Source organism: Streptococcus sp. 517s (assembly GCF_054445985.1).
The window spans coordinates 957,004-1,014,674 of the sequence record NZ_CM136847.1; the positions used below are offsets into that span (position 1 = coordinate 957,004).

58 protein-coding genes, 1 tRNA gene, 3 pseudogenes and 1 riboswitch (2 of these 63 only partly in view) are annotated in these 57,671 nt (G+C 39.7%); of the genes and pseudogenes, 11 read left to right on the forward strand and 51 right to left on the reverse strand.

From position 1 onward, the window contains the following. Positions 1-193, forward strand: the final stretch of a protein-coding gene (locus ACVX3R_RS04855; RefSeq protein ID WP_458795651.1) for an ABC transporter permease. The gene continues 560 nt to the left of window position 1, outside the view; only the last 193 of its 753 coding nucleotides appear in the window; its start codon lies beyond the left edge, outside the window; it ends in the stop codon at positions 191-193. 38 nt (positions 194-231) lie between these two features. Here ACVX3R_RS04855 and ACVX3R_RS04860 read toward each other — a convergent pair whose 3' ends face one another. The 17 genes and pseudogenes from ACVX3R_RS04860 to ACVX3R_RS04940 all read right to left on the reverse strand — a co-directional run bounded on the left by ACVX3R_RS04860 (position 232) and on the right by ACVX3R_RS04940 (position 15,393). Then, the gene (locus tag ACVX3R_RS04860; RefSeq protein ID WP_458795652.1) at positions 232-1,110 is read right to left on the reverse strand and encodes a sensor histidine kinase; all 879 of its coding nucleotides are present in this window, start codon (positions 1,108-1,110) and stop codon (positions 232-234) included. Beyond that, complete coding sequence (locus tag ACVX3R_RS04865; RefSeq protein WP_458795653.1) at positions 1,110-1,808, reverse strand: response regulator transcription factor; 699 nt, start codon at positions 1,806-1,808, stop codon at positions 1,110-1,112. Before ACVX3R_RS04865 ends, ACVX3R_RS04860 begins: the two co-directional genes overlap by 1 nt. A gap of 104 nt (positions 1,809-1,912) precedes the next feature. After that, a complete protein-coding gene (locus tag ACVX3R_RS04870) occupies positions 1,913-2,650 on the reverse strand; it encodes a TraX family protein (RefSeq protein WP_458795654.1) in 738 nt (245 codons plus the stop codon). A 128-nt stretch (positions 2,651-2,778) separates the two neighbouring features. Next, positions 2,779-3,669, reverse strand: a complete 891-nt coding sequence (gene aguB / locus ACVX3R_RS04875) for an N-carbamoylputrescine amidase (RefSeq protein ID WP_458795655.1) — start codon at positions 3,667-3,669, stop codon at positions 2,779-2,781. 9 nt (positions 3,670-3,678) lie between these two features. Next, positions 3,679-4,764, reverse strand: coding sequence for an agmatine deiminase (aguA, locus tag ACVX3R_RS04880; RefSeq protein ID WP_458795656.1), 1,086 nt, complete (start codon positions 4,762-4,764; stop codon positions 3,679-3,681). After that, positions 4,761-5,888 (reverse strand): carboxynorspermidine decarboxylase, encoded by a 1,128-nt coding sequence (gene nspC / locus ACVX3R_RS04885; protein WP_458795657.1) that lies wholly within the window; start codon positions 5,886-5,888, stop codon positions 4,761-4,763. Before nspC ends, aguA begins: the two co-directional genes overlap by 4 nt. Then, the gene (locus tag ACVX3R_RS04890) at positions 5,888-7,147 is read right to left on the reverse strand and encodes a saccharopine dehydrogenase family protein (protein ID WP_458795658.1); all 1,260 of its coding nucleotides are present in this window, start codon (positions 7,145-7,147) and stop codon (positions 5,888-5,890) included. The genes nspC and ACVX3R_RS04890 overlap by 1 nt, the downstream gene beginning before the upstream one ends. Then, positions 7,144-8,004, reverse strand: coding sequence for a polyamine aminopropyltransferase (gene speE, locus ACVX3R_RS04895; RefSeq protein ID WP_000366713.1), 861 nt, complete (start codon positions 8,002-8,004; stop codon positions 7,144-7,146). Before speE ends, ACVX3R_RS04890 begins: the two co-directional genes overlap by 4 nt. After that, positions 8,005-9,465, reverse strand: a complete 1,461-nt coding sequence (locus ACVX3R_RS04900; protein ID WP_458795659.1) for an aminotransferase class I/II-fold pyridoxal phosphate-dependent enzyme — start codon at positions 9,463-9,465, stop codon at positions 8,005-8,007. Positions 9,466-10,056: 591 nt separating this feature from the next. Then, a complete protein-coding gene (locus ACVX3R_RS04905) occupies positions 10,057-11,073 on the reverse strand; it encodes a hypothetical protein (protein WP_458795660.1) in 1,017 nt (338 codons plus the stop codon). Beyond that, on the reverse strand, positions 11,066-11,533 hold the full coding sequence (locus ACVX3R_RS04910; protein ID WP_458795661.1) for a hypothetical protein: 468 nt from the start codon (positions 11,531-11,533) through the stop codon (positions 11,066-11,068). Before ACVX3R_RS04910 ends, ACVX3R_RS04905 begins: the two co-directional genes overlap by 8 nt. Before the next feature lie 43 nt (positions 11,534-11,576). Next, positions 11,577-12,371: a DUF4261 domain-containing protein gene (locus tag ACVX3R_RS04915; RefSeq protein ID WP_458794428.1), complete on the reverse strand. Its 795-nt coding sequence runs from the start codon at positions 12,369-12,371 to the stop codon at positions 11,577-11,579. A 48-nt stretch (positions 12,372-12,419) separates the two neighbouring features. After that, a complete protein-coding gene (locus ACVX3R_RS04920) occupies positions 12,420-12,917 on the reverse strand; it encodes a hypothetical protein (RefSeq protein ID WP_458794429.1) in 498 nt (165 codons plus the stop codon). Positions 12,918-12,927: 10 nt separating this feature from the next. Beyond that, entirely contained in the window at positions 12,928-13,482 is a 555-nt protein-coding gene (locus ACVX3R_RS04925; RefSeq protein ID WP_458794430.1) for a hypothetical protein, read from the reverse strand. After that, on the reverse strand, positions 13,469-13,981 hold the full coding sequence (locus ACVX3R_RS04930; RefSeq protein WP_270747954.1) for a hypothetical protein: 513 nt from the start codon (positions 13,979-13,981) through the stop codon (positions 13,469-13,471). The genes ACVX3R_RS04925 and ACVX3R_RS04930 overlap by 14 nt, the downstream gene beginning before the upstream one ends. 18 nt (positions 13,982-13,999) lie before the next feature. Further along, positions 14,000-14,855 (reverse strand): annotated as a pseudogene (locus tag ACVX3R_RS04935) (CbrC family protein). A 31-nt stretch (positions 14,856-14,886) separates the two neighbouring features. Next, entirely contained in the window at positions 14,887-15,393 is a 507-nt protein-coding gene (locus tag ACVX3R_RS04940) for a YfbM family protein (RefSeq protein ID WP_458794431.1), read from the reverse strand. A gap of 119 nt (positions 15,394-15,512) precedes the next feature. Here ACVX3R_RS04940 and ACVX3R_RS04945 point away from each other — a divergent pair, with 119 nt between their 5' ends. Continuing rightward, the gene (locus tag ACVX3R_RS04945; protein ID WP_458794432.1) at positions 15,513-16,532 is read left to right on the forward strand and encodes a hypothetical protein; all 1,020 of its coding nucleotides are present in this window, start codon (positions 15,513-15,515) and stop codon (positions 16,530-16,532) included. Between the two features lie 52 nt (positions 16,533-16,584). Here the strand turns inward: ACVX3R_RS04945 and ACVX3R_RS04950 are convergent, their stop codons facing one another. The 21 genes and pseudogenes from ACVX3R_RS04950 to ACVX3R_RS05050 all read right to left on the reverse strand — a co-directional run bounded on the left by ACVX3R_RS04950 (position 16,585) and on the right by ACVX3R_RS05050 (position 32,675). Continuing rightward, complete coding sequence (locus ACVX3R_RS04950; protein WP_000422663.1) at positions 16,585-16,896, reverse strand: hypothetical protein; 312 nt, start codon at positions 16,894-16,896, stop codon at positions 16,585-16,587. 112 nt (positions 16,897-17,008) lie between these two features. Next, a complete protein-coding gene (locus ACVX3R_RS04955) occupies positions 17,009-17,890 on the reverse strand; it encodes a diacylglycerol/lipid kinase family protein (RefSeq protein ID WP_167265605.1) in 882 nt (293 codons plus the stop codon). A gap of 45 nt (positions 17,891-17,935) precedes the next feature. Further along, positions 17,936-18,322: a hypothetical protein gene (locus ACVX3R_RS04960; protein WP_000814114.1), complete on the reverse strand. Its 387-nt coding sequence runs from the start codon at positions 18,320-18,322 to the stop codon at positions 17,936-17,938. Positions 18,323-18,584: 262 nt separating this feature from the next. Further along, a complete protein-coding gene (locus ACVX3R_RS04965) occupies positions 18,585-18,827 on the reverse strand; it encodes a hypothetical protein (protein WP_000781504.1) in 243 nt (80 codons plus the stop codon). A gap of 105 nt (positions 18,828-18,932) precedes the next feature. Continuing rightward, positions 18,933-19,499, reverse strand: a pseudogene (locus tag ACVX3R_RS04970) (hypothetical protein). Positions 19,500-19,545: 46 nt separating this feature from the next. Then, positions 19,546-20,400: an ADP-ribosylglycohydrolase family protein gene (locus ACVX3R_RS04975; RefSeq protein ID WP_458794433.1), complete on the reverse strand. Its 855-nt coding sequence runs from the start codon at positions 20,398-20,400 to the stop codon at positions 19,546-19,548. Between the two features lie 40 nt (positions 20,401-20,440). After that, on the reverse strand, positions 20,441-21,058 hold the full coding sequence (locus ACVX3R_RS04980) for an SAP domain-containing protein (RefSeq protein WP_458794434.1): 618 nt from the start codon (positions 21,056-21,058) through the stop codon (positions 20,441-20,443). Between the two features lie 104 nt (positions 21,059-21,162). Then, positions 21,163-21,291, reverse strand: a complete 129-nt coding sequence (locus ACVX3R_RS04985) for a hypothetical protein (RefSeq protein ID WP_000900001.1) — start codon at positions 21,289-21,291, stop codon at positions 21,163-21,165. 11 nt (positions 21,292-21,302) lie between these two features. Continuing rightward, positions 21,303-22,109, reverse strand: a complete 807-nt coding sequence (locus tag ACVX3R_RS04990; RefSeq protein ID WP_000668470.1) for an alpha/beta hydrolase — start codon at positions 22,107-22,109, stop codon at positions 21,303-21,305. A gap of 154 nt (positions 22,110-22,263) precedes the next feature. Continuing rightward, entirely contained in the window at positions 22,264-23,007 is a 744-nt protein-coding gene (locus ACVX3R_RS04995; protein ID WP_458794435.1) for a lysostaphin resistance A-like protein, read from the reverse strand. 259 nt (positions 23,008-23,266) lie between these two features. Continuing rightward, on the reverse strand, positions 23,267-24,637 hold the full coding sequence (rlmD, locus tag ACVX3R_RS05000) for a 23S rRNA (uracil(1939)-C(5))-methyltransferase RlmD (RefSeq protein ID WP_458794436.1): 1,371 nt from the start codon (positions 24,635-24,637) through the stop codon (positions 23,267-23,269). 74 nt (positions 24,638-24,711) lie between these two features. Continuing rightward, on the reverse strand, positions 24,712-25,686 hold the full coding sequence (locus ACVX3R_RS05005) for a DUF1002 domain-containing protein (protein ID WP_458794437.1): 975 nt from the start codon (positions 25,684-25,686) through the stop codon (positions 24,712-24,714). 74 nt (positions 25,687-25,760) lie between these two features. Next, complete coding sequence (locus ACVX3R_RS05010; protein WP_458794438.1) at positions 25,761-26,375, reverse strand: lysozyme family protein; 615 nt, start codon at positions 26,373-26,375, stop codon at positions 25,761-25,763. Further along, on the reverse strand, positions 26,375-27,349 hold the full coding sequence (locus ACVX3R_RS05015; RefSeq protein ID WP_458794439.1) for a nucleoid-associated protein: 975 nt from the start codon (positions 27,347-27,349) through the stop codon (positions 26,375-26,377). The genes ACVX3R_RS05010 and ACVX3R_RS05015 overlap by 1 nt, the downstream gene beginning before the upstream one ends. 7 nt (positions 27,350-27,356) lie before the next feature. After that, complete coding sequence (gene glyA, locus ACVX3R_RS05020; protein ID WP_458794440.1) at positions 27,357-28,613, reverse strand: serine hydroxymethyltransferase; 1,257 nt, start codon at positions 28,611-28,613, stop codon at positions 27,357-27,359. 49 nt (positions 28,614-28,662) lie between these two features. Further along, positions 28,663-29,094: a GNAT family N-acetyltransferase gene (locus ACVX3R_RS05025; protein WP_458794441.1), complete on the reverse strand. Its 432-nt coding sequence runs from the start codon at positions 29,092-29,094 to the stop codon at positions 28,663-28,665. Between the two features lies 1 nt (position 29,095). Further along, positions 29,096-29,698, reverse strand: coding sequence for an L-threonylcarbamoyladenylate synthase (locus ACVX3R_RS05030; RefSeq protein ID WP_458794442.1), 603 nt, complete (start codon positions 29,696-29,698; stop codon positions 29,096-29,098). Beyond that, positions 29,682-30,518 (reverse strand): peptide chain release factor N(5)-glutamine methyltransferase, encoded by an 837-nt coding sequence (gene prmC, locus ACVX3R_RS05035; RefSeq protein WP_458794443.1) that lies wholly within the window; start codon positions 30,516-30,518, stop codon positions 29,682-29,684. The genes ACVX3R_RS05030 and prmC overlap by 17 nt, the downstream gene beginning before the upstream one ends. Beyond that, positions 30,518-31,597, reverse strand: a complete 1,080-nt coding sequence (prfA, locus tag ACVX3R_RS05040) for a peptide chain release factor 1 (protein ID WP_001028815.1) — start codon at positions 31,595-31,597, stop codon at positions 30,518-30,520. The genes prmC and prfA overlap by 1 nt, the downstream gene beginning before the upstream one ends. 9 nt (positions 31,598-31,606) lie before the next feature. Next, positions 31,607-32,086: a GNAT family N-acetyltransferase gene (locus tag ACVX3R_RS05045; RefSeq protein ID WP_247951978.1), complete on the reverse strand. Its 480-nt coding sequence runs from the start codon at positions 32,084-32,086 to the stop codon at positions 31,607-31,609. Then, positions 32,076-32,675, reverse strand: a complete 600-nt coding sequence (locus tag ACVX3R_RS05050; RefSeq protein ID WP_458794444.1) for a thymidine kinase — start codon at positions 32,673-32,675, stop codon at positions 32,076-32,078. The genes ACVX3R_RS05045 and ACVX3R_RS05050 overlap by 11 nt, the downstream gene beginning before the upstream one ends. A 122-nt stretch (positions 32,676-32,797) precedes the next feature. On the opposite strand from ACVX3R_RS05050, the gene ACVX3R_RS05055 reads away from it, so the two are divergent. Further along, positions 32,798-32,980, forward strand: coding sequence for a 4-oxalocrotonate tautomerase (locus tag ACVX3R_RS05055; RefSeq protein WP_001117401.1), 183 nt, complete (start codon positions 32,798-32,800; stop codon positions 32,978-32,980). Positions 32,981-33,117: 137 nt separating this feature from the next. After that, entirely contained in the window at positions 33,118-34,491 is a 1,374-nt protein-coding gene (gene mnmE / locus ACVX3R_RS05060; RefSeq protein ID WP_458794445.1) for a tRNA uridine-5-carboxymethylaminomethyl(34) synthesis GTPase MnmE, read from the forward strand. Between the two features lie 46 nt (positions 34,492-34,537). On the opposite strand, the gene dapA is transcribed toward mnmE, so the two are convergent. From dapA to ACVX3R_RS05080, 4 genes are all read right to left on the reverse strand, one after another. After that, entirely contained in the window at positions 34,538-35,473 is a 936-nt protein-coding gene (gene dapA, locus ACVX3R_RS05065; RefSeq protein ID WP_458794446.1) for a 4-hydroxy-tetrahydrodipicolinate synthase, read from the reverse strand. 56 nt (positions 35,474-35,529) lie between these two features. Continuing rightward, positions 35,530-36,606: an aspartate-semialdehyde dehydrogenase gene (locus ACVX3R_RS05070; protein ID WP_458794447.1), complete on the reverse strand. Its 1,077-nt coding sequence runs from the start codon at positions 36,604-36,606 to the stop codon at positions 35,530-35,532. Between the two features lie 390 nt (positions 36,607-36,996). After that, a tRNA-Thr gene (locus ACVX3R_RS05075) sits at positions 36,997-37,069 on the reverse strand. A gap of 105 nt (positions 37,070-37,174) precedes the next feature. Then, positions 37,175-37,684: a QueT transporter family protein gene (locus ACVX3R_RS05080; RefSeq protein ID WP_458794448.1), complete on the reverse strand. Its 510-nt coding sequence runs from the start codon at positions 37,682-37,684 to the stop codon at positions 37,175-37,177. After that, positions 37,682-37,778: riboswitch (PreQ1 riboswitch) on the reverse strand. (Overlaps the previous gene by 3 nt.) Positions 37,779-37,806: 28 nt before the next feature. Between ACVX3R_RS05080 and ACVX3R_RS05085 the strand changes: the two genes are divergently transcribed. Continuing rightward, positions 37,807-38,238: a GtrA family protein gene (locus tag ACVX3R_RS05085; protein ID WP_458794449.1), complete on the forward strand. Its 432-nt coding sequence runs from the start codon at positions 37,807-37,809 to the stop codon at positions 38,236-38,238. A gap of 84 nt (positions 38,239-38,322) precedes the next feature. After that, on the forward strand, positions 38,323-38,703 hold the full coding sequence (gene mscL / locus ACVX3R_RS05090) for a large conductance mechanosensitive channel protein MscL (RefSeq protein ID WP_000910209.1): 381 nt from the start codon (positions 38,323-38,325) through the stop codon (positions 38,701-38,703). Between the two features lie 41 nt (positions 38,704-38,744). On the opposite strand, the gene hemH is transcribed toward mscL, so the two are convergent. Continuing rightward, a complete protein-coding gene (gene hemH, locus ACVX3R_RS05095) occupies positions 38,745-39,839 on the reverse strand; it encodes a ferrochelatase (RefSeq protein ID WP_458794450.1) in 1,095 nt (364 codons plus the stop codon). Positions 39,840-39,991: 152 nt separating this feature from the next. Between hemH and pepT the strand changes: the two genes are divergently transcribed. Then, complete coding sequence (gene pepT / locus ACVX3R_RS05100) at positions 39,992-41,215, forward strand: peptidase T (protein ID WP_458794451.1); 1,224 nt, start codon at positions 39,992-39,994, stop codon at positions 41,213-41,215. Between the two features lie 213 nt (positions 41,216-41,428). Here pepT and ACVX3R_RS05105 read toward each other — a convergent pair whose 3' ends face one another. From ACVX3R_RS05105 to ACVX3R_RS05125, 5 genes are all read right to left on the reverse strand, one after another. Beyond that, positions 41,429-43,936: a pneumococcal-type histidine triad protein gene (locus ACVX3R_RS05105; RefSeq protein ID WP_458794452.1), complete on the reverse strand. Its 2,508-nt coding sequence runs from the start codon at positions 43,934-43,936 to the stop codon at positions 41,429-41,431. Positions 43,937-43,943: 7 nt separating this feature from the next. Continuing rightward, a complete protein-coding gene (locus ACVX3R_RS05110; protein WP_458794453.1) occupies positions 43,944-44,861 on the reverse strand; it encodes a metal ABC transporter substrate-binding protein in 918 nt (305 codons plus the stop codon). A 188-nt stretch (positions 44,862-45,049) separates the two neighbouring features. Then, entirely contained in the window at positions 45,050-47,593 is a 2,544-nt protein-coding gene (locus ACVX3R_RS05115; RefSeq protein WP_458794454.1) for a pneumococcal-type histidine triad protein, read from the reverse strand. Between the two features lie 257 nt (positions 47,594-47,850). Beyond that, a complete protein-coding gene (gene ptsP / locus ACVX3R_RS05120; protein WP_458795678.1) occupies positions 47,851-49,584 on the reverse strand; it encodes a phosphoenolpyruvate--protein phosphotransferase in 1,734 nt (577 codons plus the stop codon). 4 nt (positions 49,585-49,588) lie between these two features. Beyond that, the gene (locus ACVX3R_RS05125) at positions 49,589-49,852 is read right to left on the reverse strand and encodes a phosphocarrier protein HPr (protein ID WP_000146947.1); all 264 of its coding nucleotides are present in this window, start codon (positions 49,850-49,852) and stop codon (positions 49,589-49,591) included. A gap of 362 nt (positions 49,853-50,214) precedes the next feature. On the opposite strand from ACVX3R_RS05125, the gene nrdH reads away from it, so the two are divergent. From nrdH to ACVX3R_RS05145, 4 genes are all read left to right on the forward strand, one after another. Next, positions 50,215-50,433, forward strand: coding sequence for a glutaredoxin-like protein NrdH (nrdH, locus tag ACVX3R_RS05130; protein WP_000259238.1), 219 nt, complete (start codon positions 50,215-50,217; stop codon positions 50,431-50,433). Positions 50,434-50,513: 80 nt separating this feature from the next. Continuing rightward, positions 50,514-52,673 (forward strand): class 1b ribonucleoside-diphosphate reductase subunit alpha, encoded by a 2,160-nt coding sequence (gene nrdE / locus ACVX3R_RS05135; RefSeq protein WP_458794455.1) that lies wholly within the window; start codon positions 50,514-50,516, stop codon positions 52,671-52,673. 194 nt (positions 52,674-52,867) lie between these two features. Next, a complete protein-coding gene (gene nrdF, locus ACVX3R_RS05140; RefSeq protein ID WP_000451378.1) occupies positions 52,868-53,830 on the forward strand; it encodes a class 1b ribonucleoside-diphosphate reductase subunit beta in 963 nt (320 codons plus the stop codon). Positions 53,831-53,969: 139 nt separating this feature from the next. Beyond that, complete coding sequence (locus ACVX3R_RS05145) at positions 53,970-54,737, forward strand: DeoR/GlpR family DNA-binding transcription regulator (protein WP_070697106.1); 768 nt, start codon at positions 53,970-53,972, stop codon at positions 54,735-54,737. A gap of 65 nt (positions 54,738-54,802) precedes the next feature. On the opposite strand, the gene ACVX3R_RS05150 is transcribed toward ACVX3R_RS05145, so the two are convergent. From ACVX3R_RS05150 to ACVX3R_RS05160, 3 genes and pseudogenes are all read right to left on the reverse strand, one after another. Continuing rightward, entirely contained in the window at positions 54,803-56,833 is a 2,031-nt protein-coding gene (locus ACVX3R_RS05150) for a glycoside hydrolase family 53 protein (protein WP_458794456.1), read from the reverse strand. A gap of 15 nt (positions 56,834-56,848) precedes the next feature. Beyond that, entirely contained in the window at positions 56,849-57,421 is a 573-nt protein-coding gene (locus ACVX3R_RS05155) for a lactose/cellobiose PTS transporter subunit IIB (RefSeq protein WP_419153045.1), read from the reverse strand. A gap of 105 nt (positions 57,422-57,526) precedes the next feature. Further along, a pseudogene (locus ACVX3R_RS05160) lies at positions 57,527-57,671 on the reverse strand (PTS transporter subunit EIIC) (its annotated part continues 836 nt past the right edge of the window); the annotation flags it as partial.

A 57,671-nucleotide genomic window follows, 5' to 3' on the forward strand; every position in this document is an offset into this window, starting at 1 on the left:
TACCTCTATCATCTTTTCTATGCCAATGCTTATCTTTCCAAATATCGCAATTTTACGATATCTGAGCTTAAATTTTGCCTATGCCATGACTGCTGATAGTCAGTCTGTACTCTATACCATCACGGTTTGCATCGCCGTCATACTTTTCTTCTCTCTTAGCGGCCTTACCGTTTTCAAGAAGAAAAGCTTATAAAAAGGACCTCCTCTAGGATATAGAGGAGATTTCTTCTATTAAAAATAAATAAAGATTGAAAACCATTCTCCATCAGCAACTAGCTTCATATCCGCTCCAAGAAGATGAACTAATTCCTCGGTAATATAGAGACCTAAACCAGAGGATTCTTCGGTATCCGACATATTTTCAGAGTAAAAACGATTGCTGAGATTGTCTATATTCTTGATAGATTTTTTGACTAGATTATCAATTTCCAAAACAAGCCTATTTTCTTCCTTTTTCAAAGAAAGTCGAGCTTTCTCCTTTCCGTGCTTGAGAACATTTCCAAGGAGGTTTTGTATAATTCGATCAAGCAAGTCCTCATCAGTCGTCGTTTTCAATCCTGGTTCAACGTTAAAATCAAGAACAATATGTGATGACTGAAAAACGTCGTAATAGGCGAAAGTCTTTTTCGTTATAAAAGTTGATAAATCAAGTTCTTCCAGTTTCGGTTTGACTGCTCCTTCCATCAAGTGACGGTATTCGAGGAGTGCCTCCAAACGTTTGGAAACCAAATCCTGATGATGGGCTATTTTGCTTAAAGTTTCCTGACTATTATCGGGATGTTTTATTAGTTGCTGAGTATAGCCTGAAGCGATTGTCAAAGGTGTCCGAATATCATGAGCGATGTTACTGATTGCCATATCTAGGGTGCGTTTTTCACGCTTCATGATTAGCTGGTTTTGCTCCACTTCCTGAAATAGATTCTCAATTTGGTTATGTAGGCGCAAAATGGTCTTTGAAAAGAAATTTACACCGATCCTCTTCATACTACCAGAGCGAATCTTTTCTTCAATTTGTCTGTTTAAATCTCTAATTGCTATATGATAGCGAATCAAAGAAATCGCCAAAATGATGTTAATGAGGAGCAATATTGATATCAAAATGTAAATCATTACTTGTCTCCTTTTAATCGAACACCAACTCCCCAAATGGTTTCGATGTACTCATGATTTGGATCCAGTTGATGCAGTTTTTTACGGAGATTGCTTAGATGGGTGTTGAGCGTATTATCTCCAGGTAGGTAACTTTCTTCCCAAATCAATTCATAGAGTTCTTCCTTGGTGAAGATCTTTTTAGGATGCTGGAACAACATTTGGAGAATCTGACACTCTTTCTTTGCAAGACGAATGGTTTCAGTTGCGCTACTTATTTCAAAACTATCCGCATCAAACCGGACATTTTTAAAGTTTTGTACGAGGTTATCAATTTCTCTTCGATCTTCTGACTGATGTTCACCACTTTGGCGTAATTGCACGGTGACTCTGGCAAAGACTTCATCCAAATCAAAAGGTTTTACTACATAATCATTGGCACCATCTAAGAGATATTGGCTGATGAGCTTTTTATCACCTAAAGCAGTAAGCATGATGACCGGAGTCTGACTAGTTTGTCGAATAGCTTGCAAGACTTGGTCGCCATTTTTCCCAGGGAGCATGATATCTAGCAAGACGAGATCAATGCCACCTTTGTCAAATTGCATTATACCTTCTGTCCCAGAAAATGCTTGAATCACCTCGTGTTCCTCTGCAAGAAGGGTTCTTAAGATTTCCTGGATGTCATTATTATCTTCAATTACAAGTATGCTCGCCATAAACCTCGTCCTTTCTAAAACTATTATAACATGTTTTGTTAGGAATTCCAGATACAGAAAAGCTCCTCTCGCATTTTAAGCAAGAAGGAGCTAATAAATTGAATCTATTTAACCCAATAAGCAATCAGGGTAATAATCCATAAATGAGCTGGGTAGAAAATATAAAAGAAATATTTGCTCCAGCTGGTTTCTTTTCCTCGCTGTCCATTATACAAGGCCATAAAAGGAAAGACAGTGATAAAGAGCCAGTCAGAATTGTAAAGCAGCATTTCCAAGGTTTGGTACCAAGTGTCATAGGTATGTATAGAAGTCACTAATAGGAAGGCCCACAGAAAGGCGTAGAGGAGATTTCGCAATCCCTTGCGATTTCGACAAGAGTAACTAATCAAGAGAAATGGTAGCATAGTGATACCACCTTCAGCAAAAAGGCTACCAAATATCAGAATACCAGCAACCCCAATCCGACGCCACAACTTCTCTTTTTGATCCAGCTCTTTTCGAGGAAAACCAATCCAAAGCATGGTGACACCGATGGCCAAAGTCAAGAAAATATTATTAGTAACCATTACACCCTTAGAGGCAAACAGAGTATTGAGAAGGCTATTTCCAGCAAACATGATAAGCGCCCAACTCCAGAGGCGGATGAGGTAGTTTTTCAAATTTCGAGTATGGATGAATCCTTCCATAGCCATATACGCAAACCAAACTCCCACAAAACGGGTCAAGGCGTGAAAGATACCTTCCCACAGAGGAGAAACGATCCCTGTAATATGCGGGATATGGTCTAGAACCATTACTGCCGCCATCAGATACTTCAACTGCGTCGCATTCCATTTTTTCATAATAAACCTCTTTCTTTTTGAGCTACATAGAGTATAGCATACATTTCCACGTATAATCGTACACCCATCTTACATTTAAAAAGCCTATCTTACATTTTTGTAAGGCAGGCGTGAATATCAAAAATTTATTATGAAATTGACCTTCTAGTCGGTAATCCGTTGTACATTTCTGGTCTTCTATCACGAAACAGTCCCCAGTTGAGGCGTTCACTTGCTCCCTTATCAAGGTCATAAGTTGCTAACAGAACAGCCTCACCTTGCCTTTCAGCTTTCTCTAAAATAGCGCCTGTTTCATCCGTCATAAAGGAGGAACCATAGAAGTCAAGACTAGAACTCTGTCCGCCATTCTCCTCACTAGGAGTGACTTCTTCCAAGCCATAGCGATTGGCTGCAATAACTGGGACAATATTTGCTGCTGCGTGTCCTTGCATGGTACGTTGCCAGTGACCACAACTATCCGTATCTAAGATAGGCTCTGAACCGATAGCGGTTGGGTAAAAGAGCAATTCTGCCCCATTCAACGCAAGACAGCGCGCTGTTTCAGGGAACCATTGATCCCAACAGATACCGATCCCAATTTTAGCATAGCGAGTATCCCAGACCTTGAAACCAGTGTTACCAGGCGTAAAATAAAACTTTTCTTGATAATAATGGTCATCTGGTATGTGGGTCTTCCGATAGACGCCCAGCACTTCTCCATCAGCATCAATGACGGCGATTGAGTTATACAAGACATTTCCATCTTTTTCGTAGAAACTAATGGGTAGAACAACCTGTAGTTCCTTAGCAATCACTTTAAAATGCTGAATGGCTGTATTTTCTGTCACCGACTGGGCATACTGATAATAGTCATACTGGCGTTCCTGACAGAAATAGGGACGTTCAAATAATTCCGGCAAGAGAATGATTTGCGCGCCTTGGTCTGCGGCTTGGCGAGCTAAACGTTCCGCTGTTTGGATATTTGTTGCTACATCCTTGGCACATTGCATCTGGATCGCTGCAACTCTAACATTTCTCATCTTTTTCTCCTATTCTGGGATTTGTTGGGTGATGCAGTGGATATTGCCACCACCTAAGAGAATATCTCTGGCTGGTATTCCTACCACTTCACGGTCTGGGAAACACTTACTGAGGATATCCAAGGCCACTTGGTCGTTTACATCCTGAAATTGTGGCACTAAGACAGACTTGTTGGCGATATAGAAATTGACATAGGAAGCTGCAAGACGTTCACCTGCATAGCGCTCTTCTTCACCTTCTTCATAGATGTAGCCTGGCAAATCCTCTTCGGTTACAACTTGATGAAGCACTGGGATTGGAAGTTTATGAATAGTGAAGGAACGCCCTTTTGCATCCGTTTCCTTCTCTAAAAGAGCTAAATCAGCTGCTGACATGGCATGCTGAGGATCGTTTTGATCATCTGTCCAAGCCAAGACAAGCTCTGCAGGACCGACAAAAGCTGCAACATTGTCAACGTGTTCATTGGTTTCGTCCTGATAAATACCATAAGGAAGCCAAATAACTTTTTCAGCGCCAAGATAGTTCAATAATCTTCTCTCGATTTCCTCTTTACTGAGATGAGGATTGCGTCCAGGACTTAGAAGACAACTTTCAGTCACAAGAATGGTTCCTTGACCATCGCTATGGATCGCGCCTCCTTCCAGTACAAAAGGTTTGGCATCATAGACAGGCATTTCCAAGACCTCAGCAAACCGACTGGCTACTTGGTCATCATCTTCATAGTCTTGGTAGAGACCATCAACAGCACCACCCCAAGCATTGAAAGACCAATCGACTGCCAACTTTTCTCTTTTTTCATTGAGTAGAATAGTCGGACCCGTATCACGCGCCCAGGCATCGTTGGTGGGAATGTCTAAATAAACGACCTTGTCTCCAAGATAGGATTTGGCTTCAGATAGATAGTCCTGCTCCACCAAAAGGTAAACCCTTTCCTCTTCTGATATGGTCTCAATGATCTGAGTAGATGCTGCTTTAGCAGCTTTTCCTTGAAAAGGCCATGATCCTGGTCGAGTCGGCCATATCATGAGGGTACCATGATGGGGTTCGTACTCTGCTGGCATACGGTAGCCTAATTTCTTTGGACTGTCCATCATGATAACCTCCCTTTAAAGTCTTGGTAGCTGAAGGCTTTGACTAAGCTGCAGTCACCCTGCTCGTTCATGATATAGAGACTTGGGAGGCCAATACCGTTAAAAGTATTATTTTTGACAAATGAGTAGATTGCCATGTCTTCAAAGTAAAGTCTATCTCCAATTTCAACTGGATTTTCAAAACTATAGTCGCCAATCACATCACCCGTCAGACAAGTATTGGAAGAAAGTCTATAGGTATGGGATTTTTCCTGCGCCTTAAAGCCATTTCTCAAAGGTGGACGATAGGGCATCTCAAGTACATCTGGCATATGGCAGGTCGCGGACGCATCTAAAACCAAGGTCTCCATACTGTTTTCTACAATATCCAATACTTCCGTTGCTAGATAACCAGCATTGAGCGCAATAGCTTCACCCGGCTCGATATAGACTTCAAGATTGTAAGTATATCGGATACGCTTGATTTCAGAAATCAGCAAATCTACATCATAGTCTTCTCTTGTGATGTGGTGTCCTCCACCCATATTGAGCCATTTGACCTCATGTAAATAAGGTCCAAACTGTTTTTCTACAGCTTTCAAAGTTGTCTCTAAATCATCCGCCCCTTGCTCACAAAGGGTATGAAAATGAAGGCCATCCACCAAGTCCAGCAAATCACTCGGTATCTTGTCTAGAGTAACTCCAAAACGGGATCCAGGAGCACAAGGGTCGTAAAGCGCGTGATCTCCTTGAGTTGAACACTGAGGGTTGAGGCGCAAACCGACACTGACACCAGCTTCTCGGCAACGAGGGCCGTGTTTACGCAACTGTCTCTCTGAATTAAAGACGATATGGTCTGTTATCTCAAGCAATTTCTCCAAGTCTGCATCTTTAAAAGCAGGTGCAAAAACATGAACTTCCCCAGGGAACTCTTCTCTAGCTAACTTAGCTTCATAGAGACCACTAGCCGTCGTACCAGACAGATACTGGCTAATCAAGGGATAGGTTTTATAGAGGGAATAAGCTTTCTGAGCAAGTAAAACCTTGCAACCGGCTTCTTCCTGAACTTGCTGTAAAATAAGGCAGTTGGCTTCTAATTTGGCTAAGTCAATGACATAGGCTGGTGTTGGTACTTGTTCTAGCTTCATTAGTCCACCATTTGAGGATTTTCAACCACAACCCAAGGTAATCCATACTCATTCAAAGCTTCCATGAATGGATCTGAATCCAATTCTTCAAGGTTATAGACTCCAGGTTGTTTCCAAGTTCCGTTCATAACCAATTTTGTCCCAATCATGGCTGGAACTCCTGTTGTGTAAGAAATAGCTTGTGAACCAACTTCGGCGTAACATTCCTGATGGTCGCAAACATTGTAGATATAGATAGTCTTTTCAACGCCGTCTTTGATACCTGTAAAGATACAGCCGATATTGGTTTTTCCAACTGTACGTGGGCCAAGGCTGGCAGGATCTGGAAGCAAAGCTTTTAAGAATTGAATTGGTACGATGTCTTGTCCGTTAAAGTTAATTGCATCCGTGCGAAGGAGCCCGACGTTTTCCAAGCATTTCATGTGCGTTAGATAGGATTGGCCGAAAGTCATAAAGAAACGAATCCGTTTGACTCCAGGAATGTTTTTGGCCAATGATTCAATTTCTTCATGGTGAAGGAGATACATGTCTTTTTGACCAACTTGAGGGAAATCATACTCACGCTTGATTGACATGGCTTCGACTTCGACCCATTTTCCATCTTCCCAGTAAGAACCTGGCGCAGAAACCTCGCGGAGGTTGATTTCTGGGTTGAAGTTAGTCGCAAACGGATAACCGTGGTCACCACCATTACAGTCTAAAATGTCGATATAGTGGATTTCATCAAAATAGTGTTTCAAAGCATAAGCTGAAAAGACACTGGTCACGCCTGGGTCAAAACCAGAACCAAGAAGAGCAGTTAAGCCTGCTTCTTTAAATTTCTCCTGATAAGCCCATTGCCATGAGTAGTCAAAGTAGGCTGTAAATCCAAGTTCCTTGCAACGTTTTTCATAAATGGCACGCCATTCTGGATCTTCTGTGTCCTCAGCCTCATAGTTGGCAGTGTCGATATAGTGGACACCTGTCGCCAAACAAGCATCCATAATGGTCAAATCTTGATAAGGAAGTGCTACGTTCAAAACAGCTTCTGGTTTGTAGCTTTCAATCAAGGCAATCACGTCTTCTACCTTATCAGCATCAAGAGTAGCTGTCTCAATTTTAGTACTTGTTTTGCCTTCTAATTTAGCCTTCAAGTCATCACATTTTGACTCAGTACGGCTAGCAATCATAATTTCTGTAAAGGTTTCACTATCTTGGCAAATCTTTGAAATAGCAACTTGGGCAACGCCCCCACATCCAATAACTAATAAACGACTCATTTTTTTCCTTCCTCTTCTTCTAAAATGTCCTCAACATACTTGGGCAACATAAATGCCCCCACATGTAAGTTTGCAGTGTAGTATTCTGTGAAAAGCTGGCGTTTTTTCCAGCCTTCCTTGTCAAAATCTTTGACAGGGTGGTATTTTTTCGATGCAAATCCAAACAACCAATAACCAGCAGGACTGGTTGGGATATGGGCCTGATAAACCCGGCTGATTGGAAAGGCTTGATTGACCTTGCGGTGCATGCTTCGGCAAGCTGACTCATCCTCGTCAAAGAAGGGACTCCCATGCTGATAGATCATGATGCCGTCTTCTTTGAGAGCTCTGTAACTGTTTCCGTAAAATTCCTTGGTAAAGAGCCCTTCCGTATGTCCAAATGGATCTGTCGCATCGTTGATGATAATATCGTAGTCATCTTCACAGTTTCGCAAAAAGCGAAGACCATTTTGGTAGTAAATGGTAACACGAGGGTCATCTAGCCCCGCAGCAAAGTCTGGGAAATACTCACGACAGACCTCAACCAGCATCTCATCTGGTTCCACAATATCGATTTGCTCCAGTTCAGGATAGAGCGTCAATACTTGGGCAACACCGCCGTCGCCACCCCCAATAACCAATACTTTCTTTGGATTAGGATGCACAGCCATGGGAACATGGACCGTCATTTCATTGTAGACAAAGTCATCCGCATCTGAAAACAAGACATGGCCATTTAAGATTAATATTTTTCCAAAAGCTGGCGTGTCTAAGACTTCTATATCCTGCCATTCACTTTTACCGGCGTAGAGTTGCTTGGCGGTTCTCAGGGACAATTTCACATCTGGAGTATGAACTTCAGAAAACCATAAATCCATCTAGTTCTCCTTTCTCTCAATAACATTAATGTGATTGACCTCTGGATCTTCCGTTCCTTGGAGGGAGCAACCACGTTCCTTGGCAAACAGGATATAATCCACAATTTCTCGTGTAATCCGTTCACCAGGAGCCAAAATTGGAATCCCTGGAGGATAACACATGACAAATTCCCCACAGACTTGTCCAACAGAATCATCCAAAGTTAAACTTCTTCTCTCTGAATAAAAGGCATCCTGAGGAGATAGCACTAACTCTGGTTGGATATATTCTCCAGCTATCAAGTCTTTTCCATCTCTCGAGTAGAGTCTCTTGATATCCGCCAGAGCACCGACTAAGCGCTCGATGTCTTGGATGCGGTCACCGATTGAAATATAAGCCAAGATATTCCCAATATCCCCAAACTCGATCTGAATGTCGTATTCATCTCGCAAGAGGTCATAAACCTCTATCCCTGTTAGCCCAATTCCCTGAGTATAAACTGACAGCTTGGTCACGTCAAAATCACAGACCGATGCACCATCTATCAACTCTTTTGAGTAGGCATAGTAGCCACCGATAGCATTGATTTCACGACGAGCGTACTCGGATAGTTCAATGACTTTCTCAAAAGACTCTTTGCCACGAAGGGCCAAGTTTCGTCGAGAAATATCCAAACTAGCCATAAGTAGGTAAGATGCAGATGTAGACTGGGTCAGGTTGATGATCTGACGAACGTACTCAGGATTCATCTGGTCACCGATTAGCAGGATGGAGCTCTGGGTCAAACTCCCACCAGACTTATGCATAGAGACCGCCGCCATATCAGCGCCAGCATCCATAGCAGACAGTGGCAATTTATCTGTAAAATGCAAATGCGCTCCATGGGCTTCATCCACTAAAACCAGCATGCCAGCTTCATGAGCCATTTCCGTTAAACCTTTTAGGTCTGAACAAATCCCATAGTAAGTAGGATTATTAATCAAAATCGCCTTAGCATCTGGATGTTCCTTAACAGCCTGGGCAACTCGGTCATTTTCAAGACCTAAAGCGATGCCGATTTTAGGATCCACACTCATCTCGATATAGATGGGAATGGCTCCACATAGAACCAACGCATTGATAGCAGATTTGTGGACATTTCGTGGCAGAATAATCTTATCTCCTGCCTTGCAGGTGGAAAGAATCATAGTTTGAACTGATGAGGTTGTACCGCCAATCATGAGAAAGGCATGGGCTGCTCCAAAAGCATCCGCAGCTAGCTCCTCTGCATCCCGAATAATCGAAATAGGATGGCCGAGATTATCCAAGGGTTTCATCGAATTGACGTCGATGCCAACACATTTTTCTCCTAATAGTTCAACAAGTTCCGGATTTCCTCGTCCACGCTTGTGACCTGGCACATCAAAGGGAACAATCCTTTTCTTGCGTAGCTTGACCAAGGCCTCATAAATTGGGGCTTGGTTTTGATCTAACTTCTTCAAGACATACTCCTTTACCATATTTTTAGCACCTCAAGAAGATAAAGGCGACTAAAGGTTGACTTATGAAAAAAGAGCAGGTTTTCACCTGCTCTGCAATCTTCTGACGTGTGTATTTTGGTTTCTGTTGAGTATGTCTGTTCCTGATGTTTCCTAACTCTCTAGTAGCAAATATTACGTACTTTATTGATCGTTTCACAAGATGACGTGTGCTTTCACCACACTAAAATTTATGAATTAGGACAAGCGTCCTAACATCAACTTATAAAAGTAGGCTTTTAACCCTATCAATAATGTGGCTTTTCAACCACGCTTCGGCATTCAACCCTGCCTGTCCGTAGGCATTTTTTACTCGGGTTTATATTTGCTAGAAAACATCATCTCATTTTCTAAGCCTTATAACTATACCATGTTTATAAGAGCTTGTAAAGGATTTTGTGAAACTTTTTTAAACAATTTCTTTTTTTGTTCGTGAAATATTACTCAACAATAAAAAGAAACCGTTTAAAATTGAAATCAAAAAACAAAAACAGGAACTAAATTGATTAGTTCCTTTGTTGAATCATAAGTATAGTCAGTTATTCAAAATCTTATCTACTTATCTCGTGCTACTTGAACAGCTAGTTCAAAATCAGTCATCATATAATTTTCATCTAGGCGGATGAGACCATAGTACTCATTCCAAAATAGCGAATCACTGTTGCTGGACCACTTTAATCCATACCATAGTTGAGTGACATCACTTGTATTTGATGGTGGAATTGACCATAGATGCTTCTTGAAAGTTTCTTGAACAAGAGAAACTTTCAGTCGTGTAGTCAAGTCAAGTTCATTTAATTTGAAAGTAATAGAATGTTTTTTCGCTGCCTCAATACTGTCCTTGTTAAATCGAACCTGAATAACCTTAGAATCTTCTATAGCCACATCATAGTCCTCAGCACCGTAAAAGGAAATACTGCCCAGTACTATGCCATCTTTTGCTAGGAGGTAGGGAGCATAAGGAACAGCATTGCTATCAAGCCTGAAGCCTTTTTCGATGGTAACTGTTTTATCTCCAGGATACTTTTGGAAACTGCCATCTGTCAGGAGCTCTTCGTAGTCGCTAGCACCATCGCTCTGTCTTACATAGATGTCAAAACCAGCATCCATCAGCTCACTGGCTTTAGTTTCTGCTAAAATGATTTTACTTTCATTAATTTGCAAAATTGGTGCTTGAGGTGGCAAACCAATCGTGAGATTAAACATGACTCCTACCAGAAAGACCATAAAGGTTATAAGGAGAGCAAGTAAAGACTTTCCAGTCCTTTTTCTTGCATTGAAAAGAGCCATTATAGCTGGGAGGAGGATCATTTTGGCTAAAATAGAATTCCCAACACCACCTCTATTTAAGGTCTGAAAAGCAAAGACTCCTGCAATAGCAATCAGGGACAGGTAGACCAAAATCTCACCTAGACCCAGCTTTTCAGTTCGAGTTTGTTGGTTTACAGGCGTTTCGTACAATGACTGCCCATTCTCTTTCCTCTTTTTTAGAAAGAGATAAAAGCCCAGACCAAGTAGCAGATTAAAGATTGCAAAAACTATTAAAGTACCTATTATCGCCGTTCTAGCCATGGCTCTCTACTCCTTTATGTTCTCTCACAAATCTTATCTTTCTCTTTAGTACCCAATTCCCAATCAATAAAACCAGCAAGAAGAAGGGGCCGCCTTCTATCAGCACAATCGGTAAAGCCAGTAGAGCAATCATCAAAAAACTAGCTTTCTTTTGACGCCAACTACCGCCCCATTCTCCGTTTATTAGTACCCCCAAATAGTCGATGTAGTCAGTAAACCAAGCCAATAAGGGATTTTGAAAATCATTGAGCCTTAGGTAAATGAACATAGCAGAATATAGCAAAACATAAAGAATTCCAAAGACTAGAATAATCTTTTGACTAGTTCGAGTAGCCTCTAGAACGATTTTTTCTCTGTTTTCTGGTTTTATTTCCTTGAGACTTGGGTTCTTACAAGAGAGTTTTTCAAATCTATAGACCAGAAATCGGTAGAGATAATACTTGTTTATATCACGCTTCATAAAACCCCCAATCTAGGAAGGACACTCAATTATAAATCATGGTTTAAACATCTAATTTCAAGGAATTTCCTTCCAAATAGACGGCTTTTGACTCAGTGATTTTGATTTTTTGGTCCTCTGAAAAGCCAATGGTTTCACCGTCCTTTAAGGTGACATCACTGCCTAAAACATACTGAAGAATAGACAAGAGAAAATAATATAGGTCATCGCTATTTATAGGAGACTCGATAATTTCAATCTCAGTTTTTCCAAACTCTTTCAAACCATAAGTGTAAATACTAGTTTTATCTCCCTGGTTGATAATTCCCATATAAATCCAGAGTTGAAGGGGAAGCATTTCTTCTTTCAAAAGGTCAGCCAGGTCTAGATAAAGATCTTTGGGCAAGAGCAAGGTGGTAGAACCCTGATAAATACCAATAGCTGATTGACTAGTTTTTAGGATAGAGGCATTGACTTTAGTTAATAGGGAATAAGTTTCTACTGGCGAAAGATTGTCAGACAAAATAGAAACAATGGCGTGTTGTGTGTGCTCCTGTGTATCCTTCTCAACATCCTGCCAGAGGTAAGAATAGGCATACAATTCTTCAAATTCTTGACTTGGGATAGGCAAATCCATTAAAGCCAGCGCAACGAGAGCACCATCAATCACAAAGGTTGCACTAGAATCATCACCAGAAACTTCAGAAATTTCAAGTCCCCAGTGAGATTTCAATTCCTGAACAATCTGGTCTAAAGAATAAGCCTGCTTGCCTTTGAAGAGGGGCATGGACAAGGTAAGGGTCTTTTTCTTCTCTGACTTTTCTTTCTTACTAGAAAATAGATTTTTCAAAAATTTCATAGGACTTCTCCTTTTTTTCATATCAGTTGGGAAGCAAAGCTATCTTGCTCAAAGTGAGTCGAGATACCAAGTTTCCTCATCTTCAAAACCGTAAAATTTCTCATCAAGTAGCCAATTTCCATCCACCAATCTAAGTACAAACTGATGCTTCATTTCTAAAGCTTCTTGATAATGGGTAATGACTCTTGCTTCTTCAGCTTTTGTCATGATAAAAGCTACAGAAAAATCATTCGTTTGAACATAGTTATACTCACTTGGGGATCCATATGAATTTCGAACTCCTCCTTCCAAGCATTTTTGAGTCACTCGTCCAGTTAGAAGTTGCATTTGCTTCTGAAAATAATCATCCATAAGTTCATCCCACTTGGGATGAAGTTGATTTGATGGGATGCCGAGGCCTTCTTTTTCCTTATCCAGTGCTCTGTTACGCTCAAAAATTTCCTCTTCTAACAAGGTTAAACTTTTGAGTAAATCAAGCAATGGTGTGATAATTATTTCTGCCAGAGTTTGATATTTTTCAGGGGTATTTTTATAGTTCACTCTCATAATAAACCTCTTAATCATCTTGGATTAATTGCTTTAATTCTAGGTCTGAAAGAAAGCCTTCCATGTAGAGTTTTCTAAGTAAATCTTTATCTACGGTAATTTCATAATAGTCAGTCACAAACTCATGAAATCTCTCAAAGCTATCAAAAAGGTAAGAAAGCAACCATTCTCCACCATCCTGATCTTGGTAAGTCTGTTGATGCGCGTGACCGTCATACCAGATAAAGAAGGTTGTTTCATCTTTTTGATCTTCAGAATAAAGTGAGAGATACTTTTCATCCAGACCTTTATAAAAACCATCAATGACGTCTTGATCCCACTCGTCAGCAGCAAACTGGCTTAAACCACTTTCATGATCAAAACCTTTTATGAGGATCATTTTATCAGTCAAAACCACATCTAGAGAATCACCAGAGCCATTGTCAATAAGGTAGCGGAATCCATAGTCTTCTTCAGTCTTAATCACGAGTCTGAGCCAATCCTCACTCGGATCTGTCAGATATTCGTCAATGACTAGCAAGGCATCTAAGCGCGTCTTTATCTTGTCCCAATCAATCTTTCTCATCTCTAAAAACCTCCATCTTATTCTTCGATTTATCAAGATCACAAGCTCTGTAACGAGCTGTTAGATAGCCTGAAAAGCTAATCTGAGGGATATTCCACTCATTAGGCAAATAAATCGAACAATCTACCTGATCACCTAGAGGGGAACTTGCTGAGAAAACATATCTTCCCAAATCCTCATTATTAAGATTTCTTTCAACTTGACTCAATCTGCTAGTATTGAACCAGTCTTTAAACAGTAGCCAGATTTGCTCGGCATCTTCGTTTAATAGGGGGACTTTCAAATTGTAGCTGATTCCGACTCTACATCTTTTTTTGAATCCTGACTCATCAGCCTTACAAACTTTTATCGATCCCTTATCATACTGCCAGTTATCACTATCTAATAGGGGAAATTGAACAGATAGATTGTCTTTAAATCCCTGCATAGTATCAAATAAATCTTTGGAGGCAGCTTCGAATAATTCTAGTTCTTCCATAGTCTTCTCTTTAATTTTCATAGCTAATCACATTTCGATTTAATCTGCATCAACCCAGATCTGGTATTTTTGACAATGTAGACATCTAAACAAATAACCACAGATAGGCCCGTCTTTGACCAAGTAGTCTTCTACCTCTTGATATTCTTCACGCGCTTCATAGTCTGCCAAGACTTGCTCAGCGATTCCCATATCCTTCAATTCTCGAGTTCCAACTGTACCCAAGTAAGCACAATAATCTTGGCAACAAGAAAGCCAATATTCTCCCTGCCAACTAGAGTAGCCTGGGGTCTGACAAAAAAGCAGCTGATTCTTTTCTGGATCCAATTCTTCCTGCCACTCGGCATCTTGGATAAATTCCGCATCGAATTTCTTTCCTGCTAGCCCATTTGCAATGCACATTGGGCAAAGGTATTCTATATCCTCGATACAATAAGGGATCAAGTCATAATAAATATTGCTTTCTTTCCCACAAGATGGACAAAGCTTGGCTTCTCCTTCAACAAATGAACCTGTAGCTAAGGGATCTGGATGATAGAGAAAATGAGGTAAGTCTTTTAACAAGTCCTGTCTTTGCTTCTTCTCTTCTTTTCTTAGAGGACGAGGAAGGGCAAAACGATCGCCATGACTCTGACTCATTTCTTGTAAACGGCTCAGTTTCTTTAATTGTTTTCGGTCTGGTTTATCTAAGATTTCGGTAAATAAGCTAGCTATAGGCACTAGTGTAGAGATCCAATTGTTCATAGAGGTCAACTAAGACTTTCTTAGCTTCTAAATCATCAGACTTAGCTAATTCATCAGCTAAATCATAGAGTTCCGCAAGACTGGAAGAATTTCCATCTTGTTCTAGGTATTGCTTTTTTAAAGTAATATACTTTTCTAGAAATGGATTCATGGGACTACCTTTCTAATGGAATATAAAAACCTTAACAAATAGTCACTAAGACATTCCCCTTATGGTTTAAGATTTCCTTGTAAAAGTCTTTCATTTTGACAAAGCAGGTTAAAATATCATCCTTGATTTCTTCCTCTTCCTCAAGATAATCCCAAATATCAGGATACAAATCAGCTTTCTTGCATGCTTCCATACTAAAGTTAGCCATAGCTCTGTCCATGTCAAAACTTTCTAAAGCTTCTACGATCTCAGCTATCTTGTTTTTTTCAGTATAGGCCATATATTCAGATACATCCTCTAGAGGAGTCACTCCTAAAACCGCTTCTCTCAAGGGATTGTCATCCAAAAATTCTGAACTACTAAATCCTGTCAAGACAAAGATCAAGGCATCCCACATTTTGTCAATATCTAGTAAGATATCATGACTATCAGCGGAATCCTCTGCAAAATCTAACAAGTCATCTTCTTGATTGGAAAGAGCTTTTATTTGTTCTAATTCATTGTCTGGTAAATATTGATAATTGGCAATCATTCCCATGATTTTACTCCTTTGAATCAGTTAGTATTATACGGATCTTTCTAGCTCTATTTCCCTAGAAAATGCTATAATGGAGCTAAGAAATTGTTTTATTGAATGTTAAATAGGGGGAAATAGTAATGTTCACTAGTATTGTTTTGGGTTTTTATGCTCTTTTCTTTCTATCCTTGTCCTTTACTATCTATCTCTATATCAGACTTGTAGTTGCGGTCAGACAAGGGAAAGATGTCCCAAAATGGATCTATAAACTCGGCCATGCCATTCAAGGTAGAATTCACGTTGACTATGAAGAAATCACAGATGCTAATGCCCTTAAAGAGATTCATTGGTTCTTGCTGATCTATTTAATCGTAAATCTACTGGTATTGGCTGGCTTCTACTATCATGGCAATAGCTTTCCGCAAGCAATTTATGAATGTTTGAAAAAACAATTTTTTATCGTACTTGTTAGTATGGTTTTAAAAAGTATTGGTAAATTTATTGTACTAGCTATAAGAAAAAACTTTCATAACAGTCATGCTTATGCATCAACCAACGCTTTTGTCGGGACAGCCTTTTTAACGAGTTATGTTTTTATGTTTTGCATGATGATGAGTGGTCTTCCAGCTCAACCTGTTCCAGTAACCATTCAAGATACCACTGTCATTATCGGGGAGACCAAGGCTTCCGAGCTTTTAGACCAAGGCTTTACCTTTGGAGATAAAGGCGCAGAGAGTTTCATCACCAATCCAAAAAACGACCATTTCTACTACGGCCAGCTTCTCGAAATCAAGCGTGAAGATCAGTCCTATGGTTTTATGATCCTTACTCCTACTGGCAAAGATACTGATCAACTCAAAAACTGTGTCATTACCTACTATAGAACGCCTAAGGATGCCCATCAATTGCAGGGGATTTCTATCAATCATGTCAGTTTAGCAAATCTCAAGCTCCAAGATTTTCAAACAAGAAAATTAATCGATATCTTTGAAGTCAATCCTGCTGATTACAATGTCGCTGAGACTGACTCAAACTACATCCTAACCATTCAAACGGCAGATTACGACCTCTGGAAAAGATACAGGATTGAAGCCAAGTTCAATTCAGATGGTTCCATAGATAGTTATGGTGTTAGAGCTCAACACAGTATGTGGGAATAAGATAGTATCATTTCAATACGAGCAAGTATAAGATTAAGTAAATGATTAAAAACTACTTAATCTTATGCTTGTTCATTTTTTCTTGGAAAATATCTGTAAGAATTTGTCGCAATTCTTGAGCTTCCTTTTCTGGAAGTTGACCTTCTTGTTTAGCAACAGCGTACAATTCCGGATATTCAAGAGAAATTCTCTTGACTGTACGTGTAATAGCATGTTTTCTAACAAAAAACGGAATCCGTTTAATCATATCTTGAGGAAGTAAGGCGATAATCTTATCGGCAGTTTCCTTATCGTTAAGCTTAGAGAAAGTTAGTCCCTCTTTAATCATTTCTTGTTCTTTTTCGGTAAAATCTTGTAATTCCATATATCTACTCCTTATCTTCAACAACTTGTTTTTGTATGAGAGCTATTCTAACTATTCATGAAAATGGTTTATCTAGATACTCCCGTGTATGTTTCCCTCTGTTAAAAAATTCTTATTCTTTCGGTTGAGAATATACTTCGATATGCTGACCTAGTACCTTGATTTCTACAGGTAGATTATCGGATTTGTCACCATCAACATCCGTTTCCAATTCACTATCTGAAGAGATTTTTATATGTCGAGCTTTCAGATACTCGATATTGTCATTTACGACAACATCCCCTTTTAATAAATCAGGGATAACTGACAATTTAGTAAGAATTGACGCATCTTTTAGAATCAAAATATTAGCATAACCATCCTTGTCTTCATCAAAGATTTTTTTGTCAGCGAAATAATTTGTGAGGAGAACTAAAACATGACTGGCTGGGCCAATGTAATTACCATTATCAGTCTCAACTTTAATGTTAAATGCTTGATCTGTAACCACAGACTTCATGGTATTAATCGCATAGGCGAGCATACCAAACTTTGTTTTATCTTCTATCCCAACGTTGTGGATAGCTTCTGGCAAAGAGCCAATACTAAAGATATAACCAAAATAATTTCCATTTGATTTTCCAATATCAATCTTGTTGGTAGAACTGAAATCAAGCTCGTCAATAGCACTATCAATATCCTGAGAGATTTCTAATAGTTTCGTAATGAGATTTCCAGTTCCCCCTGGGATAATCGCCAGTTTAGGAATATAGTCTTTCTCAGCAATACCAGAGATTACTTCATTGACAGTCCCATCTCCACCAAAAACAAGAACTGCATCATACTGCTCTCGAGCAGCTTCTTCTGCAAAGTTTGTTGCATCTTGCGCTTTTTCCGTAATTTTAATCTCTACATCATCAAAGTAGTCTCTAGCTTTATTCTCCAGCTTCACCTTATAATCCAGAGCTTTTTCACCTCCAGAGGTAGGGTTGATGATCACCATAATTTTATTCATTTATTGTTCTCCTGTCATTAGATTTTCTTACTTTAACTAACCATCTCAAGTTTGGTCCATATAAATTTTGACCGCTTGGTATTCCTGCTCTTTAGCATAGGCAAACACCTCTGAATCTCTAATGTAATCAAAGATATTTTCCTCTAAATCTTCATCCCAGATCGATTCATGAAATATTTCATTCTCTTGACATGCTTCATAGAAAATATCGAGGTGAACCTGATAAAACTCTTCATCTTCATTTGAAGCTTGTCTTACTAAGGATAGTTGAAACATTGGCTTATCAGATATAGCTGTAAATGTCCCTGTTTCAAATAAAATCATCTCATCCTCAATAGGCTGACGACACAAGTCTTCAAAGATTGCTACTATTTCCTCTAAGGGCATCTTATCGGTGATTCTTTCTCTTAAAAATTCAAGTGATTGCTTCATATTTTTTCTCTTTCTAGATGTTTTCGTTCTTAGAATAATCCTATTAAAAAATTGAATCCCTACACCTTTTATTATACTACATAAACAGAAAAAAAGACCTAACCAGCGGGCCCTTACCTTTGTCTCAGTCTAGATCTTTTTGATAATCGGAAAAACCTCTGTAAGGACGTCTATCCCAAAATTAATTCCCTGTACTTGGTAGTGATAGATTGGGGCTAAGCAAAATTTAAAACTCACAGATACAACTTTCTTCTCGCATTCTTTAGAAATTTTCACGATTAACTTCTTCAAAATAGTCATCCAGATGATGGTAGATTTGCATATCTTCTTCTGAACCATCTTTCAAAACTGCAAATACCTTCACTTTATCATCATTGACAAATACGAAATTATGTTCACCAAAATAAGCCTGATAACCCTTGTCAACTAAGGTCCAAAGTTCATCTTTTGTTAAACCAAAAATATCTTTTTTTACCAGATAGGTTTTCCCGATTTCCATTTTCATGATAGATATTTCTCCTTAAGAAGCTAGATAGTGCTAGATGTTTCTCTTTACTGCTCAATCCGTCTACTAAAGCAGTGGCATACACTCACAAAGAACTTTGGTTGACTATTGAATATCTTCCATCGCTTCTTTCACATATCCTTCGACATCTTCAATCTCTACAAACAACGGGTCTAAGTGACATAGGAAGTGCTAATCTTCGGTGTCGCGTTTTCTGTAGATAATCGCTTCACCGTCTTCACTTCCGAAAAAGCTTCTGTCGACTTCGTACCCTTTGCTTTCTAAGAAAGCTTTTGCCTTGCGGAAGTTTGCTTCTCTGGCTTCGACATAAGCTTTCACTTCATCGTTGTTAACGACATACGCGTCTACTTTTGTAGCTCCTTCGATCACTTTATCGTTTTTAAAGGATAGATTCGAAACCTCTTTCCAAATAATGTCCACATTTTCCTCAGAATTAAACGAAAACCTAGATAAAGGGACAATATTTCCGTTAAAGACAATCTCCATATAATCCGATAGATTTTTTGAATTAAAATATTCCACTTCAAAACCATCTTCGTTTTCTAATGTATACCCAGGGATTTGAGTTACAAATTCCCGTCCTTCTTCTAAAGTCTCAAATAAGACTAAATCCTTTGAATAATTGTTTTGGTACAATTCCAATATAACCATCGATAACCCTCCGTCATTCAGTATCGGTCCGCATAACGCCTATCTATTATTTTATTACAACCGTTTCTTCCCATCGTCTAAGCAACTCTTTCAAAGGTTCAGCGAGATAGCTATAGGCCTTGTCCTTGATCCACTCAGGAATTCCATAAGCTGCTTCTGCTATACTACCTGTAATTGCAGCGAGAGTATCACTATCCCCACCAAGGGAAATCGCATTTCGAATCGCATCTTCAAAATCTGTACTTTCAAGAAATGCAATGATGGCCTGAGGTACTGTATCCTGACAGGTTTCATTGAAACGATACGTAGGACGGATGTCATCTAGAGATTGAGAAAGGTTATACCCATACTCTTTCTCGATGTATTCCTTTATTCGTCTTTTACACTCTGTAGGATTGCCGTTGATTGGTTGCTCATAATCCCCACAATAACCTCCAAAGTAATAACGACACAGAAAGATCGCATCAGTTGTCGCCATGGCTCCCTTGATACCTTCAGGATGATTATGGGTGACTTCTGCAGAAAGTCGTGCAAGCTCTCTAGTTGATGGCGTCATACCAGTTCTCGCACAAAAACCGCAGTCCATGACCCAAGCACATGGAGAAACACGCATAGCAGATCCATTTCCAAAGCTATTATAAGGCTCACGATTGTCACTATTGATCCAACTACTAAACCGAGCACCGTAGCCCGCATCGGGATACAACTTGCCGTATTTCTTCATAGCATCAATAAAGTCATCCTGGTGACCACCATTCATAATAGCCTCAGCAACAGCGCAGGTCATGACAGTATCATCTGTGAAAAAACAATCCTCACGAAATAAAGGAAAATCCTTCGTTTTGATATTGTTCCATTTGTAAACAGATCCTACAATGTCTCCGATAATTGCTCCAAGCATAAGATTCCTCCTTGTAAACTATTGGTTTAGACTGATTTTTCTACTTCCTATACTCGTTTATTCTATCAGCATATTCAGTCAAAAGATTTTTTGAATAAATTTTTTCATTACTTGAATTTCTAACTTCTTTCCAAAGGATGGAAGCTACTTTTAGTTTATTCGAGTAATTGTGACTATTTTCGTCTGCACAGAAATCCTTTAGAAATTGGTTCCATTGACAAACCGAATGATCATACTTGGCATAATCTGAATTTCCATGATAAACTTTTAGCATATCCTGTATTGTGAAACTCAAATCATTGTCGCTTTTTACTTTTCTCCAAGCAGTCGCCATATCGGCAGTAAATTTAAAGGGCGAAACCTCTGTTAAAGTTGAGAAATATTCTCTAAAGTCTGCATTAAAGGAGAATTCACATTCAAGTAAGGGCGTATCTAAGGTAAGGACTTCTACTCGTTTCTTTTTCCTTTTTACTGTTGATTTTTTAATCAATTTCCCCTTAAAGTACTGCTCAATATTATGATTGAGTTCCTGTTTTGTACATCTATATTCAAGCCCTAATGACTTGCATATCTGTGAAAGTTCATCACGATACCAATAGTATTTATTAAACTCATCAAACGATGTGATTGCATCAAACTTAGGTCTGCTCTCTATCAATATTTTACCTCCTTAAAAACAGTTTAGGTTTTCATCTCAAAATAATGGAGTTTTAGTTTCTTTATTTTGAGGATTAGCTACGTTTCTCTAACAAGCTCATACACTCAGTGGTTCGGACTTACCGTATCATCCGTGAAAAAACAATCCTCACGAAATAAAGGAAAATCCTTCGTTTTGATATTGTTCCATTCGTAAACTGAACCTACAATATCTCCAATAATTGCTCCTAGCATCCGTTTCCTCCTTATGGCATATCAGATTCGTTACACATTTCTAATGAATCACTCTTTAAAAATGGCACTACCAAATCAATCCACTCTTGAGGCAGGTAAGCTGATAAATAGCCGTGGTTATAGCCCTTTGCTTCATACAAAATTGTATTTGAATGTAGCTGATGAAATAATTTCGCTGATGCTTTCACCCAGTTCAATTCTTTTTCACCATAAATATAAAGAACCTGCGACTTACTAGCAGAAATCGTATCCTTTAGCTTGTAATGCCCCATATAGGTTTTGTAAATGGTCACCAATGTTTTGACAGGCGTCCTTGGCAAATCCTCCAAATAATAAGCTTTTATTTCCTCTGGATAAGCCAGTTTAGGATAGAGTTTGTTCATCATGCTTAACTGAAGTTTGCAAGAGAATTTATTGAACATCAACTTACCAAATAGAGACACTAGAAAGATGCTGATTTTAGCTAACCTTGGTTGAGGAATACAGAGGCTTCCGTCTATGATGGCCTTCTCAGCAATTTCACTGTCTAAAGACAAAAGCTCCATGGCAATTTGACCACCAAGTGAAACACCACCGATTGCAAACAATTTCCCACCACAGTTTGCTTTGATATAGTCTAGAATCTCCAAAGCAGAATCTTCAGTAGAAACATAATCAAGTTGATATTCCTCGCCGTGGCCATTCAAAGTTGGTAGAATAATACGGTATTCTTTTGACAAGATTCGTGCTTGACGAAGATAATTCCACCAAGAACTGCCACCACCATGCATCAGTAAAATAGGAGGCAAATTCTTATCACCAAATTCATGGAATTTCATGTTTAAACTCCTTACTGTAGGACTTTCACTAGATAAATACTTGTTAAATCAGTTTGAACAAGCAGTGATGCCTCATCAAATAGAAAAGTCTCTAACATTGATTATCTAGAATGACCATACGTTACTTTCAATAATGGATATCCTGATCTAAATTTTAAAATGTTGTTTCATTACTAATTCTATTACTAGCCAATATAGTATAAATCAAATAACCAATAAAAATGATAATAAAAATAAGATTAATTTTTAACACAAAATAGAGATTTAACAAATTTGCGAACGCATGAAATAATATACAGTATCCCACAGATTTCGTTTGACGGTAAAGAAGCCCTAAAACAAAACTTAAAAATAATGTATATATAAAAAATAAAATAAAAGGAAATCCTTGATGACTTTCTCCAACTATAAACCATAAAGGCAGATGCCATATTCCCCAAATTGATCCTACAATCAAATTAGATTGCCAATAAGTATATTTTTTATCAAGTAATGGTTGTAATATTCCTCTCCATCCTAATTCTTCATGTCCACCACCAAAAAAAATTAATTGAATAAAGAATAGTGGCATTAGATAAATTGATACTTCATTCAATTCTAAAGAAGATACAGAAAATAGTATCAAAATTGCTAACATATGATAAATGAAATAAATACTACTATTTTCTATCTTATTAAGTAAAAAATGTTTAAATTTTATATTATTACTTTTTAAATAAAAGCCACTTGCAATAGCTGGACCAAGTGCACCAACTATATGTAATATTCTTCCTATAAATGTCTCTAATCCCAAAATATAAGATTGTGTAAATATGGCAAGAAGCCCCCAAGATATATAAGTAATTCCAAATGTAAAACAAAGATAATTTTTTAAATTCCTTTTATCAATTTCTGTCATTTTTTTCTTCCTAATCTTGATTATTTTATGAATAATATTTTTACTGCTTCTTAGTTGCTGTCGATTATAACTACCTATATTTTATCACAAAAATACAAAAAAAGCCTTACAATCAAGGCTTTTCATAATTCCTTTCGTTACAAGGTTTGCAAACTTTTACCAGCAAAGCTACACACTCAACGGTTCGGACTTACCGTATCATCGCGTCGGTGCCCCTCCTCATTCTACGAGTCCTATCGCATGGACGGAACATCTCCTTCTAGTTCGCTGATGTTTCAGCTCGTACAAGCAGTGACACCGCCTCAACATGATGCGTTTGTGGAAACAAATCCACCGGTTGTACTTTCTTCAATTCGTATCCCAACTCTTGGTAGAGTTTGATATCACGCGCCATAGTTGCGACATTACATGAAATATAAGCAATGCGGTCTGCTCCTGTTTGAGCGCTTGCCTTGATAAAGCTCTCGGTCAAGCCCTTGCGTGGAGGATCAACCAAGATAACGGTTGGTTGGATACCTTTCTTGAGCCAGTTCTTCATGGCATTTTCAGCAGTGTCACAGACATAGTGGGCATTGTTGATATTGTTTAATGCAGCATTCTTCTTGCTATTCTCCACTGCTTCTGCAATCACTTCAACACCGTAGACTTCCTTGACATGCTTGGCAACGGATAATCCAATCGTTCCAATACCAGAATAAGCGTCGATCACCACATCATCTTCTCTTAACTCCGCAAAGTCAATAGCTGTTTGATAAAGTTTCTCTGCCATTTCTGTATTGACCTGGTAAAAGGCTGGGCCAGCGATTTGGAAGTCATTTCCCAACATCTGGTCCGTAATATAGTCTTGACCATAAAGAGTCTTCCACTCCTTACCAAAAATCGCATTGGTATTCTGGTCGTTGATATTTTGCATGACAGACACAATCTCTGGGAACTGGTTGATGACTTGTTCAATCAATTGGTCGACACGAAAAACTTTCGGACGAGTTGTCACTAAAATGAGCATGATTTGTCCTGAATAGTGCCCACGACGAATCACAAGATTCCGAATCAAGCCAGACTGTTCCTTTTCGTCATAAGGTTTTAAATCAAAACGACGAAGCAAATCGCGTAGAACTACTACGACTTGGTCAATAACAGGATCCTGGATAAAGAAATCTTCAAGAGGCATAAGGTCATGCGAATTTTTACGGAAAAAGCCAGTTTCCAAGACACCATTCACTCGACAAACGGGCACCTGTGCCTTATTTCGATACTTGATTGGATGGTCCATGCCGAGCGTTTCAGCGACCTCTACATCTGTAATACTAGCAATCTTGTAGAGACTGTCTTTGACTTGCTTGGTTTTAAACTTGAGCTGCTCTGGATAAGCAAGATGCCCCAAATCAGCTATACCTGAACGTAGATAAGCTAGGTCAAGGTCTTGGTTACGATACGGAGAATGTGTAAGGTATTCTTCAACTTTCCCATAGCCAATCTTTTTATTGACCTTAAGGACTCGCATGAGGATTTTCTCAGTTGGTAGAGCATTTTCTACAAAGAAAACCAAACCATCCACCTTAGCAACACCAGCACCTTCATGGGTCAAATCAACAACTTCAACTTCTACAATATCATTTTTCTTTAGCATATTTTTCACTTTCTATCAGCCGACAAAAAAAGACGGCAACATTTCTGTTCCCATCTATTATATCATGAAATGACCTAAGCACCAAAACTCTTGAAGAAGTTGACAATGGCTTGCCAAAGAGAACTCAAGAAATTACCACCGTCTTCTAGCGCTTTATTGGCATCAAAGTTGAGGTTGATATTTTTGAAGCTATCTCCAGCTTGGGAGACAATGCTTTGCTTAAGGTCATTTAGGGTTTTAGTGAAATCAGCATTATTCAAGATGTCACTCTTTGAGAGGTTGAGTGCAAAATTGATGATGATATTGACCTGGTTTCCTGTTATAACCTGATCGAGTTTGTAGTTTTTTAGTGTGTCTTCTACAATTTTGCGGACATCCTCTTCTGTCAAATTACCTTTGGCTTCTTTTGCTTTTGCGATTCCTGTCTTGATATCTGCCAAAGCGACATTGAGTTTATTAGCATCGTAGCCTGATTTGTCCTTGTTTTCAGCATTAATATCGGATAAGGTTTTTAGCTCCTCTTGGGCCAAGTCTTTATTGGCTTGCGGTACTTTGGCACCATTGGCCTCTAACGAGTAGTAAATCCCTGCTAGGGCGCTCTCACCTGTAACTGGAATGGGTGCTGCAACTGTGATTTTTGCATGCTCCACTCCCAGCGTCACTGCTGCGTTACGGTACATATCCTGCGTCACCTTGGTGATGTTTTCAGGCGTTTCAATTTTGACCTCTAGAGGCGACTTATCACCTAGCTTTTGAATCTTGGCTGATGAATAGAGCTGTAGACTAGCATCATTAGCCACATTCATAATTTTCGAATAGATATCAGGTGTCATAGTTTTGATATCTTTGGTGTCTTTTGATGCATCATAGCCAAGTTTGCTAAGAGTTTGATTTTTCTGGTCTTCAGATAGAGAAGAACCTAGAACATATTCAGGTTGTACATAGGTTTCATCGATTACTTTTTGAACATCGGTTGCTGCGTGGACGCTCGTCATAGCTGTTGCGGCCCACAATACTGCAGCACTTATTAGAAAGAATTTCTTTCTCATGGGATATTCCCTCCTTTACCTTTCTAGGTTAATAAAACAATCTTAAAGAAAACTTATAGCAAAAAACACCTAGTCTAGCCAGATGTTGAAAAGAAAGTGAAACATTTGATGATGTAAAGATTTAGTTGTACCTGTCTAGAATAGTAATAGTTTCCACCATTTACATAGAGTTCAGCTCCGTGAAAGATAGAAATAGGGTGAATATAACTATAGGTCTTTCCAGTGGTATTGCCAAGGATTGGGGCAACAGTATCACGGGAATAACGCTTGGCCAGTGCTAGCGTATTTTTCTTGCCATTCTGAGCGATAAAGTCGATATAGGCAGGTCCAAAATTATAGGCTTGAACAGCGGTCCAGACATCTACCCCCTTGCTCTGAGCCAGATAGAGGTTATCTGTTAGAGTTTGAATACCTTGACGAATACTAGAGGCATTATCATTGATAGTGTTGGTTGAACCACTTGCAGACTCACTAGACTGCATGACATCCCCTTCTTTTCCCTTCGTTTCGGTATAAATCATAGCGAGCACTAGCTCTTCATTTGCTGGAGTATCTTTTTCACTCAAGATTTCTCGAACCATGGGTTGATAAGTCATGACTTGTTTGACGTCTTGGTGAACTCGGTAAACTTTATAACCAGCAAAAAGGAAGACTGCTAGCACTAGCATTCTTCGTATAAATTTAAACATTATTTACTTTGAATATCCTCGATATTTTTGATTAAGATAGAATAGGTTCCATTGTCATTTTGAATAAACTCAACAGACTCCGCATCTTGATAGACGTTATTGGGAACGATGAGTTCAATTCCATTTGACAAGGAGAGTTTTTGGTTTTCAAATTTCTTGAGTTGGCGACTGGCATCAATTTCATCGAACTGGACTGGTTCTGGTACAGCTTCTTTGACTTGGTCGATAAAGCTCAAACGAGCCGTCAGATTGTTATCAAAAAGGTCGTTAGCTAATTTCTCGGGTGACAGTTCATTGCTTTCTTCAAGATTGTTGAAAATCGCTGATTTGACCTTGGATTGAAATTGGAAGTCATCTGTGTTAAAAGATTCAGCAATTCTCTGGGCCGTTTTTTCCAGCTTCTTGATAGATTTCTTTGGTGAAATCTTAGGGGCAACGTTTAAGAGATTATCTGAAAAATAGTTCAGGAAAGTCCCATTGTACTTGATACGTTTTTCGATGAGGTGGTACTTGCGACTCTGTAGATTAACCACCAAGGCCTCGTCAGCCCCCGTTCCAAATCCCGGCAAGTTATTCTGAGTTAGCTTGATTGGATTGTCAACTTCTCCTCCGAGGTGAGTCAAGGTCTCACGCAGGGCAATTCGCAAGAAAGCAAAATGTTCAACGCCTTCTTTAGAAAACTGAACAAAAACCAAGTCATTGGTCTTGAGATTTTCAGAAATGCTAAACTCCTCTTTCCAGAGATTAGCCAGTGTTACTGATATCTCCAACAAATCGTCTGTGATGTGATTGAAGAAGGGATTTTCTTCTTCGAAAATCCCAGTCTTGGCTTCATCTGAATACACGCGTTCGATTTTTTTACGTAGGTATTCTTCGATTTTTGGAGTGATATTGAGAAACTTATCCGCTAGGAACAGCTCGGTATCATCCGGACTGAATTGATGGATAATGGCTTTCTTAATATAAATGTCCATAAAAGTATTAGTCCTCGTATAGTGGGAAGGCATCTGTCAACTCTTTGACTTCACTTCTCACTTCTTCTAAGACAGCTTCATTTTCTGCATTTTTAAAGGTTTTAATGATGAGTTCAGCTACTTTACGGCTTTCTTCTTCACCAAATCCACGTGCAGTGATGGCTGCAGATCCGATACGAATCCCACTTGTCTTGAATGGTGACAAGGTTTCGTATGGAATCGAGTTTTTATTTAGGGTAATATTAACTTCATCCAGCAAGTTTTGAGCAACTTTTCCGTTTTCTACAACCTTAGTCACATCCACTAGGAAGAGGTGATTTTCAGTACCACCAGAAATGATACGGAAATCAGGGTCTTGCAAGAAGACTTCAACCATAGCCTTGCTGTTTTTGATGACATTAGCAGCATATTCCTTGAAGGCTGGATCCAAAACTTCTTTGAAGGAAACCGCCTTAGCAGCGATAACATGCTCCAAAGGACCACCTTGAATACCAGGGAAAATAGCTGAGTTGATTTTCTTAGCTAGATCCTCATCATTTGTCAAGATCAAGCCACCACGCGGTCCACGAAGGGTTTTGTGGGTCGTTGTTGTAGTGATATGAGCGTATGGTACTGGGCTTGGGTGAAGTCCAGCTGCAACCAAACCAGCGATATGGGCCATATCGACCATAAGCTTAGCCCCAACAGCATCTGCGATTTCACGGAATTTTGAGAAGTCGATAATTTGAGAATAGGCTGAAGCACCTGCTACAATTAATTTTGGTTTTACTTCTTGGGCTTGTTTCAAGATAGCATCAAAGTCCAAAAGTTCCGTTTCAGGATCCACACTATAAGAAACAAAGTTGTAGGTTTGACCAGAGAAGCTAACTGGAGCTCCGTGGGTCAAGTGTCCACCTGCTGCCAAATCCATCCCCATAACGGTATCACCTGGTTCAATCAAGGCCATGTAAGCCGCACAGTTGGCTTGGCTTCCTGAGTGAGGTTGGACATTAGCAAATTTAGCACCGAAAATTTCTTTTGCACGTTCAATAGCTAAAGTTTCTACCACGTCTACTACATCAGTTCCACCATAATAACGGCGTCCTGGGTAACCCTCGGCATATTTGTTTGTCAAGATAGACCCTTGAGCTGCCATAACAGCCTTGGAAACCACGTTTTCCGAAGCAATCAACTCGATGTTATTTTGTTGGCGTTCTTCTTCTTTGGCAATAGCATTCCAGAGATCAGCATCGTATGCTTTAAAATCGTCTTTGTCAAAAATCATAGGTCTTCTCCTTTATAGTATGACTGGTCCTTTAGTTTAAGAAAATATACTAAAAGATGCGAATAAACCGTTTCTGCACTTTATCACAAGTATAACCAACTTTTTCATAAAATGCATGAGCTCCCAGACGATGATCAGCAGAGTTTAAGCGGATAAACCCATAACCCCGTCTTTTTGCTTCTTGATCCAACCCTTGCAGTAAGCTTTTACCGATACCTCGCCCTTGTGCTTGAGGTGAAACCGCTAGACCTAAAATATTAAATCCTGCTTTGGAATAGAGGGATTCATAAACTTCAGCATGGACATATCCAAGTAGGACATGGCTGACCTCATCCTCATAGCCAAGTAGGAAATGATGAGAATCCTGAGATAATTTAGCTAGTTGACTAGCTGTGTCCTCTGAACTAAAAGAATAACCCAAAGCCTCTTGGTTAATCTCACATATAGCATTCACATCTGTTTCTTGCAAATCTCTTAGCATCTCATTCCTCCTTAAAAGAAATCTCTGGCAACCGAGCAAGAATATCTTCTCGCTTAATCGCCCCTTGGCGTAAGATTTTCACCTTATCTCCAGACAAATCCAAAATAGTCGAATCCTGTCCAGTTAGAAATGCGTCGTCCTCCAGACCCAAAACCTCTTGGTCAAAATCCTCTAGAATTTGAGCAAAGGTCACTCCACTTGCCTGACCTGAAATATTGGCAGACGGCCCAATCAAAGGACCTGTCTCTCGAATCAAATCCAGTGTAATGGGGTGACTCGGCATCCGAAATCCCACCGTTGAAAGACCAGAATTGACCCAAAAGGGAACTCTGTCATTAGCTTCGAGGATAATGGTCAAGGGACCCGGTAAAAAGGTCTCTACAAGTTTTTGTAGATAAGCTGGTTGATTCTTTGAAAAGTACAAGATGTCCTCTAGAGAGGCGACATTAATATTGAGCGCCTTTTCTCTAGGACGACGTTTGAGTTGGTAAACATGGTCGACCGCTTTTTCATCTAGGGCCTTAGCAAAGAGACCGTAAACTGTCTCTGTAGGCAGAACAACAGCTCCGCCCTTTTCCAACTCTTGTCTAATCCTGTCCATCATCAACTACAACCATCCTATCTTGACCAAATTGGTCCTTGAGTGTTCGTACTCGTTTTTCAGGAAGATGTTTCCTAAAAAGCGCAGGAACACTTTGACCTTGCTTGTATCCAATTTCAAGGTAAATCTTACCACCATCTGTGAGATAGTCTTTTGCATCTTCCGCAATTCTGCGGTAAATAGCTAGGCCATCCTCATCTGCAAAGAGAGCTATATAAGGTTCTGAATGCAAAACATTCAAACCGACCTCTGACTCATCTTCACGAGAGATATAGGGTGGATTGGATACAATTATATCATATTTTCCAGAAATTTCTGCAAAACAATCAGATTTTTTAAAAAATATATTAAGATTTTGATTTTTAGCATTCTCTGATGCAAGCTCTAAGGCATCTTGGGAAATATCTGCTGCTGTCACTGACCAATCTGGTCTGTTTTTAGCTAATCCAAGAGCTATGGCGCCACTTCCAGTCCCGATATCTAGAATCTTAAGACTTTCCTCAGCATTTTCTGCCAAGATGAGCTCCACCAACTCCTCTGTTTCTGGACGAGGAATCAAAACCCGCTCATCCACTTTTAACTGCATCCCAAAGAAATCTGCGTGACCAATGATATACTGAGCTGGTTTATGGGACGCTAACTTCTGGAAAATTTCTTCTACAAATTGTTTTTCGGCCTCTGTTACCTCTTGCTGAAGGGTAAAAACAAAGTCCGTAAAAGAGAGATTTTTCAGGCTACGATAGACAAAAGAGAGGCTTTCTGCTTCCTCTCCTTGTCTTATCAACTCTTCTTCAAAATCTGAAAATAATTGAGCTAATTTCATTATTTGTTTAATTCTTCTAATTTTTGTGTTTGGTCATAAAGAACCAAGGCATCCACAACTTCATCCAATTTACCAGACAAAATGGTATCTAGTTTTTGGAGGGTCAAACCAATACGGTGGTCTGTAACACGGTTTTGTGGAAAGTTATAAGTACGAATCCGTTCTGAACGGTCACCAGTACCGATAGTAGACTTACGTTCAGCGTCTTGTTCATCTTGAGCAATCTGAGCAAAATGGTCAGCAACACGGGCACGGATGATCTTCATGGCTTTCTCACGGTTCTTCTGTTGAGTACGTTCTTCCTGCATCTCAACCTTGATATTGGTTGGCAAGTGAACGATACGAACGGCAGTTGCAACCTTATTGACGTTCTGTCCACCAGCACCTGATGCGTGGTAGATATCAACACGAAGGTCTTTTGGATCAATATCGTATTCTACTTCTTCCACTTCAGGCATGACAAGGACTGTCGCTGTCGAAGTATGTACACGGCCTTGGCTTTCTGTCACAGGGACACGTTGCACACGGTGGGCACCAGACTCATACTTGAGTTTAGAGTATACAGATTGACCAGAAACCATAGCAACCACTTCTTTGAATCCACCCACACCATTCATAGAAGCTTCCATGACTTCAAAGCGCCAGCCTTGGGCTTCCGCATACTTTTGGTACATGGTTAGCAAATCCCCAGCGAAGAGCGCTGCTTCGTCTCCACCAGCAGCTCCACGGATTTCAAGGATGATGTTCTTATCATCGTTTGGATCCTTTGGAAGGAGCAAGATTTTGAGTTTTTCTTCGTATTCTTCTTTTTCAGCCTTGGCATCTTTGAGTTCTTGCTTGGCCATTTCCTCCAAGTCCGCATCTCCACCTGATTCCTTAATCATCTCTTCGGCATCGACGATGTTTTGAAGGACTTGTTTGTACTCACGGTAGGCTGTTACCGTATCACGAGTTGAAGCCTCTTCTTTTGAAAGCTCCATGAAACGCTTGGTGTCCGAAACGACATCAGGGTCACTGAGCAATTCTCCTAATTCTTCATAACGGTCTTCTACAGCTTGTAGTTGATCATAGATGTTCATTTTTTCTCCTTATTTCTCAATTGTTAGATCATAGATTGCTACTACTTCGTTCTCGGATATTTCCCCAGTTTCTTTAAATCCATAACTGAGGTAACAAGATCTTGCATGTTCATTTTCTGATTCATAAGACAACCAAAGTTTATTGCCTAAACCTGCTGGCGCTGTCCGAACATAGTCTAGCACTTTATCCATAATTGGTTTAAAATATCTTTGATTTTGAAAATTCTTATCAATCATAAAACGAAATAGTAAATAATTTCCACTACTAATTCCGATCTTTTTATCATAAGCTATCATCACAAAACCTATAATTGCATCATTATCATAAACTGCCAATGGAGCTACAAAATCTCCATTTTTAGTGTAGACATATGCTTCAGCTAAACTAATTGCGTTGGTTGCAATGAATTGTTTTTGATATTCCTTGACATCCAAATTCAAAACATCAAAATAATTTCCCATTGTAACATCTCTTAGTTCAATTGTCATAGTTGTGCTCCTTGTTAGATGCTATCATTGGCGCAAAATAATGTTTACGGCAAACTGAGATATAGGTTTCATTGCCACCAATCTGAATCTGCTCGCCATCATAGACTGGCACACCATCGTGCGTACGCAACACCATAGTCGCCTTTTTCTTACAATACTGACAGATCGTCTTGATTTCTTCAATCTTGTCTGCTAAGAGCAATAGATATTTGGAACCTTCGAATAATTCATTGCGAAAGTCATTTTTCAAACCAAAAGCCATGACGGGTATGTCTAACTCGTCCACAACGCGAGCTAGGTCGTAAACATGGTGACGTTTGAGAAACTGAGCCTCATCAACCAACACACAGTAAGGTGTTCCTGATAAATCACGGATAAATCCAAAGATATCCGTCGTTTCCTCAATCGCAATGGCTGGGCGCCTCATGCCAATCCGACTAGATACATAGCCAACACCGTCGCGCGTATCCAGAGCAGAGGTCATAATCACAACTCCCTTTCCTTGCTCCTCGTAGTTATAGGCCACCTTGAGAATCTCAATCGTCTTACCAGAGTTCATAGTCCCATAACGATAATACAACTGTGCCATGCTTCTATTTCACGTCCATTTCTAAATTTTTGCTACATTCTAGTATATCATAATTTTCTGAAGCTTTAAACGGCAAAATATGGTAAAATAGAAGAAATCAAAAACTAGTGGAGGAAGCTATTATGCCATTTGTACGCATCGATTTATTTGAAGGACGCACGCTCGAGCAAAAGAAAGCTCTGGCTAAGGAAGTAACGGAAGCTGTTGTCCGTAACACTGGAGCCCCTCAATCAGCTGTTCATGTCATCATCAACGACATGCCAGAAGGGACTTACTTTCCTCAAGGGGAAATGCGCACCAAATAAACTAGCTTAAGCAGAATTGCTTAGGCTTTTTCAATCTCTAAGTAGCATCCATTGAAGAAATAGTCTAATTTTGTTACAATTTGAAAAGAGACTTGGAGAAATTTCCAAGAAAAGAGCCATTAATTAAAGGAAATATTATGATTACACGTGAATTTGATACCATCGCTGCTATCTCTACTCCACTAGGCGAAGGGGCTATTGGTATTGTCCGCCTGAGCGGAACAGACAGTTTTGCCATTGCGCAAAAGATTTTTAAAGGCAAAGACTTAAGTAAGGTCGCTAGCCATACTCTCAACTACGGACACATCGTTGACCCTCAAACTGGTAGGGTCATGGACGAGGTTATGGTTGGGGCTATGAAGTCTCCAAAGACCTTTACTCGTGAGGATATTATCGAGATTAACACCCACGGTGGGATTGCGGTGACCAATGAAATTCTCCAACTAGCTATCCGTGAAGGAGCCCGGTTGGCAGAACCCGGTGAATTTACCAAGCGCGCCTTTCTAAACGGTCGTGTGGACTTGACTCAGGCTGAAGCGGTGATGGACATCATCCGTGCCAAGACAGACAAGGCTATGAATATTGCAGTTAAGCAATTGGACGGCTCCCTTTCTGACCTCATTAATAATACCCGCCAAGAAATCCTCAATACACTTGCCCAAGTAGAGGTCAATATCGACTATCCTGAGTATGACGATGTTGAGGAAGCTACCACTGCAGTCGTCCGTGAGAAAACTATGGAGTTTGAGCAATTGCTAACCAATCTCCTTAGGACAGCACGTCGCGGTAAAATCCTCCGTGAGGGAATTTCAACTGCCATCATCGGTCGTCCCAACGTTGGGAAATCTAGCCTGCTCAACAACCTCTTGCGTGAGGACAAGGCTATCGTAACTGACATCGCTGGTACCACCCGTGATGTCATCGAAGAATACGTCAACATCAACGGCGTTCCTCTAAAATTGATTGATACAGCTGGTATTCGGGAAACAGATGATATCGTTGAACAAATCGGTGTCGAACGTTCGAGAAAAGCCCTCAAGGAAGCTGACTTGGTACTACTAGTGCTAAATGCTAGTGAACCACTAACCAATCAAGACCGCCAACTCCTTGAAATCAGTCAGGATACCAACCGTATTATTCTACTCAATAAAACTGATCTTCCTGAAGCGATTGAAACTTCGGAACTACCTGAAGATGTCATTCGTATTTCCGTTCTTAAAAACCAAAATATCGATAAGATCGAAGAACGTATTAACGACCTCTTCTTTGAAAATGCTGGTTTGGTTGAGCAAGATGCCACTTACTTGTCAAATGCCCGTCATATTTCCTTGATTGAAAAGGCTGTTGAAAGCCTACAAGCTGTTAACGACGGTCTGGAACTGGGGATGCCAGTTGATTTGTTGCAAGTTGACTTGACTCGAACTTGGGAAATCCTCGGAGAAATCACTGGAGATGCTGCTCCAGATGAACTCATCACCCAACTCTTTAGCCAATTCTGTTTAGGAAAATAAGAAAAATCCATGATCGTTCACTCGGTCATGGATTTTATTGTCTTTATTAGTAATCTGGTCTTAAGACTCCTGTTACAGTTGCCTTAGTTGCTTCGTAGTCCCCATCTACGACAACCTTGATAATGCGTTTGGCATCTTCTTCTGGTGCTGGAACTAGAGGTAGACGAGTTGGACCCGCTTCAAATCCCATATAGTTCAGAACTGCCTTAACTGGTGCAGGGCTTGGATAAGAGAAGAGCGCATTGACCTTAGGAATGAATTTACGCTGAATAGCTGCAGCCTTCTTCATATCGCTTTCTGCAATGGCAGTAAACATCTCGTGCATCTCATCCCCATTTGTATGAGAGGCAACAGAAATAACCCCATCCGCACCAAGGTTCATGGCATGGAAAGCATCTCCATCTTCACCAGTATAGACCAAGAACTCTTCTGGCTTGTGTTCAATCAAGTAAGCCATATTAGCCAAGCTAGTACATTCCTTAACACCGATGATATTTGGATGGTCAGCCAAGCGAAGCATAGTTTCTGGAGTCAATTCGACAACCACACGGCCTGGAATGTTATAGATAATAATTGGTAGGTCAGAAGCATCTGCAATAGCCTTAAAGTGCTGATACATTCCTTCTTGTGAAGGTTTGTTGTAGTACGGTACGATCGCAAGTCCAGCTGCGAAACCACCAAATTCCGCGACTTCTTTGACAAATTCAATCGAGTCACGTGTATCATTGGTACCTACACCCGCAATCAAAGGAACACGTCCATTGACAATCTTTTGTACAGCCGCAAAGAGTTCCAACTCCTCATCGTGGGTTAAAGTTGGACTCTCAGCAGTCGTCCCAGCAAGGAGAATGCCGTCTGTGTGATGGGCCAACAAATGCTCAATCAAGGCTGGAATGGCATTAAAATTGATGGAACCATCATCATGGAAAGGGGTAATAAAGGCCGTGATAATTTTACACTCTTTTAAATCTTGATAAGACATGAGAAACACCTCTCTATTTCAAAGAAGGAGTTCATCTGAACTCCTAAACGATATGACTATTTTAATTCAAATTTCAATTCAGCTGTTGGACGAACCAATCCACGTTCGTGAAGCGTTTCTGCAATCTGAACTGAGTTCCAAGCAGCACCTTTGAGAAGGTTATCTGAAACAACCCACATGTGGATTCCTTTTTCAGTATCCAAGTCTTTACGGATACGACCAACAAAAGTATCACGCGAACCCACTGCATTGACAGCTTGAGGATAGATTTGGTGCGCTACGTCATCCTCAAGAACAGCACCTGGAAAGGCTGCGATGGCTGCTTTGACTTCTTCGATTGGTGCCACTTCTTTTGTTTCGATATAAACAGATTCAGAGTGAGCTGACAAGACTGGAATACGTACACAGGTTGCAGATACTGCAATGCTATCGTCTTCCATGATTTTCTTCGTTTCCTTGGTCATCTTCATCTCTTCGTATGTGTAGTCGTTGTCAGTGAAGACATCGATTTGTGGAAGAGCGTTAAAGGCGATAGGATAGTGTTTCTTGTCACCACCTGAAGGCAAGATTTCCGCATGCAAATCACGTGGATTCACACCGTCATTCAAGACTTCACGAAGTTCACGTTTTGTTTCAAGAATCGCTCCCATACCAGCACCTGAAACTGCTTGGTAAGTTGAAACGATGATACGGTCCAAGCCCCATTTTTGACGAACAGGCTCAAGAGCCACCATCATTTGGATCGTTGAACAGTTAGGGCAGGCAATAATCCCATTATGAGCATCAAGTGCATGAGCGTTTACTTCTGGCACAACCAAGGGTACATCTGGGTTTTGACGGAAATAAGATGTGTTATCTACTACTACCGCTCCAGCTTGAACTGCGTATGGTGCATACTTAGCTGATGTCGAACCACCTGCTGAGAAGAGTGCAATATCAACACCCTCAAAAGCTGTCTCAGTCGTTTCTTCAATCGTAATATCTTGGTCTTTAAACTTCAAAGTCTTGCCTGCTGAACGTGCAGAAGCAAGGTAACGAATTTTATCGATTGGAAGTGTTGATTCTTCCAACATTTTTATCATCTGAGCTCCGACAGCACCTGTCGCGCCGACTACAGCAACTGTATATCCCATAAATAACCTCTTTCGGAATTTTCTAAAAATTTCTATAATAGATGTATTATACTACTTTTTCAAGAAATTGAAAAGCATTTTTAGACTATATTTTCTGAAAATTAAAAATCCCTAGTCATTGACCAGGGACTAAGAGGCATCTTCATGTGATGAGCAGGTTCACACAACTCATCAAGGTCCGCTCCTGCGTTATGACCTCCTTATGCTCAATAGCAGTCCGAAGACTACCTATCGACTCATCGCATCTACTATTCTACTAGATAGAGCCACTTTTGTCAACAGCCAAAACTCTTTGCTTCATTTATACAGGTGCATAAGAAATATCTTTGAAAAATTTGGGGCAGACATAACAAAAACCCTTGTAAATCAAGGGTTTTTCTGTTTATTTCATGCTAATTGCCGGGATTGAACCGGCGACCTCATCCTTACCATGGATGCGCTCTACCAACTGAGCTAAATCAGCCTACCTAAAAAGTATACTATAGTTCTATGCTCTTGTCAAGCGCTCTCTTTTAATTTTATGGAATGAAAAAAGCTAGATTTAGCAAGAATCTAGCTTATAAACTTCTTATTTTGTAAGGTCGATTCTCTGTCCTAGTTTTCCGATTAGGATCGCACCTACGATAAGTGATGCAAACTCTCCAATTCCAGTAGAAAACCATGTCAAGAAGAATGGAGCTTCTGCGACAATATAGAGTTCCGCTGCAATGGTAATCATTGAAATGGAGAACAGGATTGAAAAGAAGAAATGATCTTTTCGAATCAAACCATTGAACAGATAGTCTTTCTTGTACTTGCTAAATAGCCATACACCTAGACTAAGGAAAACTAGGGTAGATCCCCCGCCGACAAAGACATCTATTAGACCAAAGCTAAAAAAATTAGCAATCATACAACCAATCGTCACACCGATGATATATTTGGGATTGTAAAAGGCCAAGAAATTCATCATCTCAGAAATACGGAACTGGTAGGCACCGTAGCTAATGGCATTCAACGGTGGGGTAATGGTCAAAACCACATAGATAGCAACAACGATAGCAATATCTGCCATGTCACGAACAGTTAATTTTTTCATGTTTTCTCCTTTGGCGGTCTCCCGCGTAAAATATGCTTGATGAAAGAAGCTAAGCACCAAGGGTTGAGTAAATCAACCTTACCAGTATAGCACAATATAGGACTTTATGCTATACTAAAACCATGAAAAGAATAATAAAGGCTTTCTTCGATAACGAAATCCTCTCCTACCTATTTTTCGGTGCTGCTACTACTTTGGTTTCTATCTTATCGCGTTTGGTTATTTACCACATCAGTCACCAGGAAATCCTAGCAACCGTACTCGCAAATATCATTGGGATTCTCTTTGCTTTTATCACAAATGACACTATCGTCTTTAAGCAAAAGAGAAGAAATTGGCCGACCCGTCTGGCTAAATTTTTCTTAGCACGTCTCTCTACACTCGGTCTAGACGTTCTTTTAACTTATATATTTGTTACATCTTTTCCCGATATTATCGGGCAATTTGTCAACGATCAACTAGATCAGGTTAATGCCATCGAAACGCTAATTGCGCAGGTTTTGATTATCATTCTTAACTATATTTTTAGTAAAGTATACGTTTTTTATAAATGAAATAGGTATCAGTAAGTATTAAGGTTGTAATATTTAGGTATTTCAGGTACAATTAAGATTAGTTTTTGAAAGGAAATTATGAAAATGTTAAAAGATCTTAAAGAATTTTTGCTTCGTGGCAATGTCGTTGACCTCGCTGTCGGTGTGATCATCGCCTCTGCTTTTGGTGCCATCGTTACTTCACTTGTAAATGATATCATCACTCCACTTATCTTGAACCCAGCTTTGAAAGCTGCGAACGTAGAACGTATCGCTGAACTTTCATGGAATGGTGTTGGTTATGGTAGCTTCTTGAGTGCTGTTATCAACTTCTTAGTGATTGGCACTGTTCTTTTCTTCGTTATCAAAGCTGTTGAAAAAGCTCAAAACCTTACTAAGAAAGAAGAGCCAGCTGAGGATACACCTGCTGCTCCAACTGAACTTGAAGTCCTTCAAGAAATCAAAGCACTTCTTGAGAAGAAATAAGACAATAAAAGGATCTAGCTTCATGCTAAATCCTTTTTTCTTTAGTCTTTCGGTAACTTACCAGCCTTTTCGAGCATTTTCTTAATCAAGTAAGGCATCTTCACATTTTCACGGCCTTTTTTCTCAATGAGTTTTTTCACAAATTCTGGCATCTGAAGGTCATCTGTCTCCTCCATAATATCCTTAGTGGTTGCTGAAGGTGCTAACTCATCAAAGGTTTCTTCTTCTGGGAGAAATTCCTTAAATTCTTTGTGTTCATTGGCTCTTACAGTATCAACTAAAGCATCAATTAAACGAGAGTCTGTGTTTGGCATAGCTGGTCGATGGTAGGTGACACCTAATTCTTGACATAATTCATAACATTCTACATCGTTATCAAAAAGAACTTCAATATGTTCACTGATAAAGCTAATTGGTACAAAAATATAATGCTCTGGATGTTGTTTCTGTTCTCTCAAATACTCGAGTACATCTGGCTTGATCCAAGGGATTCCAATATCACTTTCGCTCTGCCAAGTGTTGGTATACTGGTCGGCTGTTAGACTGAGTTGCTCTGCTATCAACTTGCTATTATCAAAAATCTGATCGATATAAGGATCTCCAAAGTCCAAGGCAAAAATTGGAACACTATGGGCTGAGAAAATCACCTTAAAGGACTCTTCTCTCACATCGTTCCGTAAAATTTTGCTAATCTCATCTGTCCAGAAGTCCAGCAAATGCTGTTGCTGATACCAGTCCTTAATGACTAAAAACTGGATCTGCTGGCTTTCCAGAAACTTCTCATACCCCATAACCGAGTAAAAGGAATAATGGGGTTCTAAAATCAAGCAGATACATTCTTCAACACCATCTGCTTCCATCTGCTTGATCACATCTGGGATAAAGGGACGAGAAAACTTATTGGCAAAGTAGATACCGTACTCCTCCCCTATACGTTCTCTTACTAAAGCAACTTCTTCCCTTGTAATCTGCTGCAAAGGCGTCCCACCGATACGAACATAATTGTCATAGAGAGTCTGAATCTCGTGATCTTTGGGTCTAACTCCACGACGAATATTGGTAAAAAAATCCGCTACACTCTCAAAGGTAATCTCTTCTGGCGAACCGAATGTCATCATTAAAATTGCTTTTTTCATCGATATGTCCTTGTGATATTTTTTTCAATTACCATTTTACCATGAAATATATAATAAATAAACGCTTTCATTCATTTTATTTTTATTTACTCCTCTTTGTTTTTCTCTCCATTATATGATACAATGAAAAAAATGATATTAAAGGAGTTTTTATGACTTATCCCAACCTTTTAGATCGTTTCTTGACCTACGTTAAGGTCAATACGCGTTCTGATGAACACTCTACTACTACTCCAAGTACGCAAAGCCAGATAGATTTTGCGACCAATGTTCTTATTCCCGAAATGAAACGTGTCGGTCTGCAAAATGTTTACTACCTCCCAAATGGTTTTGCTATTGGGACCTTGCCAGCTAATGATCCGAGCTTGACACGTAAGATTGGCTTCATTTCCCACATGGATACAGCTGATTTTAATGCTGAGGGAGTTAATCCGCAAGTTATCGAAAACTATGATGGTGGAGTTATCGACTTAGGTGATTCTGGCTTTAAACTAGATCCTGCTGATTTCAAGAGCCTTGAGAAATATCCAGGCCAAACCCTCATCACAACTGATGGCACGACCTTGCTGGGTGCTGATGACAAGTCAGGGATTGCTGAGATTATGACTGCAATTGAATATCTGACTGCTCACCCTGAAATCAAACACTGTGAGATTCGTGTCGGTTTTGGTCCAGATGAAGAAATTGGCGTTGGTGCCAATCAATTTGACGCAGAAGACTTTGATGTAGACTTTGCCTACACAGTCGATGGAGGACCACTAGGGGAGCTTCAGTACGAGACTTTTTCAGCAGCTGGTGCTGAATTGCATTTCCAAGGGCGTAATGTCCATCCTGGTACCGCTAAAGGTCAGATGGTCAACGCTCTTCAGTTAGCGATTGATTTTCATAATCAACTTCCAGAGAATGACCGACCTGAACTGACAGATGGTTACCAAGGTTTCTATCATCTTATGGATGTGTCAGGTAGTGTTGAGGAGGCGCGTGCAAGCTACATCATCCGTGACTTTGAAAAGGATGCCTTTGAAGCACGTAAAGCAGCTATGCAGTCTATTGCTGACAAGATGAATCAAGAACTTGGGAATGATCGCGTTAGCTTAACTCTGACAGACCAGTACTACAATATGAAAGAAGTCATTGAAAAGGATATGACGCCAATTACCATTGCTAAAGCTGTTATGGAAGATCTAGGAATCACACCTATTATCGAACCAATCCGTGGTGGAACAGACGGCTCTAAGATTTCCTTTATGGGTATCCCAACTCCAAATATCTTTGCTGGTGGGGAAAACATGCATGGACGTTTTGAATACGTCAGCCTTCAGACCATGGAGCGTGCGGTGGATACCATCATTGGCATTGTATCTTATAAAGACTAAAAAAGACGAGGTAGCTCAGCTACTTCGCCTTTCTTTTTATTCGTTTGGTTGAGTACTTGTCTCTGTTTTGCTTTGTGCTTGCTATCAAAATCAGCCATATCCAGTACATTTTTGTTTTAAAACTGCTAAGTGCATTACATTCATAAAAAGGATATCATTCTTTCAAAGTAGAACAATATCCTCTCAAATGTACTATAATCACCAAGAATCTTACTATGGTTTTATTTGTTTAAGAGTCTTAATATCATACATTACTAATTCTCCATTTTTATTGTAAAATTGAACACCTTCTGGTTGAAAGATTAGAAACTTAGGATCAATTTGGGCAATTTTCGCTAACTTTTCTATATGTTCATTTAAAGTTACTTTATCTAACCCATAGTCTGGCAAATCATCGTCATTTTCTTCTTTGGAGTTTTCTTTATTTTCTGAAGGAATTTCGTTGGTTGTACCAGTCTCATTTTCCCCTATATTTTTCTTTGGTTGCTCCTCAGTTTTATCTACAACAGTCTTATTTTTATCACTATTTTCAGTATTGTTTGAATCAGGTTTTAATTCTTCATTATGATGCGTAGACGTTTCAGTTTTGGATTCTTTTTCTTTCATTCTTTTGGCTATTAAGTCCTGCGCTTGCTTCCATTCTACTTCTGACAAGTCGGATTGAGTGATACTTCTCAATGAACCTCCACCAGCTCTTGGAATACTAAATGATTTGTCTCCCCATACAAAAGTTTCTTTTGCCAATACATCTTTCGGATCAAAAATATAACCATCTGGAGTTGCAAATCGACCTTCTGCAAGAGCTTTCTGAACTTCTTCGGCAGAATGGATGATTTGCCAATTCTGCATTCCAGCGCGTTTTTCAAGAGGAGTTACATTAGCAATAACGGAACCTGAGTCCTCATGACCCGGCTTAGACCAAACTTCAGGACGAACCTCAGGGTGTTGCATGACATATTTAATAGTCGCAATTTGATCAGGCTCTAACCATGAGTAAGGCACAACGTGAATATGATCAATGTGTGGGATAATGAATGAAGTGCCAGTATCATAGGTAGTATTCGCTGCATGCATCGGCAAACTTGAGACATCTACAGCCAATCTTGGTTTGATCCCTGTGTCTACTATATCATAGCGATAATGATCTCGATCCTTAAGCATGAGTTCTTGTTCAGAAAAAGCAATTTGAGTAAGATCAAGTTCATCTCGAGAGTAGAAGTATTCTTTTCCGTTTTCTTTAAGAACATAGCCAACTTTACCATCTTTAGTCACTTTACCAGTCACTTTTTTTGAATCAAATTTTGGTTTTTCTTTGTTATCCATATTCTCTGAAGGAATAACACTCTCATTAGGTTGGCCTTTTTCCTTCATCCATTTGCTAACTTCATCTAATTCGAACTGTTCTAACTCTCCAAATCCCACATAATGGAAATGATTTCCATGTCTCGCTATAATGCCTGATTTATCAACTGAATAGATAGAATCTTTACTAAATACATATCCATCACTAGTATCGTATGGTTTACCATCCAGACCTTTACCATAAGCCTTAATTGAATTTCCTAAAAATGTATGCTCAACTGTACTATTTGCTGGCTTTTGAGTATTTAATGGCCTGTTGTTTCCGTTATTTTGTCCTTTTACAGAAATCATTCTCGCAATCTTCTGCTCTAAGTCAGACATTTGAGAGTAAGGGATAAAATGGTAATGGTCGCCATGAGGTACTGCAACACCATTCGCAGTTTTTCTTGTGATTTGTGCTGGATCAAAAACAAGGCCATCAGATTCGACGTGTCGTTGGCTGAGTGGCAAGGCATAAAGTTGTTTCAGAAGGCCATCAATATCCTCATCACTTTGACTTGCTTGGCTATCGTCGCTACTGTTACTGTCGTTAGCCGTGTTTGTGTTCGTATAGCCAGTACCTTGATTATTATAGGATGGGGTCCATCTATCTACATCGTAACTACTACTGTTGTTATTGGTACGGCGATAAGTAGGCGTATTCGATTGACCACTTCTACCAGATAGGAAGGCTTCTGCAGCAGCCAATTCGCTGGCTGATAACTCGCTCTTAGGAATGTAGTGGTAATGGTCGCCATGAGGAACGATATAAGCATCGCCAGTATCTTCAATAATATCGGATGCATTAAAGATATAACCATCATCTGTGGTGTAGCGTCCCTGTGAACGTGCCAAGGCTACCGCACCATCGTTTGCTGAAGTTCCTCCTTCGCGATGCTGACTATGTTCTTGTTTTTGCCGATTGATTTCTTCTTTCGTACGAACATTATCTGCATGGGCCGCATCCTTAAGGTAGACATAGTATTTTCCGTCCACCTTGATAACATAACCACCCTTGATTTCACTGACAATATCCTCATCTTTTAGTGTATAGTTTGGATCCTTCATCAGCAACTCTTCACTGATAATAGCGTCGTAAGGAACCTTACCATTGTAATAATGATAGTGATCGCCATGTGAAGTGACATATCCCTGGTCTGTTATCTTGATGACGATTTGTTCAGCATTGATGCCTTCTTTTTTACTAACCTCATCAGGAGTTAGATCCTCCGTTTTTTGTGCTGCTTGTTTTCCATCAACGTAAGACACACGGTTATTTTCCTTGACCGTTCTAGCTTGATACAGTCCTAACTCATAAGAACAAACACTTAAAATCAAGGCTGCCGCAGAACCTGCTAGGTATTTTTTATTAATTTTCATAATCTCCTCATTTTAATTCTTCTGCAAGAACATTCATATTTTCTTCTAGGTTTTCTAAGTACGTTTTGTCGTTTTCAGGATCTGCTTCCAAAGGATTAAGAGTTTTCAGACTAACTCCTGTTGATTTGACTAAGGTTTCAGCAACTTTAGAGGAAGCATTGCTCTCAGTAAAGATCGTTTTGACATTATAGATTTTGACAAATTCTTGGATTTCTGTCAACTGTCTAGGACTTGGCTCTTGTTCAGGGGAAATCCCTGCAATACCAAGTTGTTTCAAACCAAAACGTTTAGCGAGGTAAGAAAAGGCTGTGTGTTGCGTAACAAAGGTCTTTTGACTCGCTTTTTCAAAAACAGGCTGGAATTTCTTAGTCAATTCCTGAGCTTTTTTGATAAAGGCTTGAGCATTTTTTTGGTAAGTTTCTTTGTGCTCACTATCAACCTCTGAAAGTTTGTCCGCAATAATCTGGGCTTCTTCTCCTGCTTTTTCAGGATCTAACCAAGTGTGCGGGTCGTAAAGTGTTTTTTCATCAATACCGTCACCAGCTTCTACATCTTCTAAACCTGGTACACGGTCCAATGTCATCCCTTCAGAAGCTTCAAGAACCTTAACTTTAGATTTTTTCAAATTTGGATCCAGACTTCCTGCCCAAGATTCGAGCGTATGAGAATGGTAGACAAAGACATCCGCGTCATAAATGGCAGCAATGTCATTTGCTGACGGTTCAAAGGAGTGAATCCCGTTACTTGACTGAATCATCCGAACATCATTCAAGTCACCCGATACCTCTTTGACCATGGCATAGATCGGGTAAAAACTTGTTACAATCTTCATCCCTTTTGCTTCTTGTTTTTCTTTTTGACCACATGCTCCTAAGACAAGAGCCAACACACTGGTCATCAATAATAGTATTGTTCTTTTTTTCATCATTACTCCTTAACTAGTGTTTAAGCGATTAATTAACCAGTAAATAGTTTATCTTTATTTACACTATCTGTCAAGATATTTTGCACATTTTCATGAAAAAAATGAGAACTAGAACTCACATTCTGCTCTCATTTTTCGTTTTCCCGTTCTCCTATCCTGTTTTTAGGAGTTAGAAAATGCTGCTACCTTTACTTACTCTCCTTTAATAAAGCCAATAGTTTTTCAGCTTCTGCCATAATAGTATTGTTGTCCTGAGCGCCAAACAATAGATTATTCTTTAATCCAGTAAGAGTTTCGTTAGCGTTAGACTTGACGATGGGGTCTTGGATTTTTGCAAGTAGCTCTTCAGTCTCTCTTAACTTCGCTTCAACCTTTTCAGTCTCGACCTGAGGTTCTTCTGGCTCCTCTGGTGATTCTTCTTCCGGTTCCTCTGTTGGTTTTGGAGATTCTGGTTTCTCACTTTGCGGTTTTTCTTCTCGAGGAGTTTCTTCCTCAGGTTTTTCTGTCTGAGGTTTCTCCTTGTTTGGTTTTTCCGTTTGGTTGGTATCAGCTGGACCATTTTGGTTTCTTTGAACATGGTCACTTGCATTTCCCCAACCACTATCTGAATGCGGACGTTCGTTTGGATGTTCGACATAGTACTTGACAGTCGCAAAGAGATCCTCAAGAGTATACCCCTTAGGTGCCTCATAAAGTCCTTCGTCAAACCACTCAAATTTGATGTTATGGTAATGGTCATAATGAGGTATGATTAAACTACCGTTTTTAACTTCCACGGTATGTTGGAGATTGTAAGGCATACGATCAAGTGGCACCTTCTTAGCTGCTTTCACGCGGTTGTAGATAGCTTCTGCTCCTTTAGCCTCCGTATTTCCTGAATCCTGATGGTCTGTTGAAGGAGGGGTCAAACCTTTCTCTTTAGCATAAGCCTGGGCTGCCGCTCTCTCCGCTTCAGACAAACTATCTTTCTTAATCCAATGACTGTGGGTCATATGCGGAGTTACATAGGCATCCCCCTCATCACTGGTGATATCATGAGGATCAAAGATATAGCCATCTTCTGTTGTATACTTGCCTGCCAACTTGGCTACTTGAATCTCTTCATCAGTGTAGGCAATTTGCGCATTTGGTTTTCCTAGACGTTCTGGATGACGAATCAGTGCTAGAAATGCAAGTATATCTTCGACCAACTTAACTTTATCACTGCTTTCATCATTTAAACGTTCCAACAGTTTATCCAAAGCGTCAAAATCAACTTTACGACCTTTATTATCAAGTAAGTCCTGATGAATTCTTGCTAGTAAATCATAAGCCTTATTGTAAAATCCTCGATCACCAGATGGGAGATTGGTTTTCTTAGCTCCGAGCTTATGAGTTAAACTTTCTTGCTTGGCTAGCTTACTATCAATGGCTGCAGTAGTTTCAGCTGATAATTCCTTGGCAGGAATATAACGAGATGTTCCATTCTCCTCAAATACATAACCATCATCTACTTTTCGAATTGCCTGTTTGACCAATTTTTCGTCAATTGGATTGCTTGGAGATGGTTGAGGATTTGGTGCAGGTTGCGGGCTTGGACTAGGTTCCGGAGTCGGTTGTGGACTTGGTTGTTCTGGTCTTGAATCCGGCACCCTATGGTTCGAACTGTACTGTAGAGGAATAATACGAGCGATTCGTTCTTCCAATTCAGACATCTGTGAATAAGGGATGAAATGGTAATGGTTCCCATGAGGCACAGCAACTCCTCTAGCTGTTCGACTTGTAATCTGTGCTGGGTCGAAGACAAGGCCATCAGATTCGACGTGTCGTTGGCTGAGTGGCAAGGCATAAAGTTGTTTCAGAAGGCCATCAATATCCTCATCACTTTGACTTGCTTGGCTATCGTCGCTACTGTTACTGTCGTTAGCCGTGTTTGTGTTCGTATAGCCAGTACCTTGATTATTATAGGATGGGGTCCATCTATCTACATCGTAACTACTACTGTTGTTATTGGTACGGCGATAAGTAGGCGTATTCGATTGACCACTTCTACCAGATAGGAAGGCTTCTGCAGCAGCCAATTCGCTGGCTGATAACTCGCTCTTAGGAATGTAGTGGTAATGGTCGCCATGAGGAACGATATAAGCATCGCCAGTATCTTCAATAATATCGGATGCATTAAAGATATAACCATCATCTGTGGTGTAGCGTCCCTGTGAACGTGCCAAGGCTACCGCACCATCGTTTGCTGAAGTTCCTCCTTCGCGATGCTGACTATGTTCTTGTTTTTGCCGATTGATTTCTTCTTTCGTACGAACATTATCTGCATGGGCCGCATCCTTAAGGTAGACATAGTATTTTCCGTCCACCTTGATAACATAACCACCCTTGATTTCACTGACAATATCCTCATCTTTTAGTGTATAGTTTGGATCCTTCATCAGCAACTCTTCACTGATAATAGCGTCGTAAGGAACCTTACCATTGTAATAATGATAGTGATCGCCATGTGAAGTGACATATCCCTGGTCTGTTATCTTGATGACGATTTGTTCAGCATTGATGCCTTCTTTTTTACTAACCTCATCAGGAGTTAGATCCTCCGTTTTTTGTGCTGCTTGTTTTCCATCAACGTAAGACACACGGTTATTTTCCTTGACCGTTCTAGCTTGATACAGTCCTAACTCATAAGAACAAACACTTAAAATCAAGGCTGCCGCAGAACCTGCTAGGTATTTTTTATTAATTTTCATCGAAACTCTCTTCCTTTTTGATATTTCTAGTTGCAATTCATTTCTAAATTGCAGAAACTCCTCTCTAAAAGTTAACTGGTTAATAGTTTACTCCTAAATTTGTAACTTGTCAAGAACTTTATGAACCAGTTAACTATTTTTTGTTTTCTACACTACCTTCTATCTGAACAGTCTGATTTGAGAATCCTATATTGAAAATCAATCACCAAATTTTTAAAGCAAAAAACCCCTGCAACTGAGTTGCAAGGACCTTTCGATTAATCAAAGTCAACGTATTCTTTTTGAAGTTCAAGAACTTCTTCCATTGTTGAGCATTCTGTAAGGGCACGGTTTGCGTACTCTTCCATCTTAGCTGTGTCAAGTTTCTTCATCAAACTACGTGTACGAAGGACAGATGTTGCTGACATAGAGAACTCATCCAAGCCCATTCCGACAAGAAGTGGAACAGCTTTTTGGTCACCAGCCATCTCACCACACATACCTGCCCATTTACCTTCAGCGTGAGCTGCCTTGATAACGTTGTTAATCAAACGTAGGATTGATGGGTTATATGGTTGGTAAAGGTATGAAACTTGCTCGTTCATACGGTCTGCCGCCATTGTGTATTGGATCAAGTCGTTTGTACCAATTGAGAAGAAGTCAACTTCTTTAGCAAATTGGTCTGCAAGCATTGCTGCTGCTGGGATTTCAATCATGATACCAACTTGAATATTATCCGCAACTGCAACACCTTCAGCAAGAAGGTTTGCTTTTTCTTCGTCAAAGACTGCTTTCGCTGCACGGAATTCTTTCAAGAGCGCAACCATCGGGAACATGATACGCAATTGACCGTGTACAGACGCACGAAGAAGAGCACGGATTTGAGTGCGGAACATAGCATCTCCAGTTTCAGAAATAGAGATACGAAGGGCACGGAATCCAAGGAATGGGTTCATTTCATGAGGCATATCGAAGTAAGGAAGTTCCTTATCTCCACCGATATCCATTGTACGAACGACAACAGGTTTACCGTTCATTCCTTCAAGTACAGCCTTGTAAGCTTCATACTGCTCGTCTTCTGTTGGGAAGTCTTGAGAATCCATGTACAAGAACTCTGTACGATAAAGACCAACAGCTTCGGCACCGTTGGCATTGACACCCTCAACGTCTTTTGGAGTACCGATATTAGCAGCCAATTCAAAGTGTTTACCGTCAGCAGTTACTGTTTTAGCGTCTTTCAAGAGTGCCCATTCAGCTTTTTGCTTCGCATAAGCTTCACCAGCTGCCTTGAATTCTGCTGCTTGCTCATCAGTTGGGTTGATAATAACCTCACCAGTGATACCGTTAACGGCAAGGATGTCACCATCTTTAACGATTTCAGTGATGTTGTTTGTACCCAATACTGCTGCAATTTCAAGAGTACGCGCCATGATAGCTGAGTGGCTTGTACGTCCACCGATGTTGGTTACAAAAGCTTTTACAAAGTTTTTGTCCAACTGAGCTGTATCTGAAGGAGTCAAGTCATGCGCAATCACAATCACTTCTTCATTGATAGAAGCTGGGTTTGGCAATTTTTTGCCAAGTAGGTTTGCCAATACACGTTTTGTCACGTCGCGGATATCCGCTGCACGTTCTTGCATGTATGGGTTGTCTTCCATACCTTCAAAGATAGTGATGAACATGTCTGTCACTTCCTTCAGACCTGCTTCTGCATTCACTTTCTTCGCACGGATAGTTTCTTTAATTTGGCTGATCATTTCAGGATCAGCAAGCACCATTAAGTGAGCGTCAAAAACTTGAGCAGCTTCTTCCCCTAGCGTACCTACTGCTTTCTCACGGATAACAGAAAGCTCGTCTTGTGATGCTTGTAAAGCGGCATCAAGGCGAGCTTCTTCTGCGTTTGTATCTTCGACTGTAACAGTCTCGAATGACAAATCCGGTTGAACGAGTAGATATGCTTTAGCAACTGCAACACCATCTGACGCTGCGATTCCTTTAAGCATTTCTGTCATTTCCTTATGCCAATCCTTCTTTTTCCATTGTTTCAGAGATAGCAGCGATTGCATCGTCAGCATCTGCACCTTCAGCTGAAATTGTAACGTCAGCACCTTGGCCAACACCAAGACTCATAACACCCATGATAGATTTAAGGTTTACTGATTTACCTTTGTACTCAAGAGTGATATCTGAAGCAAATTTGCTAGCTGTTTGAACCAACAATGTTGCTGGGCGTGCGTGAATACCTGTTTCTGCCACTACGTGGAAATCTTTAGAAGCCATAGTTTGACTCTCCTTTAATTGTTTCTTATTTGGATTATATGTGATAACCCTTACAAGACTGTATTATATCACCTTCTAGATAATTTTTCAAGTATTTTATGGATTTTCTTCGTTTTCCTTTCTGATAACTTGCTGAAAATCTTCTATTTATATTGCCAATATACAGTATGTAGTTTTTTTATTTTGAGAAAGTTTGACAGTTCAACGGAAGTCAAAATTCATGTTTTCAAAAAACACTATATCTTGTGCTTTGATTTCAAAACCGTAACTTTTTAGCACAAGATTTAGTTTAAAAAGTTTGACAAAGTTTTTTTTTCTGATATACTAAGAAAGTAATCTATTTTGAAAGAGGAGTTACGAAAATGGTAACCGTTTATTCTAAAAATAACTGTGTCCAATGTAAGATGACCAAGCGTTTCTTGGACAGTAATAATATCGCTTATCGTGAGATCAATCTTGACGAGCAACCTGAGTATATTGATCAAGTTAAAGAGCTTGGTTTCAGTGCTGCTCCTGTTATCCAAACACCAACTGAAATCTTTTCAGGCTTCCAACCAGGAAAACTGAAACAGTTAGCATAATCTTAGTACATCATCCAGAAGAAACTGCTTCTAGGGCTAACTTAGAAGCCTTTCTTTTGTAATTAGATAAGGGAATTTTTATGGGATTAAAACATCTTGAGGACGTAACTTACTTCCGTCTCAATAACGAAATCAACCGTCCTGTTAATGGACAAATCATGCTTCATAAAGATAAGGAAGCCTTGGATGCTTTCTTTAAAGAAAATGTGGTTCCAAACACTATGGTTTTTGATTCAATCACTGATAAAATCAACTACCTTATTGAACATAACTATATTGAAACTGCATTTCTCAAGAAGTACCGTCCAGAGTTTTTGGAAGAATTGCATCAATTTATCAAGGACCAAAACTTCCAATTTAAGTCATTCATGGCTGCCTATAAGTTTTACAATCAGTACGCCTTGAAGACTAACGACGGTGAATACTACCTTGAAAATATGGAAGACCGTGTCTTCTTTAATGCGCTTTATTTTGCTGACGGTGATGAAGCCGTTGCGATTGATATTGCCAATGAAATCATCCACCAACGCTACCAACCTGCTACTCCTTCCTTCTTGAATGCTGGACGTGCTCGTCGTGGAGAATTGGTATCTTGCTTCTTGATCCAGGTGACAGATGATATGAACTCTATCGGACGTTCTATCAACTCTGCTCTTCAACTTTCACGTATCGGTGGTGGTGTGGGAATTTCCCTCAGCAACCTTCGTGAAGCTGGAGCTCCTATCAAGGGTTATGAAGGTGCTGCTTCTGGTGTCGTACCAGTTATGAAGCTTTTTGAAGACAGCTTCTCTTACTCAAACCAATTAGGTCAACGTCAAGGTGCTGGGGTTGTCTACCTCAACGTCTTTCACCCAGATATCATTGCTTTCCTTTCAACTAAGAAAGAAAATGCTGATGAAAAAGTTCGTGTAAAGACTCTTTCACTTGGTGTTGTAGTACCCGATAAATTCTACGAATTGGCTCGTAAAAATGAAGAAATGTATCTCTTTAGCCCATACTCTGTAGAGCTTGAATACGGTGTGCCATTCAACTACATCGACATCACTGAAAAATACGATGAATTGGTCGCAAATCCAAACATCCGCAAGACAAAAATCAAGGCGCGTGATTTGGAAACTGAAATCTCTAAATTGCAACAAGAATCTGGTTACCCTTATGTAGTCAACATTGATACAGCTAACCGTGCAAATCCAGTAGATGGTAAGATTATCATGAGTAACTTGTGTTCTGAAATTCTTCAAGTCCAAGAACCAAGCTTGATCAACGATGCTCAAGAATTCCTTCAAATGGGAACAGACGTTTCATGTAACCTTGGTTCAACAAACGTGGTCAACATGATGACCTCACCTGACTTTGGTCGTTCTATCCGCGCTATGGTTCGTGCCCTTACTTTCGTTACAGATAGTTCACACATCGTAGCTGTCCCTACTATCGACCACGGAAACAGTCTGGCTCACACCTTTGGTCTTGGTGCCATGGGGCTTCATAGCTACCTTGCGCAACAACTGATTGAGTACGGATCACCTGAGTCAATTGAATTTACAAGCATCTACTTTATGCTTATGAACTACTGGACCTTGGTGGAATCAAACAATATCGCACGCGAACGTGGTATCACCTTCCACAACTTTGAAAAATCAGACTATGCTAACGGTAGCTACTTTGACAAGTATGTGACAGGCGAATTTGTTCCAAAATCAGGCCGTGTTAAAGAACTCTTCAAAGATGTCTTTATCCCAAGTGCTGCTGATTGGGCTGAACTTCGCGAAAAGGTTCAAGCAGATGGACTTTACCACCAAAACCGTCTAGCTGTTGCTCCAAATGGTTCTATCAGCTACATCAACGATGTTTCTGCTTCTATCCACCCGATTACGCAACGTATCGAAGAACGTCAGGAAAAGAAAATTGGTAAGATCTACTACCCTGCTGCAGGTTTGTCAACAGAAACGATTCCTTACTACACTTCTGCCTACGACATGGATATGCGTAAGGTGATTGATGTTTACGCTGCCGCAACTGAACACGTGGATCAAGGACTTTCACTCACTCTCTTCATGCGTAGTGACATTCCAAAAGGTCTTTACGAATGGAAGAAAGAAAACAAACAAACGACGCGTGACTTGTCAATTCTTCGTAACTATGCCTTTAACAAGGGTATCAAGTCTATCTACTACGTCCGTACCTTTACAGACGACGGTGGGGAAGTTGGTGCTAACCAATGTGAAAGTTGTGTGATTTAATTTTTATCTGAGGCAACCACATTTTCTCAGACTACTGATTAAATTACCCGCCAGACAAAACTTGATAAGTATCTTAAATACCATGAAAAACTAAAAAGTCGGGCTCCCGACTTTTTGTGCGATACTCTTCTCAGACTATGATAAAATAGAGATGATTCGACAATCGCATTATTACATACAGAAAGAGATTTCAAATGGAAACTTACTACAAAGCCATTAACTGGAATGCCATCGAAGATGTCATCGACAAATCAACTTGGGAAAAGCTAACGGAGCAATTCTGGCTCGATACGCGTATCCCCTTGTCAAATGATCTAGACGACTGGAGAAAACTATCAAACAAAGAAAAAGACTTGGTTGGAAAAGTCTTTGGTGGTTTGACCCTTTTGGATACCATGCAATCTGAAACAGGGGTTCAGGCGCTTCGCTCAGACATCCGTACACCGCATGAGGAAGCTGTTTTCAACAACATCCAGTTTATGGAATCTGTCCACGCAAAATCTTACTCTTCTATCTTTTCGACCTTGAATACCAAGGCTGAAATTGAAGAAATCTTTGAATGGACCAACACTAACCCCTACCTACAAAGAAAAGCGGAAATTATCAATGAAATCTATCTCAATGGTAGCCCGCTAGAAAAGAAAGTTGCCAGCGTTTTCCTTGAAACCTTCCTCTTCTACTCTGGTTTCTTTACACCGCTTTACTATCTTGGTAACAACAAACTGGCTAACGTTGCGGAAATCATCAAACTGATCATTCGTGATGAGTCTGTTCATGGAACTTATATTGGTTACAAATTCCAACTTGGTTTTAACGAATTGCCTGAAGAAGAGCAAGAAAAGCTCAAAGAATGGATGTACGACCTGCTCTACACTCTCTACGAGAACGAAGAGGGCTATACAGAAAGCCTCTATGACGGTGTTGGCTGGACTGAGGAAGTTAAAACCTTCCTTCGTTACAATGCCAATAAGGCGCTTATGAACCTAGGACAAGATCCGCTCTTCCCAGATTCAGCTGATGATGTCAATCCTATCGTCATGAACGGAATCTCAACAGGAACTTCTAACCACGACTTCTTCTCTCAAGTCGGAAATGGTTACCTCCTTGGTGAAGTTGAAGCCATGCAAGACGAGGATTACAACTACGGTTTAGACTAATTTGACCAATCATTCAAAATATCATGGTTTGTTTAAAACAACTATGATATTTTTGTTTTTGTTTTATTTTGTTTTTTTCTATTTGATTGATTGAGCGTTTTATGGTAAGATAATAATAGTAGAAATCGAGGTGATAAGGATGCTAAAGCAAGAAAAACTAGATAGTATTCTAGAAGCAGTAAACACAAAAGGCACCATTACTGTAAAAGAGATTATGGAAAGTCTTGATGTGTCAGATATGACAGCTCGCCGCTATTTACAAGAACTGGCAGACAAGGATTTGCTGGTTCGTGTGCACGGTGGTGCTGAAAAACTTCGTACAGGTTCTCTCTTAAACAACGAACGCTCAAACGTTGAAAAACAAGGCTTGCAGATTGCTGAAAAACAAGAAATTAGCCGTTTTGCTGGTCATTTGATTGACGAAGGTGAAACCATTTTTATCGGGCCAGGAACAACCTTAGAATGTTTTGCTCGTGAGCTCCCAATTGATAATATTCGTGTCGTAACAAACAGTCTTCCAGTCTTTCTCATCCTAAACGAACGAAAACTAACAGATTTGATTTTGATTGGCGGAAATTATCGCTCTATCACTGGTGCTTTTGTAGGGACACTTACCTTGCAAGATTTAACCAACCTTCAGTTTTCTAAAGCTTTTGTAAGTTGTAATGGTATTAAGGATAAGGCAATTGCCACTTTCAGTGAAGAAGAGGGCGAGGTACAACGAATCGCCTTGAACAATGCCAATAAAAAATACTTACTGGCAGACCACAGTAAGTTTAATAAGTTTGATTTTTACAATTTCTACAATATCTCAGAAATTGATACAATCGTTTCAGATTCCAAACTGAGCCAGGAGACATTTGAAGAGCTGTCGAAACAAACAACCATTCTTTTATCAAAACCATAAAAATTCCCCTGCCTTTTGGTGGGGAATTTTTATATGAAGGTTTAATTGATAAGTTGAAATTTCAACTATTTTTTCCTACGATACAAATTTGTTCCTATAACTAATACGATACCTCCCAATCCCAATATGAACAATATCTTTTGATCTCTCATTCCCGTTTCAGGAAGATTTTTACGTTTATCATTCTGGGTTCTACTACCTTCATCTTTTCGAACCGACTGGTTAGTAGTCACTTTTTGGGAGGAAGTTGATGGTTCTGTTTTAGACTTTGGATCTTCTGATGAAGATAATGGTGGTTCTAGCTTTCCTTCATGGCTATCATCAGTTTGAGTCTGTTCTGACGGGGTTTGGGAATTTTCAGTTGCATCGATTTTTTTCAATTTCCAATCGTCAGTTGTTCCCCAAGCTCCCGCATCTGCTGTAACTGATAGACCCACATTTACCTGAGTCTTTTCGGTAAGTTTAAACTCAACAAAACTTTCTTTCCAAATAGCATAACCTTCCAAGTGTAGTTGATTCCCTGCTGAAGTTGTATCATTGACCCTCACATAAGAGAAGATTCTTTCACTACTACCTGTTTTATCCCCTTGCATTTGAATTGAGAACCGATAGGTTCCTGGTTCAAGAGTAACTGCTTGTTCTACTTGATAATCAATACTCTTATCTGACCAAAAATGAAGGGCATATTGACCCGTCTTAGGGGTATCATTCTGACGCTCAACATAGCTTTGACTGATCTTATAGGCTTCTAAGTTCTCTTCTTCGAAACTTCCGTTTTGAAGTAAATTTGTGGTATCCTCGTCTTCTTTCTCTCTATTTTGATTATCCTTTTTCTCAGGTACTGTGCCATAACCTGTATTGACAAATTTAAATACCTTTAATGATTGAAGAGCTTTCCCATTAAAATCAAATAGTGCTTGATTATCCCATTCAGATCCTCCATAATTAGATTCATCAACGTTAGGATCATAAGAGATGGCATATGATGAAGCCCACCCGGAACCATATTGCTCCCAAATAGGGAGGTTTGAATTTCTATCAGCTTTACCGACCGGTATCCAAGCAGGTTCCCAATAGAATACTCCTAAAGCACCTGCAGATTGACTTGTAGCAATCACATCACGCAAATTATTGGCCTGGCCTTGCACTGTTGGAGGATACCCTCCATTCTTCGTTTGTTGCTCAGATTTGATCACATTCTTCTGACCATCACCATCTTCCAATGTATAAGCATAACTTGTTTCTGAGATTAAAGTTTGTTTTCCATATTTTTCTCTAATCTCTGTCAAAACTGAATTTAAGTTTTCAAGACTTCCATGCCAAAATGAATAGTAACTCGTTGCAAAAACATCATAATCAATCTGATTCTCTTTTAGCTTTTCTGCATAATACAAGATCGTTGATTTCTTTTCTGGATTGGTGAAGTGTAAGGTTATCAATATGGATTTGTCAACATCCCTGACAGCCTGCGTACCCGCTTTAAACAACTGATAACGTTCGTCACCTACTTCTCCTGCCATGCCACTGCTAGTTGTCTCATTCCCAACTTGAACCATACCAACATCAACACCTGAAGCACGCAGTGTGTTCAAACTTTCTTTTGTAAATTGATATAAAGCTTTAGACTTTTCATCAATCGTCATATTGGCCCAAGCTTTTGGAGAGACCTGACGACCCGGATCTGCCCAGAAATCTGAATAGTGAAAATCCACCAGAACTCTCATCCCTGCAGCAGTAGCTCTTTTCCCAATTGCAATCGCCTTAGAGAGGTCACTATTACCAGCACCGTACCCATGACCTTTGTCATCATAAGGATTATTCCAGATTCGAACGCGAACATAATTGACGCCATTTTCTGCAAGAATAGTGATTAAATCTTTCTCGTTACCATTCTCATCATAATAGCGAACACCACTTTCTTCTTGAGCTATTAATGTTGAAATATCAGCTCCTTTAATAAAATCACTGGGTAAGTTTTCAACCTTTTCGACATAAAAATCATCATCTGCAAAGACACTTTTAACTGGTAAGATAAAGAGAAATGCTAACAGAAAAGTCATCGAGATGAAATTGACCAATTTAGAATTATATCTCATATCATCACCTAAACATTAATCGAAATAGGATAGCACAAATGAAATGGCTCCTTTAGGATCACGTGTTAATTTAATGTATTCAGCACCTTTTGTAGCAGCAAGTTTTATACCGAGGGCATCTGTGTCTTTCTTGATATCTTCATAGAATGAATTTACCTGTGGAGCCAGTATAATCATATCAAAGTTCTTCATGATTTCATAATGAGATCCATAAGCGCCCGCTGATGCTGAAATAGTAGCTCCTGTTTCTTTGGCTCCTTCAGTGATTGCATTTGCAAGCATAGCGCTCGTGCCTGCTCCAGCACAAAGGACCAATACATTGATTGATTGATTGCCTAATTTGGTAACAACTTCTTTAGTTGATACTGTTTCAGGATTAGACTGTTCTGTGCTTTCTTCGCTTGTTTTTTGTTTTTCTTCTTCAAGAAGTGAGGCATCGTAAGCCTTGATAAATGGAAGATAGATAATACTATCCACAAAAATTAAGACAAATACTAAGATAATTGCGAGAACGCTTACACCAGTACCGAGGATCAATCCTATTGGAGCAGGTGTAGCCCAAGGTAGAACGTACATAAAACTATTCATTTTTAAGACATCTACAAAGAACTTGAAGATCCAAACATTTGCAATTGGTGCAAATAGAAATGGTACAAAGAAATATGGATTTAAAATAATTGGTGTGGCAAAAAGTAAAGGTTCATTAACTGCGAAACTTACTGGAATAAAGGAAGCCTTACCTACAGCTTTTAATTGTTTTGATTTTGCAAAAAGGAGGAATAAGAAGGGAACAACTAACGTTGCACCTGTACCACCCATGGTACCAACGAAATTACCC

What these genes read in the sequence shown, in the direction of transcription:
- ACVX3R_RS04860 (WP_458795652.1), bottom strand. Translation starts at nt 1,110, where the DNA reads ATGATTTACATTTTGATATCAATATTGCTCCTCATTAACATCATTTTG.
- ACVX3R_RS04865 (WP_458795653.1), bottom strand. Translation starts at nt 1,808, where the DNA reads ATGGCGAGCATACTTGTAATTGAAGATAATAATGACATCCAGGAAATC.
- ACVX3R_RS04870 (WP_458795654.1), bottom strand. Translation starts at nt 2,650, where the DNA reads ATGAAAAAATGGAATGCGACGCAGTTGAAGTATCTGATGGCGGCAGTA.
- aguB (WP_458795655.1), bottom strand. Translation starts at nt 3,669, where the DNA reads ATGAGAAATGTTAGAGTTGCAGCGATCCAGATGCAATGTGCCAAGGAT.
- aguA (WP_458795656.1), bottom strand. Translation starts at nt 4,764, where the DNA reads ATGATGGACAGTCCAAAGAAATTAGGCTACCGTATGCCAGCAGAGTAC.
- nspC (WP_458795657.1), bottom strand. Translation starts at nt 5,888, where the DNA reads ATGAAGCTAGAACAAGTACCAACACCAGCCTATGTCATTGACTTAGCC.
- ACVX3R_RS04890 (WP_458795658.1), bottom strand. Translation starts at nt 7,147, where the DNA reads ATGAGTCGTTTATTAGTTATTGGATGTGGGGGCGTTGCCCAAGTTGCT.
- speE (WP_000366713.1), bottom strand. Translation starts at nt 8,004, where the DNA reads ATGGATTTATGGTTTTCTGAAGTTCATACTCCAGATGTGAAATTGTCC.
- ACVX3R_RS04905 (WP_458795660.1), bottom strand. Translation starts at nt 11,073, where the DNA reads ATGGCTAGAACGGCGATAATAGGTACTTTAATAGTTTTTGCAATCTTT.
- ACVX3R_RS04910 (WP_458795661.1), bottom strand. Translation starts at nt 11,533, where the DNA reads ATGAAGCGTGATATAAACAAGTATTATCTCTACCGATTTCTGGTCTAT.
- ACVX3R_RS04915 (WP_458794428.1), bottom strand. Translation starts at nt 12,371, where the DNA reads ATGAAATTTTTGAAAAATCTATTTTCTAGTAAGAAAGAAAAGTCAGAG.
- ACVX3R_RS04920 (WP_458794429.1), bottom strand. Translation starts at nt 12,917, where the DNA reads ATGAGAGTGAACTATAAAAATACCCCTGAAAAATATCAAACTCTGGCA.
- ACVX3R_RS04925 (WP_458794430.1), bottom strand. Translation starts at nt 13,482, where the DNA reads ATGAGAAAGATTGATTGGGACAAGATAAAGACGCGCTTAGATGCCTTG.
- ACVX3R_RS04930 (WP_270747954.1), bottom strand. Translation starts at nt 13,981, where the DNA reads ATGAAAATTAAAGAGAAGACTATGGAAGAACTAGAATTATTCGAAGCT.
- ACVX3R_RS04940 (WP_458794431.1), bottom strand. Translation starts at nt 15,393, where the DNA reads ATGGGAATGATTGCCAATTATCAATATTTACCAGACAATGAATTAGAA.
- ACVX3R_RS04945 (WP_458794432.1), top strand. Translation starts at nt 15,513, where the DNA reads ATGTTCACTAGTATTGTTTTGGGTTTTTATGCTCTTTTCTTTCTATCC.
- ACVX3R_RS04950 (WP_000422663.1), bottom strand. Translation starts at nt 16,896, where the DNA reads ATGGAATTACAAGATTTTACCGAAAAAGAACAAGAAATGATTAAAGAG.
- ACVX3R_RS04955 (WP_167265605.1), bottom strand. Translation starts at nt 17,890, where the DNA reads ATGAATAAAATTATGGTGATCATCAACCCTACCTCTGGAGGTGAAAAA.
- ACVX3R_RS04960 (WP_000814114.1), bottom strand. Translation starts at nt 18,322, where the DNA reads ATGAAGCAATCACTTGAATTTTTAAGAGAAAGAATCACCGATAAGATG.
- ACVX3R_RS04965 (WP_000781504.1), bottom strand. Translation starts at nt 18,827, where the DNA reads ATGAAAATGGAAATCGGGAAAACCTATCTGGTAAAAAAAGATATTTTT.
- ACVX3R_RS04975 (WP_458794433.1), bottom strand. Translation starts at nt 20,400, where the DNA reads ATGCTTGGAGCAATTATCGGAGACATTGTAGGATCTGTTTACAAATGG.
- ACVX3R_RS04985 (WP_000900001.1), bottom strand. Translation starts at nt 21,291, where the DNA reads ATGCTAGGAGCAATTATTGGAGATATTGTAGGTTCAGTTTACGAATGG.
- ACVX3R_RS04990 (WP_000668470.1), bottom strand. Translation starts at nt 22,109, where the DNA reads ATGAAATTCCATGAATTTGGTGATAAGAATTTGCCTCCTATTTTACTG.
- ACVX3R_RS04995 (WP_458794435.1), bottom strand. Translation starts at nt 23,007, where the DNA reads ATGACAGAAATTGATAAAAGGAATTTAAAAAATTATCTTTGTTTTACA.
- rlmD (WP_458794436.1), bottom strand. Translation starts at nt 24,637, where the DNA reads ATGCTAAAGAAAAATGATATTGTAGAAGTTGAAGTTGTTGATTTGACC.
- ACVX3R_RS05005 (WP_458794437.1), bottom strand. Translation starts at nt 25,686, where the DNA reads ATGAGAAAGAAATTCTTTCTAATAAGTGCTGCAGTATTGTGGGCCGCA.
- ACVX3R_RS05010 (WP_458794438.1), bottom strand. Translation starts at nt 26,375, where the DNA reads ATGTTTAAATTTATACGAAGAATGCTAGTGCTAGCAGTCTTCCTTTTT.
- ACVX3R_RS05015 (WP_458794439.1), bottom strand. Translation starts at nt 27,349, where the DNA reads ATGGACATTTATATTAAGAAAGCCATTATCCATCAATTCAGTCCGGAT.
- glyA (WP_458794440.1), bottom strand. Translation starts at nt 28,613, where the DNA reads ATGATTTTTGACAAAGACGATTTTAAAGCATACGATGCTGATCTCTGG.
- ACVX3R_RS05025 (WP_458794441.1), bottom strand. Translation starts at nt 29,094, where the DNA reads ATGCTAAGAGATTTGCAAGAAACAGATGTGAATGCTATATGTGAGATT.
- ACVX3R_RS05030 (WP_458794442.1), bottom strand. Translation starts at nt 29,698, where the DNA reads ATGATGGACAGGATTAGACAAGAGTTGGAAAAGGGCGGAGCTGTTGTT.
- prmC (WP_458794443.1), bottom strand. Translation starts at nt 30,518, where the DNA reads ATGAAATTAGCTCAATTATTTTCAGATTTTGAAGAAGAGTTGATAAGA.
- prfA (WP_001028815.1), bottom strand. Translation starts at nt 31,597, where the DNA reads ATGAACATCTATGATCAACTACAAGCTGTAGAAGACCGTTATGAAGAA.
- ACVX3R_RS05045 (WP_247951978.1), bottom strand. Translation starts at nt 32,086, where the DNA reads ATGACAATTGAACTAAGAGATGTTACAATGGGAAATTATTTTGATGTT.
- ACVX3R_RS05050 (WP_458794444.1), bottom strand. Translation starts at nt 32,675, where the DNA reads ATGGCACAGTTGTATTATCGTTATGGGACTATGAACTCTGGTAAGACG.
- ACVX3R_RS05055 (WP_001117401.1), top strand. Translation starts at nt 32,798, where the DNA reads ATGCCATTTGTACGCATCGATTTATTTGAAGGACGCACGCTCGAGCAA.
- mnmE (WP_458794445.1), top strand. Translation starts at nt 33,118, where the DNA reads ATGATTACACGTGAATTTGATACCATCGCTGCTATCTCTACTCCACTA.
- dapA (WP_458794446.1), bottom strand. Translation starts at nt 35,473, where the DNA reads ATGTCTTATCAAGATTTAAAAGAGTGTAAAATTATCACGGCCTTTATT.
- ACVX3R_RS05070 (WP_458794447.1), bottom strand. Translation starts at nt 36,606, where the DNA reads ATGGGATATACAGTTGCTGTAGTCGGCGCGACAGGTGCTGTCGGAGCT.
- ACVX3R_RS05080 (WP_458794448.1), bottom strand. Translation starts at nt 37,684, where the DNA reads ATGAAAAAATTAACTGTTCGTGACATGGCAGATATTGCTATCGTTGTT.
- ACVX3R_RS05085 (WP_458794449.1), top strand. Translation starts at nt 37,807, where the DNA reads ATGAAAAGAATAATAAAGGCTTTCTTCGATAACGAAATCCTCTCCTAC.
- mscL (WP_000910209.1), top strand. Translation starts at nt 38,323, where the DNA reads ATGTTAAAAGATCTTAAAGAATTTTTGCTTCGTGGCAATGTCGTTGAC.
- hemH (WP_458794450.1), bottom strand. Translation starts at nt 39,839, where the DNA reads ATGAAAAAAGCAATTTTAATGATGACATTCGGTTCGCCAGAAGAGATT.
- pepT (WP_458794451.1), top strand. Translation starts at nt 39,992, where the DNA reads ATGACTTATCCCAACCTTTTAGATCGTTTCTTGACCTACGTTAAGGTC.
- ACVX3R_RS05105 (WP_458794452.1), bottom strand. Translation starts at nt 43,936, where the DNA reads ATGAAAATTAATAAAAAATACCTAGCAGGTTCTGCGGCAGCCTTGATT.
- ACVX3R_RS05110 (WP_458794453.1), bottom strand. Translation starts at nt 44,861, where the DNA reads ATGAAAAAAAGAACAATACTATTATTGATGACCAGTGTGTTGGCTCTT.
- ACVX3R_RS05115 (WP_458794454.1), bottom strand. Translation starts at nt 47,593, where the DNA reads ATGAAAATTAATAAAAAATACCTAGCAGGTTCTGCGGCAGCCTTGATT.
- ptsP (WP_458795678.1), bottom strand. Translation starts at nt 49,584, where the DNA reads ATGACAGAAATGCTTAAAGGAATCGCAGCGTCAGATGGTGTTGCAGTT.
- ACVX3R_RS05125 (WP_000146947.1), bottom strand. Translation starts at nt 49,852, where the DNA reads ATGGCTTCTAAAGATTTCCACGTAGTGGCAGAAACAGGTATTCACGCA.
- nrdH (WP_000259238.1), top strand. Translation starts at nt 50,215, where the DNA reads ATGGTAACCGTTTATTCTAAAAATAACTGTGTCCAATGTAAGATGACC.
- nrdE (WP_458794455.1), top strand. Translation starts at nt 50,514, where the DNA reads ATGGGATTAAAACATCTTGAGGACGTAACTTACTTCCGTCTCAATAAC.
- nrdF (WP_000451378.1), top strand. Translation starts at nt 52,868, where the DNA reads ATGGAAACTTACTACAAAGCCATTAACTGGAATGCCATCGAAGATGTC.
- ACVX3R_RS05145 (WP_070697106.1), top strand. Translation starts at nt 53,970, where the DNA reads ATGCTAAAGCAAGAAAAACTAGATAGTATTCTAGAAGCAGTAAACACA.
- ACVX3R_RS05150 (WP_458794456.1), bottom strand. Translation starts at nt 56,833, where the DNA reads ATGAGATATAATTCTAAATTGGTCAATTTCATCTCGATGACTTTTCTG.
- ACVX3R_RS05155 (WP_419153045.1), bottom strand. Translation starts at nt 57,421, where the DNA reads ATGAATAGTTTTATGTACGTTCTACCTTGGGCTACACCTGCTCCAATA.